Below are 56313 nucleotides of genomic sequence, written 5' to 3'. Positions count from 1 at the left end.
CCCAGAACAGCCGTGCCGCCTACCCGCTGGAGCACGTTGCCAAGCGTTCCGAGAAGAACCTGGGTGGCGAGCCGAACGCGGTGATCTTCCTGACCTGCGACCTGACCGGCGTACTGCCGCCCGTGTCGATCCTCAGCGAAGAACAAGCGGCCTACCACTTCCTGTCCGGCTACACCGCACTGGTGGGCTCGACCGAAATGGGTTCCGGCAGCGGTATCAAGTCGACCTTCTCTACCTGCTTCGGCGCGCCGTTCTTCCCTCGCCCGGCTGGCGAATACGCAGAGCTGCTGATCAAGCGCATCCGTGGTTTCGGTTCCAAGGTCTACCTGGTCAATACCGGCTGGACTGGCGGCGGCTACGGCGTCGGCAAACGCTTCAACATTCCGACCACTCGCGGCGTGATCGCAGCGATCCAGAGCGGCGCGTTGATCGGTGCTGAAACCGAGCACCTCGACACCATCAACCTCGACGTGCCATTGGCCGTACCGGGCGTTGAAACCGGCCTGTTGAACCCACGTAATACCTGGGCTGACAAGGCCGCTTACGATGAAGCAGCGAAGGCGCTGGCTGGCCTGTTCATCGAGAACTTCAAGAAGTTCGAAGTGAGTGATGCGATCAAGGCTGCGGGTCCTAAGTTGTAAGGCTGAGCAGTTGTGAAAAAGCCGCCTCCAGTAGGCGGCTTTTTTGTGCGCGCAGGGTTAGCCGGCGATGTGCAGCACCACGGCACCGATTAGCACCAATACAACCCCGAGCACCTGCACCGACGTCAACCGCTCCTTGAAAAACACAAACCCCAGGATCGCCGCGATACCGCCTGACAGCGTACTGATCACGGTCACCACCGAAACCGAGCCGGCCATCGCCCCCCACGAAAACGCCGAGAACCCTCCGAGGTTCATCAGACTCGCACCGGTCAACGTCGCGCAGTTCTTCAGCGGCGGGATCTTCAGGCCGTCCTTGATCTTCAGCACCATCACCACCAGCACGCACAGGCCCACCAGGTAACCCAGCCACAACATGGTGATCGGTCCCAGCGCCGGTAATGTGTAGCGGCCTTGCAGCCAGAAACTGGTGCCGTACAACAACGCGGCGAGCATGGCGTAGGCGATGGAGAGGCGCGGATTGTTGTGGGGCGTGCCGTTGTCCTTGTGGATGCTGGACAGGACCACGCCGATCACGCACAGCGCGATGCAGCCGAGTTGGACCAGGCTGATCTGCTCACCGCTGGCCCAGGACAGCAGGGTGGTCACGACACCGTAGGACGTTACCAGCGGCGCGACGATGGCAGCTTTGCCCAGGGCGAAAGCCTTGGACAGCGCGAGCGCGCCGGAAACGGTCAGCAGGGCGGCTGCGATGCCCAGGAGCCAGACGCTCAACGGCGCACCGAGGGATTTGAAGAGGAAGGCCGGGAAGATGACCAGCAGCAGGGTCATGATCAAAAAGCCGAGGGCTTGGCCGAAATACACTGCGCGTTTAACGCCAACGGCGCGGGCATTGAGGCCCACGAGAAAGTCTGTGCCACCCCAGAGCAGGGCGGCCAGCAGGCCCATTGTTACGTCCATGTAAGGTCCTTGTTCTAGGTAGCGCTCGCCAGGCTAGCGCAGATCCAATGTGGGATTGCTCCCACATTTGAATCTCAGCGTTCTTGGGATCTGCTCAGGTTTTCCAACGTTTGCGTGTCCCAACGGTGCGTCTTGACCGCCAGGTAGAGCATGTCAATGGTCAGCGGGACTTTGTCGCCACGGCCCTTGGCGCGACGCTTCAAGAACACGTCGAACACTGGTGGTTGGAAGTAACGATAAGCGTCGTAGTCGCCCAGGTCGACCGCAAAATCCTGTTCCAGTGCGTCCATGAACTGCTTGGCCTCGGCGCCATCGCAACCAAGGTCGAAGTTGAGCGAGGTTTGCAGGCGAATGGTCTTGTGTTGCGGCAGACCGATTTCTTCATGCAGCAGTTGCAGGAGCTGCTGCATGACGGGGTCTTCGGGGAATTGGGGGGCCAGGTTCATGGTGGGAGCACGTAGGAGTGGGTGAGGGGGGCTGTTGCGCTTCAGGCGGTATTTGTTTCGGGTGATAAAGAGAGCCAAGCCTATCAAGAACAGGGCCAGGGGAAGGAGTTGAATGTTCAGGATGATGGCGACGTAGGGCAGCCAGAACAACAGAACCAGTCCCGTTACGATGAAGGTAACGGCGAAAAGCCTTCTTAACGTGCAGTCAGTGATTGTGTAATACAGCAGCAGATGGGGAGCGAATAACAGTGTTGTATGTAGGTAAAGCTACTGACTAAGGTTCATCTGAATACACATGCATTGAGCCCCTTGAGCGCTGCGGGCCGATCTCGTCGTGCTACCCGGTGTTCGATAAAACCACGTCACAATCCGTATAAAAATCCCGCCAAAAATCTGAAATCAGCGTATGTTTCACCGCAAAATCTTGTAGGGCGATTCCGCCCACTACTTAAAGGGAGTTAAGCATGGGTTTGCTTCGTGTCGCTTCGGCGATGTCAGTGTGCGCGATGGCGTTTTCTGTCCAGGCCGAGCAGTTGCCGATTGAGGTGCTCAGTGCGGTGGTCAAGGACCAGAAAATCGCCGACGCCGAGGTGCTGCTGCAACGCAACGGCGCGCAGAACGTGGTGGGCCGTACCAACGCTCAAGGCCAGGTGACGCTGACCAGCGAGGCAGCTGACGATGCCAGCAACCTGTTGATCATCAAGAAACCCGGCTATTCCAACCTGGTGGTGAAGTGCCCGTGCAAAGGCATGACCTACGCTATCAGCCCGGTGATGGAAAACCTCGACGGCCTGCGTGTGGTGTTGACCTGGGGCAAAGCGCCGCGCGACCTCGACTCCCACATGATTTTCCCCGGCAATAACATCTTCTTCCGTAACAAAAAGGGCACCGACGCCGAGTTGGATGTGGATGACACCGACAGCTATGGCCCGGAAACCATCACCCTGCAGAAAAAGCATTACGGTGAAAGCTACGTCTACGCCGTGCATGACTACTCCAACAGCGGCTATCCAAACTCCAGCGAGTTGTCCAACAGCGAGGCCAAGGTGTTTGTGTACATGGGGCAATCCCTCGTACGCACCTACTATGTGCCGCAGAACCGTACCGGTAACCTGTGGACCGTGTTCCGCATGACCGGCAGTGGCGATTTCCAGGACATCAACACCTTCACTGGCGTGAGAGTCGGCGCTGAAGATGTGCTTAACGAGGTCAAGCCTTTGCTGGATGACAGTGTGGCTGTCACCGCAGTCACGGTCAGTTCGGCGGTACAGGCGGATGCGAAGAAGCTGAACCTGCAAGGCGAAGCTGCCTACCAGGCGGGTAACCTGGACCAGGCTATCGACTACTTCCGCCAAGCCATTGAGCTGGATAACAGCTTCGGTAAGGCTTACGGCAATCTTGGTCTGGCGTATCAGAAAGCGGGTAACACCGCGGAATCGATCTGGGCCAACCGCAAGGCTATTGCTCTGGCTACGGGTTCCAATGCCGCAACGGTACGCGCCGGTGCCTACTACAACATTGCGCGGATCTACGAAGCGGCCGGGCAGTTCCCGGATGCATTGCGTCACTATCAGCTGGCCAAGCAGCAGAAGGCCAACCCGGTGTATGACACGGCGATTGAGCGCGTGCAGAATCGCTGATTCTACGGTAGCGCAGATCTGAAAATGGGGGAGGGGGCAAGCCCCTCCCACATTTGGATCTGTGCCGTTCCTGCTGTTTGCTCGGATTATTCCCACTTCGGCCCTAGGCCATCCCACCGCCTGTGTATCATCCTGTCTCTTTTTTCCTCGCGACCTTTCTCGATTTGCTGAGATTCCCAGGCTATGTTTTTGAGCCAACTCAGCGGTCAATGGAGTGACAGCTTTTATGCACGACACCCTCCAACAGGTCTTCGGTTATCCACAGTTTCGCTTGGGCCAGGAAGAGACGGTCAGCGCCATTCTGGCCGGGCGTTCCGCCGCCGCTATTTTTCCCACTGGGTCGGGCAAGTCCCTGTGTTACCAACTGTCGGCGGTGCTGCTGCCGCACCTGACGCTGGTGGTCTCGCCTTTGCTGGCGTTGATGCAGGACCAGTTGGGTTTCCTGCAACGCCACGGCATTTCGGCAGGCAGTATCGATTCGGCCCAGAGCCGCGATGATGCCAATGATGTAATGGCGCGTGCGCGTTCGGGTGAGCTGAAAATCCTGATGATTTCCGTGGAGCGCTTGAAGAACGAGCGCTTCCGTAACTTCCTGCACAGCGTGCAGATCTCGCTGCTGGTGGTGGATGAGGCGCACTGTATTTCCGAATGGGGCCACAACTTCCGCCCGGACTATTTGAAGCTGCCCGACTACCAGCGCCAGTTCAATATCCCGCAGGCGTTGCTGCTGACGGCCACGGCCACGCCCAAGGTGATCGCCGACATGCAGGCCAAGTTCGCGATTGCCGCCGGGGATGTGGTGACCACCGGCTTCTACCGGCCCAACCTCAACCTGTTGGTGGAGCCGGTCAGCGGCCAGGACAAGCGCCGCAGGCTGGTGGAATGGATGAAGGAGCGGGCCAACCAGCCGAGCATCGTCTATGTCACTTTGCAGAAGACTGCCGAGCAGATTGCCGAGCATCTGAACCGCCATGGCATTCAGGCCGAGGCCTATCACGCGGGCTTGCCCCACGATAAGCGCGAGGGCATCCAGCAACGCTTTATGGGTGGGCGCTCCAATTGCATTGTCGCGACCATCGCGTTTGGCATGGGCATCGATAAGAGTGACATCCGCAATGTGGTGCACTTCGACTTGCCCAAATCCATCGAGAACTACAGCCAGGAAATCGGCCGTGCAGGGCGTGACGGCCAGCCATCGGATTGTCTGGTGTTGGCCAACCGTGACAGCCTCAATGTGCTGGAAAATTTTGTGTACGGCGACACGCCGGAGCAGGAGGGCATTGGCCGTGTCCTGGAGCAATTGCAGGCCGCGCGCAGCGAAGGGCAGTGGGAGTTTCTGCTGCGGTCGCTGTCGGACCACAGCAATATCCGCGAACTGCCGCTCAAGACGTTGTTGGTGCAGTTGGAACTCAAGGGCGTGATCGCGCCGCGCTACGCGTTCTATGCCGAGTACCGTTTCAAGTACCTGATCGAACCCGACGCCTTGCTCGCACGGTTTTCCGGTGAGCGGCAGCAGTTTGTCACGGCGATCATCCAGGTGTGCAAACGTGCCAAAACCTGGGCAACGGTGGATTTCGACGTGCTTTATCAACAGCACAATGCCGAGCGCAGTCGGGTGGTGAAGGCGCTGGATTACTTCCAGGAGCAGGGCCTGATCGAACTGGAAAGCAAGCAGATGACTGAGGTGTACAGTTTGCTCGACACCGATTTCGATCCACAGGTGTTGAGCGCCGAGTTATACACAGGCTTCAAGCAGCACGAGGTGACGGAGGTGGCGCGGATTCACGCCATGCTCGACCTGTTCGCCACCGAATACTGCCTGGGACAGCGCCTGGCTCAATACTTTGGTGATGAAAACGCTCCCCAGCGTTGCGGGCATTGTTCGGTGTGCCACGGTCATATAGCTCATCTACCGGCTCCGCCGAGCTTGCCGCCACTTGTGGGTAAAAATTTCATGGGGCTCTGCGGTGATTTTATCCACAGGCATCATGAGTACACCGGCTGCTTGCCGGATGCGGAGCGGCTGACGCGCTTCCTCGGGGGTATCAGCGTGCCGTTGTTTACCAAGTTGAAGGCGCGGGGTATTCCCGGGTTTGCTGCGCTGGAGGACTATCCCTACGCCGAGGTACGCGACTGGACCCACGCTCAATTAGACCTACTTTAACGAGAGTTGCCGATGCCCGATTCAACGCCTTTGCGCGCCGATTACCGTCACTTCCAGCCGATCATCACGCGCTGGCACGACAACGATATCTACGGTCATGTAAACAACGTCACCTACTACAGCTTCTTCGACACGGCGGTGAATACCTACCTGATCGAACAGGGTGGGCTGGATATTCATGATGGTGAGGTGGTGGGGTTTGTGGTGAGTTCGGCGTGCGATTACTTCGCGTCGATTTCCTTTCCCGAGCGCATTGAAATCGGCCTGCGGGTGGGCAAGCTGGGTAACAGCTCGGTGCAGTATGAGTTGGCGGTGTTCAAGGCAGGCGAAGAAGAAGCCTGTGCGGCGGGGCGCTTTGTGCATGTGTTTGTGGATCGGGCGTCGAACCAGCCAGTGCCGATTCCGGGGATGTTGCGCGAGGCATTGCAGCGTCTGGTGGCCTGACTTGGCGGCACCAAATGTGGGAGGGGCGTACTCCCACATCTGACTCTGTGGTGTTCTTCAGACTTTACCGATGGTTGCGGTAGTGATGCTTGTTCTTGCGATGCCCATAGGCATGGCCACGGCCGCGATGATCGTCACGGTCATAGCGACGGTTATCCCGGCCACGGTCACGACGGTCGTCGTCATCGCTCTTGTTACCCATGTAGTTGCCCAGTGCGCCACCTGCGCCACCGCCGGCCGCAGACCCGACCAGTGCGCCGGTGCTGCCGCCAACACTGCGGCCTACTACGTTGCCGCCAGCTGCGCCCAGTGCGCCGCCAATGGCTGCTTCGCCACGGCTGCGCTTGTCGGCGCCGACCGCGCTACCGCCCGCGCCGCCCAAGGCTGCGCCGATGGTCGAGCCGGTGTTACCGCCCAACTGCTGGCCGACAACGGAACCTAGAACCCCGCCCAATGCGCCGCCTACACCGGCTTCGGTGGTGCCACCGGCCATGGCTGCGCCACTGACCAGGCCAAGGGACAACAAGAGAATCGAGGAGAACTTCATTCAGGGAAACCTCAAGGGGATGACGGCGCGATCCTGAGGTTGTAGCGGGCGGCTGACAATCGAAATCCGACCGGTGGCACAAGTTGTATACAATTTGCTAAGTTGCTGTTTTACATGGGGAACTTAAGTCGTTTTTGCGGGTCTCTTGCTACTTGAGGATGGCCGCTTTTATGCAAAAGCGGCCTTTTTTGTGCCTGCGGATCGAGTCAGGCCGAACGCGCCATGATCAGCCCGCTGTCACTGGCCGCTTCCAAACGAATCGCGACGAACTTCGACGTTGGCGTATGGCTACCCTCCCCAGTGCTTTCCAAGGGCACCAGTGGGTTCACTTCCGGGTAGTAAGCCGCGGCCTGCCCTGCGGGAATATCAAACGCCAGCAAGGTAAAGCCCTTCACGCGGCGCTCACGGCCGTCTTCCCACAACGACACGATGTCAGCCTTCTGCCCCGGCTTGAAGCCCAGGCGGATGATGTCGGCTTCGTTGACGAACAGCACATCACGCTGGCCCTTGACCCCGCGATAACGGTCGTCCAGGCCATAGATGGTGGTGTTGTACTGATCGTGGGAGCGCATCGACTGCATGATCAGGTCCGGCACTCGGCCCGTGGCGTGGGTGCGTTCGTGGATCAGGTCTTTGGGCAGGATGTTCGGGCGGAAGTTGGCGCGGCCCGACGGCGTGTTCCAGCGGCGCGCGCCGGCTGAGTTGCCAAGATAGAAACCACCTGGGTGCTTGATGCGCTCGTTGAAATCCTTGAAGCCTGGGATGGTGTCGGCGATCAGGTCGCGGATGCGTCCGTAGTCGGCCACCAGCCATTTCCAATCCACCGGTTTGCTGCCCAGGGTGGCAGCGGCGATCCCGGCCAGGATCGCAGGCTCGGATTTCATCAGTGTCGACAGCGGTTGCAGCTGGCCGTTGGAGCCGTGGACCATGCTGAACGAGTCTTCCACCGTCACCGCCTGCGGGCCGTCGGCCTGGATGTCGATATCGGTACGGCCCAGGCATGGCAGGATCAGCGCGTCTTTACCGTGCATCAGGTGGCTGCGGTTGAGCTTGGTGCTGATCTGCACGGTCAGGTCGCAATTGCGCAGCGCTTCGAAGGTGCGCGGGCTGTCTGGCGTGGCTTGGGCGAAGTTGCCGCCCAAACCGATAAACACTTTGGAGCGGCCTTCGAGCATGGCGTGAATCGCTTCCACCACGTTGTGGCCGTTTTCGCGTGGCACCTGGAACTGGAATCGACGCTCCAGGGCGTCTAGGAACGCCACCGGTGGGCGTTCGTTGATACCCATGGTGCGGTCACCCTGCACGTTGCTATGGCCACGCACCGGGCACAGCCCTGCGCCGGGGCGGCCGATATTGCCGCGCAACAGCATCAGGTTGGCGATTTCCTGGATGGTCGGTACCGAGTGGCGGTGCTGGGTAATCCCCATTGCCCAGCACATGATCACGTTCTTGCCTTTGGCGTACATGCGCGCCGCTTGCTCGATCTCAACCAACGTCAGGCCGGACTGCTCGACGATTTCCTCCCACGAGGTGTCGTCGATCTGGCCCAGGTATTCCAGGACGTTGGTGGTGTGTTCATTCAGGAAGACGTGATCGAACACCGCTTCCTTGCCTTCGGCCAGGGCTTGGCGCTCCCACAGCAGCAGGAACTTGGCCATGCCGCGCAGGATGGCCATGTCGCCGCCCAACGCCGGGCGCAGGTACGCGGTATTGGTCGGTTTGTCGCCGTTGGTGAGCATTTCCAGCGGGTGTTGTGGGTGCTGGAAGCGTTCCAGGCCACGCTCTTTCAACGGATTGATACATACCACCTGGGCGCCGCGTTTCACCGCTTCGCGCAGCGGTTCAAGCATGCGCGGGTGGTTGGTGCCGGGGTTCTGGCCCCAGACGAAAATAGCGTCGGCATGTTCGAAGTCATCAAAGGTCACGGTGCCTTTGCCCACGCCCACACTCTGCGCCAGGGCTACGCCGCTGGCTTCGTGGCACATGTTCGAGCAGTCGGGAAAATTGTTGGTGCCATAGGCGCGCACAAACAGTTGGTACAGGTAGGCGGCTTCGTTGCTGGCGCGGCCTGAGGTGTAGAACTCGGCCATGTCGGGGCTGGGCAATGCGTTGAGGTGTTTGCCGACCAGGTCGAACGCCGCGTCCCAGCTGATGGGCGTGTAGCGGTCGGTTTCGGCGTCATAGCGCATCGGCTCGGTCAAGCGGCCCTGGTATTCCAGCCAATAGTCGCTTTGCTCCAGCAAGGCCGTGACACTGTGCTTGGCGAAGAATGCGGCATCGACGCGGCGCTTGGTGGCTTCCCAGTTGACCGCCTTTGCGCCGTTTTCGCAGAACTTGACCATGCCGCTTTCCGGCGAGTCGCCCCAGGCGCAGCCTGGGCAGTCGAAACCGCCGTTCTGATTGGTCTTGAGCATCATGCGCAGGTTCTTCAGCGCGTTGTCGCTGGTCAGCCAGGCGTGCGCCACGCTGATCAGTGCGCCCCAGCCGCCAGCTGGGCCTTTATAAGGCTTGTAGCGCGGGGTTGGGGTCTGGTCGGCTTGGTGGTGAAGGCTCATGGCTGGTGCTCCATCGCTGGGCTGTAGACCCGTGGCGCGCTTTTCTGCGGCAAGTGGATGAGATTGAGGTTGTGCCGACGCGCCCATTGCAAGGCCAGGCCGGTGGGCGACGACAGGCTCACCAGGGTCTGGATGCCCGCGCGCAGGACTTTCTGGATCAATTCGAGGCTGCAGCGGCTGGTAACAATGGCCAGGCCGCCGTCGGTCGGAATCTTTTCGCGGATCAACGCGCCGATCAATTTATCCAGGGCGTTATGCCGGCCGATGTCCTCGCGCCCCAGCAGCAATTCGCCCTGGTGGTTCATAAATACCGCCGCATGCACTGCGCCGCTGTACTGGCCCAGGGGTTGGAACGCACTGATGCGCTGGCGCAGGCCATCGAGCCATTGCGCGGGCGGCAAGGGCGCGCCGGGCAGCACTTGCAGGTCGGGTAGTGCCTGTTCAACTGCTTCTACACCGCACAGGCCGCAACCGCTGGTGCCCGCCAATTGCCGACGCTGCTGCTTGAGGTTCCAGAACGCACGGCTGGAAATCTGCACCTGAGCGTATTGCGCTGAACCGGAACCGCTGATTTTCAGGTCATAAATGTCGCTAACGTCGGCAATAATGCCGCTGCCGAGGCTGAAACCGACAATGAAGTCTTCCAGATCCGTCGGTGTCACCAGCATCACTGCCTGGCTGATATCGTTATAGGCAATCGCCAGCGCCACTTCTTCGGCCAGCGCGGTGCTGGCGACTTCAGTGTGCTCAAGATTGCAATATTGATAGCTCTGGCTGGCGGCGGGCGCGGTCGTTTCGAGGGCGGGCGCCGCGCAGGTAGGGCGCTTGGCGTTCATGGGGCAGTACCACCGGCGGATTGATCAGTGTTCAGACTAGGCGCGACAAAGGGTCGCGTCTAATTGCCAGTATTGATCTATTGATAGATGGCGTCGATCAAGGCTGATCCGCCGCTGCACTGAGGGCTTATTCCAAGGGCGAGTAATTTCGATACTTTTGAGTCTTTAGTCAGTCTGGAACCCAAGTCTGTAGGACTGGTCTAGTCTTGGGCATCTGGAAATTAAATCCCAAGGAGAGCGCACCATGAGTATTTTTAGCTTTATCAAAGAAGCTGGCGAAAAGATTGTCGACCTGTTGACGCCGGGTAATGCGAACGCCAGTGAGCAGTTGAAGGAGCATGTGAGCAAGGTGGGCCTGGGCAATCCAAACGTGAAGACCACGGTGGATGGCGACAAGGTCACTGTGACCGGTGAAGTGGCCACGCAGGAAGAGAAAGAGAAGATCCTTCTGGCGTTGGGCAACATTGCCGGTGTGGCAAGCGTGGATGACCAGATCACTGTATCCGGCCCTGCGGTTACCGCTGCTCGCTTCGTCGTGGTGAAAAAGGGCGACACCCTCAGCGCGATTTCCCTGGCGGTGTACGGTAACGCCAACCAGTACAACAAGATTTTCGAGGCCAACAAGCCGCTGTTGTCGCACCCTGACAAGATCTACCCAGGCCAGACACTGCGTATCCCTGAGTAATACGCGGGACAAAAATGTGGGAGGGGGCAATAAACCCCCTCCCACATGCGTTTAAAGCCCCGCAATGAGTTCTCGATAATCCCCTACTGCTGAAAACTCTGCAGTGTCCTTTGGCCCCTTTTTGCTATCAGGCTCTTTCACCGCCAGCAAATGCCCCACGCCAAAATCCCGGGCACTTCGCAGGATTGGCAAGGTGTCATCGATGAACAGACTACGGGCCGGGTCGAAGTGGATGTCGGCTTGCAAGGCTTCCCAGAACTGTGGGCTTTCCTTGGGGAAACCATAGTCATGAGAGCTGATCAATCGCTCGAAATACGGCGCCAGTTCAATGCGTTCCAGCTTCAATGACAGCGAATCACGATGAGCATTGGTGATCAGGATCACACGCTTGCCGGCCTGTTTGATCGCCGCCAGGAAAGTATCGGCGTCCGGCCGCAGGGCGATCAGGTGGGCGGTTTCCAGCTTGAGCTCACGCACCGGGATCGCAAGTTCAGTGCTCCAGAAATCCAGGCAATACCATTGCAACTGTCCGGCGTTACGCTCGAACAGCGGTTGCAACTCCAACTCGGCCATGGCCCGACTCACGCCGTGAAGTTCGGCGTAGCGGTGGGGCAGGTGCTCCATCCAGAAATGATTGTCGTAATGCAGGTCGAGCAAGGTGCCGTCCATGTCCAGCAGGACGGTGTCGATAGCGTGCCAGGGCAAAGAGGGCATGGTGCGTTCTCACGTAAGTAAAGATATCCGACACAGACAATCGGGAAAGCCACGGTATAGTAACCCGATCACGCCAAGGAGCCGTTTATGCGCCAGAAACCCACCGTCCTCGCCCGCGAAATAGTCGCCAGTAGCCGTTTGTTCCGCGTGGAGGAAGTGCAATTGCGCTTTTCCAATGGCGTTGAACGGACCTACGAACGTCTTGTGGGGCGCGGTGCCGGCTACGGCGCGGTGATGATCGTGGCGATGATAGACGAGGATCATGCATTGCTGGTGGAAGAGTACTGCGGTGGCACCGACGAGTATGAGTTTTCGCTGCCCAAAGGGTTGATCGAGCCAGGCGAGGACGTATTGGCAGCGGCGGACCGCGAGCTCAAGGAGGAGGCCGGTTATGGTGCACGGCAGTTGGAGCACATCACCGAACTGTCGTTGTCGCCCGGTTATATGAGCCAGAAGATCCAGGTGGTGCTGGCCACCGACCTGTATGAAGAACGCCTGGAAGGCGATGAGCCTGAACCGATGCGCGTGGACCGGGTCAACCTGCGTGAGCTGTCGATGCTTGCACAAAACGAGCAATTCAGCGAAGGCCGCGCCTTGGCTGCGCTGTACCTGGTAAGAGACCTGTTGACCCAGCGTGGAGCGTTCAACGCATGAGCGAACTGTTTTTAGGCCACCCGTTTATCGCCCCTGTCATTGAACTGGCTCGCCAGGCCGGTGAAGCCATCCTGCCGTACTGGCGCGCCGATGTAGCCCTGACCTCCAAGGCGGATGATTCGCCGGTGACTGCTGCTGATCTGGCCGCGCACCATCTGATTCTCGCCGGCCTTACCGCACTGGACCCAAGCATTCCGGTGCTGTCCGAAGAGGATGCGGATATTGATCAGAGCGTGCGAGCCGGCTGGCAGCGTTGGTGGCTGGTGGACCCTTTGGATGGCACCAAGGAATTCATTTCCGGCAGCGAAGAGTTCACCGTCAATATTGCCTTGATCGAACAGGGCCGTGTGGTGTTCGGCGTGGTATCGATGCCTACCACTGGCCGATGCTACTTCGGTGGCGCGGGCCTGGGGGCTTGGCGTTCGGATGTCAATGCCGCGCCCAAACAGATTCAAGTGCGCCAGAAGCCGGCCGCGGGCGAGGCTTTCACCGTGGTGGCCAGCCGTCGCCATACCAGCCCTGAGCAGGAGCGCCTGCTGGCGGGTCTGAGCGAAGGGTTGGGGGAGCTGAAACTGGCGAATATAGGCAGCTCGTTGAAGTTTTGCCTGCTGGCCGAAGGCAGTGCCGATTGCTATCCGCGCCTGGCGCCGACGTCGCAGTGGGATACCGCAGCGGCCCAGGGCGTGTTGGAGGGGGCGGGAGGCGCAGTGTTGGAGTTGAATGGCCAGCCGTTCAGCTACCCGGCGCGGGCATCGTTGTTGAACCCGTTCTTTTTGGCATTGCCGGCCAAGGCGGCGTGGCGCGAACGCCTGTTGACCCTGGCCAGGACTTGAGACCACAGCAGATCAAAGTGTGGGAGCGGGCTTGCTCGCGAATGCGGTATATCAGTCGACATCTTCGGTGACTGACACTGCGCATTCGCGAGCAAGCCCGCTCCCACATTTGTTTTGTGTCACGGCAGCTAGCGGTGCAGGACGTACTGGCCGGTGAAGGCTACTGCGCGCTCTTCACTGCCCTCATTCACAACCCACGTCTGCAGCGTCAACCGCGCCCGCCCATAGCGCTTGTAGGTCGCCACAAAGCGTTTCCACACCTTCTCCTCCGGCGCTGCGCAAATGGCCGTCGCATCCTGCGTCACCGGCAGCGGATAACTGATCTGCCCTTCCTGAATCACGATGTGCCCGTCTTCAATGCCTGCTTCACGCAGTGTCAGGTGCAGCCAGCCCCAGCCCGCCAGCACCGCGCCGCAGTAGAGGCTGCCGCCGAACATGGTGCTCTTGTGGTTGATATTGGCTTGCAAGGGCAGGTGCAGGTGCAGTTGGCCCTGTTGCCAGTCGAGCACCTTTAGGCCCATTTCCCGGGTCAGGGGGATGTCATGGTGAAGGATGGATTCCAGGTAACGGCTATCGCGGCTCATGGCGGTCTCTTGGCAGGTGAGCGGGTTCATTCGTCGTCGGCGCTGTGGCTGGCGCTGTCGGCGAAATTCAGGCCGTGTTTGCGCAACTTGTCATGCAAGGTTTTGCGCGGCATGCCCAGGGCTTCGGCGAGGCTGCGCATGGAGCTGTGTGGGCGGGTCAGCTCGGCGGCGATCAGGCTTTTTTCGAACTGTTCGACTTGCTCGCTCAGGCCGCCGGGCGTGGAGGTCAACACGCTGGCAACGGGACTGTCTTGCGTATTATCCAGCGCCAGCTCGAGGCCCAGGGCGAAACGTTCCGCAGCGTTTTGCAGCTCTCGCACATTGCCCGGCCAGCTGTGGCGCAGCAACAGCGCGCGTTGGCCCGGTTGCAGTTCGTGCAGGGGCAGGCCGTGGCGGCTGCTGGCCTCGTCGGCGAAGTGCTGGAACAGCATCAACGCATCTTCGCCACGTTCGCGCAGGGGCGGAATGCGCAAGGGCGCGACATTGAGGCGGTAATACAAGTCAGCACGGAAACGGCCCTGGTCGGCGGCCTGGCGCAGGTCTTCCTTGGTGGCGGCGATAATGCGGATATCCAACGGGATCAGTTGATTGCCACCCAAGCGCTCCACCACACGTTCCTGCAACAGCCGCAGCAACTTAACCTGTACATCCAGGCTCATGCTTTCGATTTCATCGAGGAACAGTGTGCCGCCATTGGCGAACTCGAACTTGCCGATGCGGCGTTTCTGCGCGCCGGTAAACGCGCCGGGCTCATGGCCGAACAGCTCGCTTTCCACCACTGACTCGGCGAGCGCCCCGGCATTGATCGCTACAAATGGACCACTGCGTCGGCTCGAGAGGTCATGCAGCGCACGGGCGACAACCTCCTTGCCAGCACCGGTTTCGCCCAGGATAAGCACATCGGCTTTGGTCGCGGCCAATGCGCCAATTTGCTCGCGCAGGCGCAACATCTGGGGTGAGTGGCCCACCAGGCGCGTGCTCAGTTGCTGGCGATCACTGAGCGCCAGGCGCAGGCTGCGGTTGTCCAGCACCAGGCGGCGCAGGGCCAGGGCGCGGCGTACGCTGTCGAGCAGTGCGTCGCTGGCGAAGGGCTTTTCGAGGAAGTCATAGGCGCCGGCACGCATGGCCTGCACCGCCAGCGGTACATCGCCATGACCGGTGATCAGCAACACTGGCAGGTCTGGGTCCTGGCCGTGCAGTTCGGCCAGCAGTTCCAGGCCGTCCATGCCGGGCATGCGGATATCGCTGACCACCACCCCCGGCCAGTCGCGGGACAGGCGTGCGGTGAGGCCGGTGGCTTCGCCCAGGGGCAGGACTTTCAGCCCGGCCAGGTCCAGGGTCTGGCACAGGGCCTGACGCAAGTGTGGATCATCGTCGATCAACACCACCTGAATCTGGTTCTCGATACTCATACACTGCGGTCCTCGGACGGTTGCAGACTCACGCCCGGCAAACCGGCACGCAATTTCAAGGTTAACAGCGCGCCGCCTTCCTTGTGGTTGGCGAACAGCAGTTCGCCGCCAAAGGCACGCATCAGGGTGTCGCAGATCGCCAGGCCCAAGCCCAGGCCCTGGGTGCGCGTCTTGGTGGTATAGAACGGCTCGCTGGCGCGGCCCAGGGCTTCCAGGCAAAAGCCCGGGCCGTTGTCGCGAATGTACAGGTTGACGCCCTGCGCAGTGGTTTCGGCACTCAGCCAGAGTTTGCGCGGCGGGCCTTTTTCGGTGAGGGCGTCGAGGGCGTTGGCCAGCAGGTTACCCAGCACTTGGCGCAGGCGGGTTTCACCGGCTTGCACCCACAAGGTTGCCTCGGGCAGGTCGCGGATCAACTCCACTTCCATCGAGCGCCGCCGTTTGGCCAGCAACGCCAGGGCGTCGTCGAGCGCTGGCTGCAGGGCGACGCTCTCCGGCGCGTGGCGGTCGCGGCGGGCGAAGGCGCGCAGGTGGGCGATGATCGAGGCCATGCGCCCGGTCAGTTCGCTGATCAGCTTGAGGTTGCCGCGCGCATCAGTCGTGCGTTCATGGTCGAGCAGGATTTCGGCGTTCTCCGCATAGCTGCGAATTGCTGCCAGCGGCTGATTGAGTTCATGGCTGATACTCGCCGACATGGTGCCCAGCGCCGAGAGTTTGCCCGCCTGCACCAGGTCGTCCTGGGCGCGCACCAACTCCTGCTGGGCGTGCTCGCGCTCGAGCACTTCCTGTTTCAGGCGCCGGTTAAGGCCCTCCAGATCACTGGTACGCTCCACCACGCGCATTTCCAACTCGCGGCGGGCCTTGGCTTCGAAGGCGATGCGTTCCAGGTAATGTCGGCGGCGCTGCATCATCAATCCCAGCAACAGCATCAGCACTAACAGCGCCGCACCACCGACGGCCACCACTGTGCGTACCGGACGGTTGATCAGCGAGCGTGGTGCGAGGATTTCCACGTTCCAGCCGGTTTCGGCGATGGCCGTGGATTGGCGCAGCCAGGCGGTGCTGCTCAGGCTCAGCGGCTGCGGGTCGCGGGTTGGATAGGGCTGGATGGCAATGATGGCCTGGCGTTCTTCGGCGGTCAGAGGCCGGGTCGCGCGGAATCGCCATTGCGGGCGCGAGGTGAGGATTACCACGCCGTTGTGATCAGTGACCAGCAGTTGTTCCGGGGTGTTGCCCCACAGGCTTTCGGTGTGGTCGAGGTCGACCTTCACCACCAGCACGCCGATGATGGTGTCGCCATCACGCACGGCGGCAGCGAAGAAGTAACCGCGCTTGGCCGAGGTGGTGCCTAAACCGAAAAACCGGCCCAGGCGGCCGGCCATGGCTTCGCTGAAATAGGGGCGGAAAGAAAAGTTGCGCCCGACAAAGCTGTCTTGTTTGTCCCAGTTGGACGCGGCGAGGGTCTTGCCGGTGGTGTCCATCAGGTACATGACTTCCACCCCGGCCTGGGTGGCGACATCCTTGAGCAACAGGTTGGCGTTGGCCAGGTTGGTGCTGACGTGGGGCGCATCCAGCGCAGTGCGCAGGGCCGGCAGATCACCGAGGATCTGCGGCAGCACTTCGTAGCGGTGCAGGGTGCCCAGCAGGTTGGCGACGTACAGGTCGAGGGTCTGGCGATTTTGCCCGGCCAACTCGCTGCGGTAGTAGCGCTCGGCCAAGTGCTCCAGCGGCCACAGCAGCGGCGCCAGGCACAATGCCAGCAGGGCAAGGCTGCGCCAGCGGGGTCTTCGCGGAAGGGGTGGAGTCATGGGGGTCGCGCCTGTGGGTACAGGCGCATTATGCCTAGTGCTGTTGCGCAAGACACTCGTGCAATGCGTCTTGCCACTGCGGCTGGCTGACGTGCCATTGCTGTTGCAGGCGAGTGCAATCCAGGCGCGAGTTCAGCGGGCGCTTGGCGGGAGTTGGGTAAGCAGTGGAAGGGATCGGCTCCAGTTCGGCGCAGGCTTTTCCCTCGGCCCGCAGCTGCGCGCCAATGGCCTTGGCAAAGCCGAACCATGAGGTTTCACCCTGGGCGGTGAGGTGGTAGACACCCCAAGCCCCGGCCTTGCCGGCTTGCCATTGCTCGATCAGCACACGGGTGCTGTTGGCGATGGTCCCGGCCCAGGTCGGCGCACCGATCTGGTCGGCGACGATACGCATCTGCGGTTTTTCCTGCAGCAGGCGTTGCATGGTCAGCAGGAAATTCTTGCCATGGCTCGAATACACCCAGCTGGTGCGCAAAATCAGGTGCTCGCCGCCTACAGCTGCAATCGCCTGCTCACCCGCCAGCTTGCTCTGGCCGTAGACACCCAAGGGGTTTGGCGTGTCGTTTTCGGTGTACGGGGCGGGTTTAGTGCCATCGAACACATAGTCGGTCGAGTAGTGAATCAGCGGGATGCTCAACGCCTTGGCTTCCTCGGCGAGGATGCCGGGGGCGATGGCGTTGATGGCGAAAGCTGCGTCTGGTTCGCTCTCGGCCAGATCGACGGCGGTGTGGGCTGCCGCATTGATGATCAAACCGGGGCGATGGGCGCGCACTTGCTTGCGGATCAGGTCAGCGTCAGCCAGGTCAAGCTGGTCGCGGCCCAGGACGATGAGTTCGCCCAGGCCTTGGAGCCGCTGTTGCAGCTCCTGGGAGACTTGGCCGTGTTGGCCGGTAATGAGGATTTTCAGGGGCGCTGTCACGGGAACAGGTCTGCGTCTTTCAGGCTTTTGCCGTTTTGATCCTTGGCGGACAAGGTCGGTGGACCCTTGAGTTGCCAATCTATATTCAGATCAGGGTCGTCCCAACGAATGCAACGTTCCGCAGAGGGTGTGTAGTAATCCGTGGTCTTGTAGAGGAACTCAGCGTAGTCGCTGAGCACCAGAAAACCGTGGGCAAAGCCCGGTGGAATCCACAGTTGGCGGTTATTTTCGGCAGACAGGCGCACGCTCGCCCATTTGCCGAACTGAGGCGAACTGCGGCGGATATCCACCGCCACGTCCAATACTTCGCCGGCAGTTACGCGCACCAGTTTCCCCTGGGCGTGTTCTACCTGGTAGTGCAGGCCTCGCAGCACGCCTTTTTGCGAGCGTGAATGGTTGTCCTGCACGAACTGCAGTTGCAGGCCGCTGGCCTGGGCAAAATCCCGTGCGTTAAAGCTCTCGTAGAAAAAACCGCGTTCATCGCCAAATACCTTCGGCTCGATGACCAATACGCCGGGCAGCTCAGTAGCGCTCACATTCATTTACGGTTCCCAGCAAGAGTGTACAAATACTGACCATAGCCGGTTTTGCCGAAGTATTTGGCCCGTTCGAGCAAATAGTCACGAGTGATCCAGCCGTTCTCGTAGGCGATCTCTTCAAGGCAAGCTACTTTCAGGCCTTGGCGATGCTCGATGGTCTGTACGTAAGTCGAGGCTTCCAAGAGGCTGTCATGGGTGCCCGTGTCGAGCCAGGCGAAACCACGGCCGAACCGCTCCACGTGCAGGTCGCCGCGCTGGAGGTAGGCATTGTTGACGTCGGTGATTTCCAACTCCCCGCGTGGCGATGGCTTGACCGCCTTGGCAATCTTGATCACGTCGTTGTCGTAGAAATACAAACCGGTCACGGCATAGCTGGATTTAGGCTTTGCCGGCTTTTCTTCGATCGACAGGGCGCGGCCTTCATTGTCGAAATCGATCACGCCGAAACGCTCCGGGTCTTTGACCCAGTAACCGAACACCGTGGCGCCCGACGGACGGTGAGCTGCGTTGCGCAGTTGTTCGCCGAAATGCTGGCCATGGAAGATGTTGTCTCCCAGGATCAGGCATACAGGGTCGTCGCCGATGAACTCTTCACCAATGATGAACGCCTGGGCAAGGCCATCCGGCGAAGGCTGCTCTGCATAGCTGAAGCGCACGCCGAACTGGCTACCATCGCCCAACAGGTTGCGGTATTGCGGCAAGTCAGCGGGAGTGGAGATCACCAGGATGTCCTTGATCCCCGCCAGCATCAGCACCGAGATCGGGTAGTAGATCATCGGTTTGTCATACACCGGCAACAGCTGTTTGGACACGCCCAGGGTAATAGGGTGCAAACGGGTGCCGGAACCGCCGGCCAATACAATGCCCTTCATCATGCGATCAGATCCTTCGCGTCAGTATTGCCCAGTCGCTCACCTTGATAACTGCCGTCTTGGACCCTGCGGCACCATTCCAGGTTGTCGAGGTACCACTGCACGGTTTTACGCAGGCCGGTCTCAAAGGTTTCTTCCGGGACCCAACCCAGTTCGCGTTCGATTTTGCTGGCGTCGATGGCGTAGCGTTGGTCGTGGCCTGGACGATCCTTGACGAAGGTGATCAGGTCAGCGAATTTTTCCACGCCGGCTGGGCGTTGCGGTGCCAGCTCTTCCAACAGGCCGCAGATGCTCCGCACCACGTCGATGTTCTTCTGTTCGTTGTGGCCGCCGATGTTGTAGGTCTCGCCTACAACCCCAGTGGTCACTACTTTGAGCAGCGCACGAGCGTGATCTTCGACGAACAGCCAGTCGCGTACCTGCAAACCATCGCCATACACCGGCAGTGGCTTGCCCGCGAGGGCGTTGAGAATAACCAGTGGGATCAACTTTTCGGGGAAGTGGAACGGCCCGTAGTTGTTCGAGCAGTTGGTCAGCAGCACCGGCAAGCCATAGGTGCGCTGCCAGGCGCGGACCAGATGGTCGGATGCCGCTTTGCTCGCGGAATACGGCGAGCTGGGGGCGTAAGGCGTGGTTTCAGTGAAGAGGTCGTCCACGCCGTGCAGGTCGCCATACACCTCGTCAGTGGAGATGTGGTGGAAACGGAATGCGCTTTTCGCCGGTTCGGCCAGCTTCTGCCAATAGGCTCGCGTGGCTTCCAGCAGGCTATAGGTGCCGACAATGTTGGTCTGGATAAAATCCGACGGACCGTCAATGGAACGGTCGACATGGGACTCAGCCGCCAAGTGCATGATCGCATCGGGCTTGAAGCGTGCGAGCAAGGCGCTGACGGCGGCCTGGTCGATGATATCGGCCTGGACGAACTCATAGCGGCTGTTGGACGCGATGCTGGTCAGCGACTCAAGGTTGCCGGCGTAAGTCAGCTTGTCCAGGTTGAGCACTTCGTGCTCAGTGTGTTGAATCAGGTGGCGGATCAGGGCGGAGCCAATAAATCCGGCACCGCCGGTGATGAGAATGCGCATGTCGAGGGCCTTTTCCTTAGACGGACATTAAGCGAAAGAAGCATAGCTTGAGTTGTGAATCGGGCCGGCGCAAGCACCGCGAGCAGAAGGGGATGATTAACGCCCCTTAACAATGCCGATGTAGACGCCTGAAAAAACAAAGATCGTCACAATGTCGTTAGCCACGTTGACCCACCGTGCCAGTTTACCTGGCCCACGAGTGAGCCCCGATCAGGCGGTATACCTGCTCGAGCGGCACTGTGGACAGCGCCTGTGGCCGGTTTGTTCTGAAAATCTGCCGCGATGACCGGGCTGTGGTTCGGCTCTAGGGCTCGCATGCTGCCCTTAATAGTTGGAACACGCAAAGCTGCTGGTTGAACCTCGGCAAGTTATCGATTGTTATCGGCTATTTTGCGGTGTTTTTAGCTGCAGGCCTGCATAGATGCTTTTAAAGTCGATTTTTATCCGTTATAAAGTCGCCCTTCACCCCATTCGGAGTCTTGATCGCCATGACCACTTTGCACAGCACACCTCGCGCCGATGGCTTTCATATGCCTGCCGAATGGGCGCCCCAGACCCAAGCCTGGATGATCTGGCCCGAGCGCCCGGACAACTGGCGCCTGGGCGGTAAGCCGGCGCAGGCAGCCCATGTGGCCGTGGCCAAGGCCATCGCACGCTTTGAGCCGGTGACCGTGGCGGTTTCCGCCGGCCAGTACGAGAACGCCCGTGCCCGCCTCGATGTGCCCAATATCCGCCTGGTGGAAATGTCCAGCGACGATGCCTGGGTCCGCGATACCGGCCCGACTTTCCTGATCAACGGCAGTGGCGAAGTGCGCGGTGTGAATTGGGATTTCAATGCCTGGGGTGGTTTTGACGGCGGTCTGTATTCGCCGTGGAACCGTGATTCCCAGGTGGGCGGCAAGATCCTGGAGATCGAGCGCGCGCCGCGTTACCGCACCAAAGGCTTCGTGCTCGAAGGCGGTTCGATTCATGTCGATGGCGAAGGGACCTTGATCACCACCGAAGAATGCCTGTTGAACCGCAATCGCAACCCGCATCTTGATCGTTCAGCCATCGAGGCAGTGCTCAGTGACTGCCTGGCGGTGGATAAGATCATCTGGTTGCCGGATGGCCTGTTCAATGACGAAACCGACGGCCATGTGGATAACTTCTGCTGCTACGTACGCCCGGGTGAAGTGTTGCTGGCCTGGACCGATGACCCGCAAGACCCGAACTACGCACGCTGCCAGGCTGCCATGGACGTGCTGCAACGCAGCACCGACGCCAAGGGTCGCTCTTTCATCGTGCATAAAATGCCGATCCCGGGGCCGCTGTATGCCACTGAGGAAGAGTGCGCCGGTGTCGACCCGGTGGACGGTAGCCAGGAACGTAATCCGAGCGTGCGGTTGGCCGGTTCCTACGTCAACTTCCTGATCGTCAATGGCGGCATCATCGCGCCGAGTTTCGACGACCCGCTGGACAACCAGGCCAAGCAAATCCTGCAGAGCCTGTTCCCGCAGCACGAAGTGGTGATGGTGCCGGGCCGCGAACTGTTACTGGGTGGTGGCAATATCCATTGCCTGACCCAACAGCAGCCAGCCCCGTACAGAAATTGAGTGCTGTTGTAACAGCGCCTTGATGGCGAGCGACCACTGTGCGATTGCAGTGTTCCCGGCAAGCCCGCGGCCCAACCAGGTCGCGGGCTTTTTTATACCTGAATGCCAATGAACAGTAGGAATTGGCATAGCTCTTGTATCGCTGTCGTAACAGTGGCCCAAGGTGATGACTGCGCAGTTCTGTCACAAACCTTGAGTAAGTTAGCCGCTCATGCAGCAGGAGAGAGCGCTGAAATGAATGCCGATATCAACCTGATGAACACGCGCACGTTCCACCCTGTGCGGGTCAACGGTGACGCGCTCCATGCGCTGGCGCGCTGGTTGAAGGTGAACGGCTCACGACAGATCAGGCAAACGCCTGACTGGCGCAGCGTGATGAGTGAACGCTACCCGGTGGGGTTGTTCACGGAGGATGAGGTGCGCGCACTGTGTGAACTAATGAGAAACTAGAAATTATGCAGATCTAAAAAATGTGGGAGCGGGCTTGCTCCCACATTTGAGCTGTGCTGAATATTAGAAACTGTAAGTACCTGTGACGACCACGCTACGCGGCTCTCCCGGCTGGATCTGCGCCGCGCTGGTCGCCGAGGCATAGTAGTTTTTGTCGGCGATGTTGTTCAGCGCCGCGCTGACGTCCCATTCCTTCTGACGGAACCCGGCCAGTGCGTCCCAGCGGCCATAGCCCGCAAGCACCACGGTGTTGAGGTTGTCGGCGTAACGATCGCCGACCAGGGTCAAACCGGTTTCCGCATACCAACCCATCTCAGGCTTCCAGGTGATGAACAGGCTGGCATTGCGCTTGGCCACATCGCTGATCCGTTTGCCTTCAAAGCCATTGTTGTCCTTCTCGACCTTGGCGTCCTGCACGCCCACGCCGCCGCGTACGTACCAGTTGTCGACGATCTTGCCCGTGACGGTCAGCTCCACACCGCGTGACCGTTGCTCGCCGGTGAGCAGGGTAATGGTGCGGTCCAGCGGGTCGCTGGTACGGCGGTTGTAGAGTTCCAACTCGTAGATGGCCAGGGTGGTGCTCAGGCGGTCGTCGAGCCAGTCGCTCTTCACGCCGATTTCCTTTTGCTTGGTCAGCTCTGGGCTCAGGTCGTTGACGCTGCCGGCCGCATTCGGCGTGATGCCAATCAGGCCACCGCCTGCTGGTGTGAAGGTCTTGCTCCATGAGGCATAGAACGAATGGTGCTCCAGGGGCGTCCACACCAGGCCCACCCGCGGGCTGGTGCTGTGGCTCTTCACGTCCTGTTGGGTGTTGAGCAGCTTGCTGGTGGTGTCCACCTCGAAGCGGTCGTAACGCAGCCCGCCGAGGAGTTGCCACTGGTCATTCAGGCGCAGTTGATCCTGCACGTACAGGGCGCGACTTTCGACTTCGGTGTGGTTGTTGCTCGACAGTCGCATGCTCCCGGTATGGCTCAGGCGGCGATTGGGTTGGTTGAGGTCCAGGCTCGGCACAGTCTTGCCATCCCGAGCCGAGTACAGCTTCGGATCGCGGCGCTGGCTACCCAGTTCAATACCGGTGAGCAGGCGGTGCTCCAGGCCGAACGTATCAAAACCACCTTCCAACTCAAGGTTGTTGAACACATTGCGGGTGGTCAGGTCCTGTTGCCAGTGTTGGCGGCTGACGGTGTTGGTTTTCGGGTCGTAGCCGGTCTGGTAGGTATTGTCGAAATCGCTGTCGAGCTTGAACACGCCGAGGGTGTGGCGCAGTTGCCAGTTGGCATTGAGCTCGTAGGCGAGTTTGGAGCGCAGGGACTGCGATTTATCGTCGATGTAATCGCCGCTATCAAAATAGGTCGTGCTGCGACTCACATCTGCCGGACGGCCGTTGACCCCGGGAATACCACGGTCCGGCGTGCGGTTGTAGCGGCTGTACTCGTATTGCACCAGCCAGTTCAGCTCAGGGGTGATCTGCCAGCTCATCGAAGGTGCAAACAACTGGCGGTTGCCACTCACGCCGTCGCGGAAGCTGTTGTTGTCCTGGTTGCCCATGTTCAGGCGCAGGCTGAGGGTGTCGGTCGGGTCGGTGCTCAGGTCGGCATACAGGCTGCGCAGATCATTGCTGCCGCCTTGGGCTTCGATGCTCGACTTCTGGCCCGGCGTGGGCAATTTGCTCACGCGGTTGACGATCCCGCCCTGGCCGCCTCGCCCATAGAGCACCGCAGCCGGCCCCTTGAGCACTTCGATGCGTTCGATGTTATGCAGGTCGCGCACGTACTGGCTGTCGTCGCGAATGCCATCCAGGTAGAAGTCATTGCTCGCATCGAAACCGCGTATGCGCAGGCTGTCGAAACGCGTGTCGGCGCCGCTGCTGACGTTGGGGATGCCGCTTAGCGCCTGGCCCAGGTCGTTGGTGCCGTAGGAGCGCAGGCTTTCGGTTTTCACCGAATCGATCGCCTGGGGCACATAGCGTACGGAGGTCGCGGTGCGCGTAGCGGTATTGGTCTCCCTGACCCGTGGGTCGTCTTCGTCAGCTTCGGCGCGGATCGAGGTTTCGGGCAACACCGTCACCGCGCAGGCAAAACTGGTAGACAGCAAAACAGAGAACCCAAGAGAGATGGGCGTCAGGCGAGGGGCAAGCATGGGGAGTGTATCCAACTGGTTTGGCAGGAAATTTCGCAAATGGTAATGCTTTGCATTTGCGCGTGTTATGTATTCCCTAAGATGTCGCTTGTTAGATTTGTTACTTAATGTGTTTTCAAGGGTGGGAGGGGAGATTAAAGGCTTCTCATCGCAGCGCTTTAGAGCGCTGCTTAGACGAATATCGCCTAAATACAGACGATTCACGAAATTGACACTTAGTTCAATGCACGCATAGGATTGCGCCCAACGCCTGTGGCTCACCGCCATGACTCATCCAATAAAAAAAGGCCCGCGGCAGTTCAGTCGTCCGCGGGCCTTCTTTTAGCTGGAAAAGTCGACACCAGAAAAGCAGCACGGAGCCTGGTGTCACAGCGCGTACTCAACCAGTAATAAGGAATATAAGAAAATGTTGAAGCAACGGATGAGTCTGATCGCTCTGGGGATTTTGAGCGCATCGGCAGCAATGGCAAACGACCAGGAGCAATCCAAGGGTTTCGTTGAAGACAGCCACCTGAACATCGCCGCACGTAACGCCTACATCAGCCGTGACTACAAAAACGGCAAGCAGGACAAAGCCGAATGGGGCCAAGGCTTCATCGGCAAGTTCGAGTCCGGCTTCACCCAAGGCACCGTTGGTGTGGGTGTGGATGTGATCGGGCAATACGCTATCCGCCTTGACGGCGGTAAAGGTCGCAGCGGCGCTGGCGGTATCGATTTCTTCAAGCAAGGTGACAGTGGCGAAGCCGCCAACGACTTGGCCAAAGGCGGCGCAGCCGTCAAGGCGCGTATCTCCAACACCGTGATCAAATACGGTCAGCAGATGCCAGCCGTGCCGGTCCTGCAATACGACAACTCGCGCCTGCTGTCGGAAACCTACGAGGGTACCTCGATCGTTTCCAAAGAGATCGCCGGCCTGCAACTGGACGCCGGTCACTTCACCAAGGAAGCTCGCAAGAGCGCCGAGGGCAGCGACAGCGGCCGCTTGAAAAGCATCAACTACATCGGTGGTAGCTACAAATTCACCGAAAGCCTGTCGGCTGCCCTGTACGCCTCCGACATGCAGGACGTGCTGAAGAAGCAATACGTCAACGTCAACTACGTGCTGGCCCTGCCAGAACAACAGTCGCTGACATTTGACTTCAACGGCTATAAAACCAAGCTCGACCGCAGCTTCGCCCTGGAAAACCAAGGTGATGCCGACGCTCGCGACAACAAGATCTGGAGCCTGGGCGCCACGTGGGCTGTTGGCCCGCACAGCTTCACCATCGCTCACCAGCGCAGCACCGGTGACACCGGCTACCTGTACGGCGGCTACCGCAACGCTGGCGGCATCGGCGACGGCGGCAATACCATCTTGCTGGCCAACTCCTACTGGTCCGACTTCAACGGTAAGGACGAGCGCTCCTGGCAAGCAGGTTACGGCATCGACTTCGCCACCTTCGGCGTACCGGGCCTGACCTACAACATTGCCTACGTGCGTGGTACCAACATCGACGACGGCACCGGCCGTGGCGATGGCACCGAGCGTGAAATCTGGAACCAGTTCAAGTATGTGGTACAGAGCGGCCCAGCCAAAGACCTGAGCCTGCGTGCTCGCGCTTCGTGGTTGCGCGTTTCCAACAACGCCAGCAACTACAACGTAGGCGGTAACGAAATCCGTCTGTTCGCCGACTACCCGATCAACGTTTTCTAATTGATCGAGCGTCGCGCCTGATCCCAGGCAATAAAAAACCCCGACTGGTTCGGGGTTTTTTTATGCCTGGCGGCGGCATTGAATGTCAGGCCTTGACCGGTGCGAGCTTCTTGCAGTTTTCCTTGCGAGTCGGATATTGCTCGCACTTGCGCAGCACGGTTTGCACCTGCTGTGCATTCTGCAGTTGCTGGTTGGCCAACAGCTTTTCGGTGATGAACAGTTCTTCCGAGCCCAGATTGCGTTCGGCCTTGTCGATCATCGCCAGTGCCGATTGCCCGTCACCCCGCTTGAGGTGGTAGCTGATCATCAAGTCATAGGTGGACGGGCCGGCCAGGGACCAGTCCTTGATCGCCTGCAACTCTTTCAGCGCTTCGCTGTTTTTGCCCTGGGCCAGGCGCACGGTATAGGCCGTGCGTCGAATGCTCGGCTGGTCCTTGACCGGCGACGCCAGGGCCTTGCGGATAAACCTTTCGGCGTCCGGCACTTTGTTTTTCTCCAGGGCATCGATTGCGAAGTACGCGTCTTTATAGCCCTGCAAGGCCTTCGCCACTTGGGGTGTGTTCTTCATTTTCGACCAGCTTTGCGGGTTGACCCGGGCGCGGCGTTCCTGGCGATATTCGCGTTGCAAGTACTGGCGCAGCTCGGTATCGCGGTCCATGGCCGACATATGCGAGCGGTTGAAGTACTGCGTGGTCGCGGTGATGCCGGTGGTCAGACCGTCCTTGACCAGCACGTCCAGCTCTTTGGTGAACTGGTTGAGATTGAACTGCTGCAGAGAATCCTGCATGGCATTCTTGCGCGCCGTGAGGAACCCCGTGAGCAATGGTTTCTGCTTGCCCTGGAAGTCGTTGAGTCGCTCCAGGCTATGGGTAGCGGCACGTGGGGCGTAACCGGCGCGGATCATCAAGTCGGTGCCGAGCAGGTCGGCCTGGTCTTCCTGGCTGCGGCCCCAGGCGGTGCTCCACACCTGGTCGGAAAATGTATTGGCCAGCGCGGTGTACAGCACTGTATTACCGATGGTCTTTTGGGTACCTGCCGGGTCTTTGCTGAACAGCTTCATCGTCCCGGAACTGCGGTCGACACCAGTATCGGCAGCCATGGTGGCCAAGGCGACCGTGGAGGCGACAGTGGTAAACATGTCTTTCTGCTGCTGGAAGGCGGCCATGCGGTCATGGTGATGCAGCAGCACATGGCTCATTTCGTGGCCAAGCATCGCGGCGATTTCGTCTTCGCTGGCAACGTTATCCAGCATGCCCAGCGGCACGAACAGGTTGCCGTAAGGGTCCGCCGAAGGTCCGAAGCCATAACTGTCGGTGATCTTCACCTGCAGCGGCGGCAACTCCCCCGGCCAGCCCTTGGACAAGCGCGTGACAATGCCTTGCAAGTAGCCTTGCAGCATCGGGATATCCACCAGGTTCTGCTGGCGCGCCTCGGCAGCCGGCACCGCTCGCCCGTCATAGCTCAGGCGCTGCTGGCTCTGGCGCTGTGGGTCGAGCTTGTAGTACTGGCGCACGTCGGTGTTGTCCACGTAGTGGCCCTGGACCCGGGATTGGGTCGAGGGTCCCACCAAGTTCAGGAATGCCTGGTCCGCGCCCTTCAAGGTGGCGCAACCACTGAGCACCGAACTGGCCAATAAGCTGGCTGCCACTAGATATCCCTTCACCGTAACGCTCCTTTTATTGATTGCAACCGGCACCAAAACCAATGGTGGAATTGTTGCGGCTGTCCTTGGCCTGGCTTTTGGTCAGGCCCTGGCAGGGCAGGTCGACGACGTTCAGCGGCGGTTCGATGCGCAAGTCCATGGTGTCCAGCCAGACCTTCTGGCCTGCCAGCTCTACCTGCACCAAGTCCAGTGCCTGGTTGTATTGCAACACCGGCACGGGCTGGGTGGGCGCATCCTTTTTCGCCAACTCACGCTGTTGCTTGCCCTGCTCGTCGAGCACCGTCACCGGGTCGGCGAGAAACGCCTGGATATTGTGGGTTTGCGCCCAGGCGCCCTGGGTGAAGAGGGCGGCGAGCAAGACGATGAGGCTTCTGTTCATCCTTGGGTTCCTTGAGTCAAATGGTAAAGCGGCACACTCAGCGATCGCGGTCGAAGAAGGCTTCGATCCGCTCGCTGAACAACACCAACGACAGCAATACAATGCCCAGCACGTTGACCGGGGTGATGTCATTTAGGCTCAGCAGCACGCTGACCGCGGCCAGCATCGACATCACCAACAGCCACGACGGGCACGGCGAGGTAAAAAACCAGATTTCCTGGCGCCGCCAGCGGCTCCAGGTGCGATGGCCCGCCAGGCGTCGTGCGTGCAAAGCCTTGAGCACGGCGATCAACGCCAGCAGCGCGAGCTCCAGCAGGTCCAGCCAGTTGAACGGCAGGTGGGGGAAGTTGGCCGGTTCATGGTCGTAGTCCATGCCTGCATTGATCAGGTTATCCAGGGCCATGGCGTGCAGGTAAACGCCGGGGAGCTGGCCGTGTACTGGCGACTCCACCAGGTCTCCCGTGGACGCGATATTGGCGCCCACCAGCACCAGCCGGTCGCGCAGCAACTCGGCGATCAAGGCTTGGTCGTTGGGGTCGCTGACCTCCAGGTCACTGGCCGATAACGTCAGCGTATAAGGGCATCGCGCCTGGGCCGAGTCGTCGAGCTTCCAGAACACCGCCTGGAACAACTGCGCCACCCCGTCCAGCAAAAAATGCCGCGGCGCTGCGCAGTGGCGAATATCGGCAATACGCGCCTGTTCCGCTGCCAGCTTCAGCCCCCATTGCACCGCGATGGGCTGGCGCTGCGCAGCGCTTTGCGCATTCACCGGCGGCGGCTGGCAATCTTGCGTGGCACAGAACACCCGGTACAGCGCCAAGGCGGGGGTTTCCATCAGCCCGGCCTGTGTTTGCTTGGCCAGTGGGTACTTGTCGTCCACCCCTTCCCACACCACCAGAGCTGGCCGGCTGACCTGCATAAAAGGCGCCAGCGTATTAGCCTGGCCCGCCTCCGCACGCGTCAACCCGGTATTGGCCAACCACAGCGGGATGCCCTGGCGCTGATAACGCTCAAACACATTCGCCAGCAACTGACTGCCCCGCGCTGGGTCGCCCAACGAGTGGTCATGGCTGTACAGCAAATCCACAAACACAGCCCGCGGCTTGTACGCCAGCAGACGCTTGAACAACTTGCTCTGCTCGCCGTAGGGCATTGGCCAGGCGGTGTCGTTGCGCATCAGGTAGGCATCATCAATCAACACCACCGCCACCCGCTGCTGCCCAAGGCTCGGGTAGTGGCTGGCGAACATACGATTGAGCCACTGCGCCGACGCCTTGTCGCTGGAACTGGCCAGGCCGAAAGGATCAAGAATCGCCAGCAACACGATGATGACCGCCAGCCAATAGCGGCGGTATTTGAACAGCGGGGGGTTGGACAACATCCATGTCTCGATAAAAGCGCAAGCAAGGCGGGGGTTTTAACGGAGTGGGGAGGGGGTGTCAATTGGAAAAGTGGCTAAGTGCCATAGGCTTTCATACGCGTGGGTCGCCAATCGCAAAAAAGCCCCGACCTATTCAGGCCAGGGCTTTCCTCTGTGGGAGCCGGGCTTGCCCGCGATGACGTCAGCCCGCGCACCACACGACTTCTTTATTGCTCAACATGCCCAGGCGACTCCAACACCTTCACCACATCATCAATCACGCCTTGCTCATCTCCTGCAAATAATGCGACGCCCAGGCATAGCGGTCCGTGTCCTTCGTCATTGCTGCGTCTTCTGTGAGCAACTGGGCTGAGAGAAAGCATCCGTTGTCTTGGCCACGCAGATCGTCGGTGGGTTGGACGGCCCCGCGAGGCTCCCGGATTGCAGTGTGTGGACAAAAAGAGGACGTGCGGAAACAACAAAGCCCCCACATTTCTGTGGAGGCTTCGTTTTGTATGGTGCCGGCACCAGGAGTCGAACCCGGGACCTACTGATTACAAGTCGGGCGTTATGCGTCGTGCCATCATTTGAATCAGTGTGCTGAAAAGCGCTTACGCGGCTGATTTATCTCGACTTAATGGAGATAAATCAGAGGGGCTAATGTGGGTGGATTTGGCACTGTGTAGCTACATAGTGTGTTCACACCGTGGCCCCGAACCACGGAGGCAGCACCATGAAATCCAAGATCACCCAGTCCCTCACCGAGCGGGCCCCCACCCCCGAAAAAGGTAAAAGCACGCTGTACGCCGACCCGGAGCTGAGGGGCTTCTACCTGATCGTGTCCCCCACGAAGCGCTCCTACTATGTGCAGTCTCAAGTCAACGGTAAGCAGGTCCGTGTGAAGCTGGGCGGCCACCCATCAATGGATGCCAAGAAGGCTAGGGACTTAGCTCGTTCCACGTTGGTGAATATGCGCAGTGGGACCAACCCTAATGAAGAAAAACGGAAAGCCCGTGCTCAAGGCATCACGCTGGCTGAAGCACTCAGTCTGCATCTTTCGGCGAAAGCGCTTTCGGTACGAACTCAAGAAGGCTATCGGTATAACTGTCATGAGTACCTTGCCGATTGGCTCGACAAACCATTGGCAGAAATTGGCGTAAATCGAACGGCAGTTCGAGAGCGCCATGTATCAATCACTGCCAAAAACGGATTAGCTACCGCCGACAGTGTTATGCGGGTATTTCGCGCTATCTATAACCGTGGCCTGCGTGAACACCCGGAGTTACCGTCAAATCCCACAGCAAACGTCGATTACCATGGAGCGCGTCGCCGCAAGGTGGACTCTAGTGCCGACCGATTGAAGGCGTGGGGTAAAAACGTTCTTACGTTGGAAAGTCCCATTCGGCGGGACGTACACCTTTTCATGATTTTGACTGGGATGCGGCGGACTTCAGTTTGTGAGGCGAAAGCTGAACAACTGTTGGCCAGCGGCTCTCTTCATGTACCTCGGCCAAAGGGAGGGGCTGCAAGGGCATTTGATTTGCCTTTGTCCAAGCCTCTGAGTGACTTGCTCGTCCACCGCACAACCATGAACGGAGTAACGCATCGACGTAGCCCATGGTTGTTTCCAGCTGATAGTCGCAGCGGCCATATTGCCGAGATTAAGCAAAAAGAGCTCGGCGACCTTACCGGTCATGCTTTACGACATACCTATGCAACGCTTGCATTAGAAGCCGGCGTGCCCATTGCAGAACTGCGCTTTTTGTTGAATCACAGCGCATCGAGTGGCGGAGTCACTATGGGCTATTTGCATCCGAGCCAGGATCACCTGCGGACGCTTCAAGAAAAGGCTACAGCCTACATTCTTGATGCTCTCGGTATGGTTTGGACGGCTGGCGAATGGCCGCCGATGCCCAAAAACTAGTCTCTGTGCTGTTTTAGGCAGTGTTCTCTGCGCGAGGTCATTTTGCCCAAGCGCTGAGTCTCTGCACGGTGTTCGAAGCGATATAGACGATTAGATTTCCGAATGAAACGTTGATGTTTTTCTGTGATTTCCTTTGGCATCATGTGACGTAATTGAGTTGCCTAAAGAGCAGCTTGAGGGCCATAGGCGATGACTAATGTGGCCCTAAGTGCCCCCGGTGGCCAGAATAGCCGGGCTCCTCCCCTGCTGACTGAGGGGGAATCAGTTCTAGTGTGCAGTGCACGGCAGTCAGGTCTCGTCCTCAGTAGCGCTTCGCGTTGAGGGCAATTGCACACCTGTGACTGGAGCCACCATGACTAGTATCGATACTGATCTCACGCCCGTAGAACTCACTGCATTTCTCTTACTACCTGATGATGCGCTGGCCACCTCGGAAGAGGCGGCCGCTTACCTGCGCCTCAAATGCAACACTCTCGCATGGTATCGCTGCAATGGCGGTGGCCCACCTTATGTCCGCGTCGGCTCGAAAGCTATTCGATACCGTATTGGCGACCTTCGCGAGTATGCAAAAGGACAGCCGATGAGTGACGGGGTACGTCGCTCTGCGCAAATGGCTATGGCTGCACGTACAGCTAAGTCGGGGGTGTGAACATGGGCGAAAATAAAAAGCTTTTACCAAGAGCTGATGACCTTGGCCCCTACATCCGGGCTGGACTTCAGTTGATTCCTCTCCGTAAGTGGGACTCTGTCGATACTAAGGGCCGCCCTCGTGGCAAGACTCCTCGAGATGGCGCCTGGCAAGCAAAGCAGTACGACTCCCTTGAAGTTCAAGCCATTGTGAAAAAGGTAGGTATCAATGCTGGTGTTCGCCTTCCGGCTGGAATCATGGTGCTGGACGTCGACCCCCGCAACTTCGGTGGCACTGACGATCCAGAGAACCTGGCTCAAGTCGATCGGCTGGCCGAACTCGTCAAAGACACTGGCTTGGACCTGTCTTCATCTCCCCACACAATTACCGGCTCAGGCGGCCACCATTATTGGTTCAAGAAGCCTGAAGACGTGACCTTGATGGACTCCCTCCAGGATTACCCTGGGATTGAGTTCAAGTCTCTCGGCCGTCAGGTAGTTGCTGCAGGCTCGGTTCACCCCGGGGGGCAGAAAGTAGTTGATCCTGCAAAGGCTAATCACTATCGGTGGAACGACTTGTCTCCGCCCCTGGAAGACATGCCGGACTTGCCAGATGCCTTGCTCTTCTTGATCCGCCGTCCTACTCGAGTACACGGGGATACTTTCGGGGGCGGTGAACTTACCCCAGAGATGCTTGCCGAGACCCTGGAACAGATTGACCCTGCGGACTACTCAGACGAGTCTGTCTGGCGGGACATCATGATGGCTTCGCACCATGCTACCCATGGGGAAGGCCGCCAAGAGTTCATTGATTGGTCCACCGGCGATTCGGAGTATGCGGATCATGGCTGGCTTATCGGCCGTCGCTGGGATTCTCTGCATATGGAGACCAGTCGAGGCGGACGACCTGTCACGGTGAAGTTCCTCCATAAGCTCATCCAGGAGGCAGGCTACGAGGTTGCTCGCACTCCGCCTGAAGACGATTTTGATGAGTGGGAAGAGCGCGAAAACCCAGGAGCAGGCGTTGACGATGAACTCCTGTGTCAGCCGCCTACGCTTGAAGGTAAAGACGCGGTTATTGAAGAGATGAATGCTAACCACTGTGTTGTATTCGATGGAGGAAAATTTCGCATCTTTACGGAAGAGTTCGATCCGGTATTGAAGCGCCGATTTTATCAGCGTTCAACGAAAGATGATTTTCAGAATTTTTATTGTAATAGCTTTGTTGAACAGGGTAACGATAGGCCGACAACTCGGGCCCAGTTTTGGCTTCGGAGTGCGAAGCGGCGTCAGTACAAGGGAGTGATCTTCGATCCAAGTAGGGACCATGACCGTTGGCTCAATCTTTGGAAAGGTTGGTCCGTGCAGGCAAAGAGTGCAAGCTGGTCATTATTACGTGAGCTTATCCGTGATGTACTGACAGACGGCGATGCTGAAGCATTTGAATACGTCCTTAACTGGATTGCTCATTTGGTACAACGTCCTGCGGAAGTCGCTGAGGTAGCAATCGCGTTCCGTGGAGCAAAAGGTACCGGTAAGGGGACTTTGGGGCGGGCTTTAGCAGACCTTGCCGGGCCCCATGGGCTTCCTATTTCCTCTCCCGAACACCTCGTTGGCCGCTTTAACTCTCACTTGCAGAACTGTGTTTTATTGTTCGCCGACGAGGCTTTTTGGGCTGGGGACAAGGCAGGCGAATCGAAGCTCAAGCAACTTGTGACCGAGCCGACGATCACTTATGAGGGAAAGGGTAGGGATGCGGTTGTGGGTAAGAACCTAATCCATATCATTATTGCATCAAATTCGGAATGGGTTGTTCCGGCGGGTATGGACGGAGAACGTAGGTTTGCTGCATTTGATGTTAACGAGCACCGCCGAGGGGATAAAGATTTCTTCTCCAATCTACGTCGTCAACTCTACGACGACGGTGGCCTGGCTGGTTTGCTGTATGACATGCAACGGAGGGATATTGCAGGGTGGCACCCACGAGACAACATTCCGCAAAACAGGGCATTAGCACAGCAAAAGCTCCAAGGGATGCAGAAGGATGCTTTGTGGTTTTGGTGGCATCGGGCTTTGGAGTCGGGAGAACTGCCCTATCAGATTGAGGGTTGTTGGCGCGAGGGGCCTGTTGAGGTAACCCCTAATGGAAAAGAGGCAATGATCTCCGCAATCAATGATCGTGGTCGTGAAATTAGGGGCATGAGCAACTATACCAAAACGCGGGTAGCTCAGTTCCTCCGCGAGGCGGGTGTAAATGTAGGACACCGTGATCGACAGGGGAGGGGCTGCTGGTTACTCCCTGAACTTGGCCAGGCGCGCGCTGCTTTTGCGCAGATGCTTGGTGATGATTTGAGTTGGGAAGACTGAGTAAGAGGTGCAGAAGGCTTTTTAAGTTTTTTAGCCTTTCTGCAACTTTTTCAGAATGCGTAGATTGTTGTTTTATAAAGTGTATATTGATATTTGTTGTTTTTCGGCTTTTTAGGACTGCTTCCTCCATAAATTAATAGGTTCTTATATTTTCTTCGCTGTCGATCTTGATGCTTGGTTGTGAAAAAGAATTTCTGATATTGTTTATTTGTTTTAAAAAAATTGAAAAGGTTGAAATATATAAATAAATTAGTGAGTTACGTTATCAGCTTTTGTTGTAGATTTTTTGAGTTTCTGAGTTTCTGAGTTTCTGAGAATCTGATGAATATCTTCACCCGTGGCCGATATTATTTTGGTGTCGACCCGTGCCATGTAGGAAGGAAGAATGCTCTCCGTCTACCCTGCCTCTCTTTACCTTCGCGCGCGAACTGAATATGCCCGCTGATCAACTGTCAGGGGGTAAGCAGTCCTTATGCCCATGGAATCAAAGCCAATACACTGGCTTGCCGTGCTTTGCTGACACGGCACGATCACGTCGTACACCAATTTTTGGAATCGACGTCATGCCACCCAACGTATTTACTCCTGAGCTTCGAGAGCGTTTTTTCGAGGTGCTCGAAGACACATGTTCACCCAAGACTGCGGCGGCGGCCTGTGGGATCAGCCGACAGACTGCGTTTTATCACAAAGCTAATGACCCCGAGTTTCGTGCTCGTTGGGAAAAGGCTATTGAGGTGGCACTCGATGCTCTGCTGGATGAGGCTTATCGCCGCGCAGCTCTTGGGGTAGACGAACCCGTGATTTATTCCGGCAGGCTTACCACTTACACCGACAAGGTAACGGGTGAAGAACGTCCGCTGACCGTTAAGAAGCACAGCGATCGTCTTCTAGAGGTGCTGCTCAAGTTTCGTTATGGAGAGCAGATGGCTGAGCGTCTGCGTGTCAAGGTCGAGGCTGAAACTGGGCTTAACCTGGAAGCATTGCAGCGAATGTCGCCTGAGGACCAAAACCAGCTGGCCATTCTTCTTGATAGGTATGCCAATTCAGAACGCGAAGCATTGGCCGAACAGGATAAACAACCATGACACCGAACAGTCTTACCGCATCCGAGGCACTGCTCTATCTCTCCATGGTGCGCAAGGTCACCCTGGCGGTTATCGAGTCAGCACCGGTCACCGCAGAGCGTCTGGGTGGACAGAAGTTCGTAGCGGCCCGTCTGCAAGGGGCATCTTCAGCGCTTGCCCCGCTGCCCAAACTTTCTCAAGAAGAATGGTGCGCTATGGCGGGCGAACATGCAGGTAAAACGCTGGCGTTCGTGGATGCCGATTAAGGCACACGATACTTTCACTCCGGGGCCATAGGCGGTCCCGACGGCGTGAGGTTCATGCCCTTGCTTCGCAAGTTTGCGATAGCTGCCCCCCTCTTCGGTGTGCATTCTGTACGCCCGGAGGTCCCGGAGCCCTAATCAGGTGATGGAGCCTCTTCATGAAAGTAATCAATCAAACACCCTTTATGACTACTGCTCGAATCGGTGAAGCCACTAGCGCTTTAGATTCGACGCACTCCCGAGTGCTGAAAACTATTCAGCGCCTTCAGTCAGACTTCGATACTCGACGAGCTGAGATCAAAGGACGCTGGTCAAAGACACGGCAAGCCAATCTGAACGGCACCAGTGCGGTGACCTTGCAGGGCATTGAGGTCCAGGAGCTTGCACAAGCCTTCGCTGAGATCAAAAAGAATGGTGCTCTGGAGCTTGATCAGTTGCTGAAGCAGGCAGGTGCCTCGCATGCACTGGTGATTAGCCAGCGCGTTTACTACGAGTCCGCTGTTCAGGTTCTTTCGCGTGAGGGCTTGGGTAGTCCAGAGCGAACCTCCTATGCTCTTCAATTACAGGGATCGATTAGTGCAGAGCTTGGGCATCTTGGTCAGTTCGCAGTCGGTACTCAAAACAAGGTGTTGGCGGCAGCCATTCTGTCTCGTATTGATCGCCTCCCCCGTGATCAGCGCCCATTCAGTGCCGTGGATCTGGCGGCTTCTATGCAGCTCGATGCATTCGTTAAGGTTCGGGAATACATCAAGATTGCCGAAGCTCGGCTGCAAGGTACGCTTGTTGCTATTCGTGCGTGGAACGCGGGTCGCTCCAATCCACTGAATACCGTTAGTTTGGCGCTGAGGGTGGCTGAACTCGACCCCAAACTGTTGAACGAGTTGGAGGCCGCTGACGCGCCGTGAATGGGGGGGGGGGGGCTCCGGCATGAGCTGATGCGTTGCTATGCTGTGTTTCAGGGGCTACCAGATTCTGGTGGCCCCTTTCATTACAAAGGGTTGAAAGGGTTTACCTTCTGATCCAATGTCAGGTGCTCTAATTGCTTATTCAGTGATTGATTCTAATAACCATTGACTAAAATAGGCAATGTAGCAAGCACTCAATTGACTCGTATGCTAAGCCAGTCGTCGGTGCCGAACTGATGGAAGCCATAACGATGAAAATGTACCCTGTCGGCTTCGTAAGTTGCGCATAGAACATGGTAGTTCTCGCGTGCTAATCTTTCTTTCATCTGTCTAGCACGCCTCATCGGGTCTTTTTGTTGGGCGACTTGCTCAATGGCAGTTCTAGGAATTATTTGGCCTGTAACTGTCTGAAATAAAGCCTGAACTCGTTGCATCCCACTTGGCTGCCTCATGATGTAATCTCGGACATCGTGGGAGAGGTGTAGTAGAAAATTTCTAGGCATAGGCGAGTCGTCGGCAAGCCAGACAATGTGCCTTCGACCCACAGCCGAAACGGTTCTCTTGCCGTCTTGATTTGCTCCCTGGGTAAGTACGTCATCGGTCATGCGTAATACCCTATAGGTAGCCATTTTTTATAGGCGATTCGGACGTGGATTTGGCGTATGGGACATTGTCTTTACTTAAGAGTAGGGCGCATTACCTCTCTATTTAGTAGTTTTAATGGTCGTGGCGCTGACCCCCCCCCCTACTAGCCGATGAGTTAGCACTTCGGGGGGGCTCTTACCTCACATATTATTGCTAAGTCTAATTTGTTGTGGCGCTTGGTGTCGCTTGTGGTGCGGCAGCCTGGAGTGCTTGCTCGATAGTCGTTTTTAAATCACTACATATTTCGTGATTTGCAGTCGGTATTATAATTTGAGGAAGCAGCGATAATTTTCTTGCGTCGAGTGTGTTTGAGTAGCTTGCTCTTATTGCGTCTTTTATTTTTACTAGAAGCTCTTTGCCCTTAACGGTGAATTGACAGAAATCCCCGAGTTCTCTCCATCGCCTGCTTGGTGTACTCTTACCGGCACCTAGTCCCTTGACTGCGTCATTTATGGCATTGTTGAAGTCATCTTCTACGGTGGCTTGGTTAAGTAGAGCCAAAGCTCCCGGTATGAAGGCTTCAGCTTCTTGAATCGATACTTGCATTACGTTTGATATGTGCTGGGGGTGACAGAAAGCTGACTCGATATCAGAGCCCGCAGGTACCCAAAGAGGAATGTCGTTGGTGTCATACGTTTTAAACGTTTTCCAAAGATCGACATCTGCGTCGGACATGAAGTCGCGGTCTCGATGAACCATGATTGCAACTTTCATTTTTTCTCTTAGTTTTTTTAGTGAGTCTCCGTGAGGAAGTGAGTTTTTACCAAATGTGGGCCATATTAATATTTTTCGTTCTAATGCCGGCCATTGGCTTATAATATTTTTTAGGTATGAGGTCTTTTCGTCCTCAGTGAAAAGTATGAGGTCTTTATCTAGTGCTCCCCAGCCCATTCTTAATTTTACTATGTCGTCCCCTTCTCTTAAAGCCGAACCTCGATCCATCCAATGGACTCTAGTAGTTGGCCCGCAAGCTCTAACCAAGCTAGGTGAGTGAGTGCTTATAATTAGTTTTGTCGAAGGAAAGGCGATAGCGGCTTTTTCTAATGCGTTAATTAATCGCTCTTGCGTGCCTGGGTGTAAGTGAGCGTCTGGTTCGTCAATTAGAATTAAATTGGATTTGAACTTCAATAAATATGTGAAAATTTGCACGATTTGCAGAAAGCCTGTTCCCGCCATTTCCAAAGGCTTCCACTGGCTTTTTATACTTCTACCAGTTGTCCGCATGTCTGGGGTCCAGAATTTTGCATATATAATTGTGTCTCTTAAAGGGTCGAATTTCACCCAAAATCGCGCTTCAGGTATAACTTTAGATACCCAGGAATTTAGCTCGACTAACTCAAAGTATCCATCTATTTCTGGGTCACCCTCTCTCTTTAGTTCTAAAAGCATATGTCGTAGTACAGAGCCCCCTTCACCTGATGCGGCTTTTCGATGAAGAACAGGAGTGGCTAGTAAGGTTTCTGTTTCAGCGAGCCCTGCTAGTCCGGGGATGTAAGATGTAATATGGTTTTCTTGATTTTTGAGTACGTCGCTCATTGGACCAGTTATAGTGGTTATAACGCCAGCATCGTTTCTCGCAGAGCTTAGCTCGATTGTAGTGCTATTATTGTTTTCGTCGGTAAATCCTATTACGATTTTTGGGCTTCCGCTTCCGTTTGTAATTCGAGTTTTATGTGCGAGTTGAACGTATTCTTTGCTGGGTACATAATCCATTTGTTCTAGGGTGAGCTTTCCTGTCGCATCTCTTAAGGCTGCGCATCTGACGGCCCAATGTATGCCTTTCAATACGGATGACTTTCCTGAGCCATTTGCACCTACTAATACTGTAACTGGGCCTAGTTCAATTTCAGTTCTTGCATGTATCCGCATGAAGTTTTCTAAAAATACTGAGCTAATCATTTATGACTTTCCTAGATCTCTAAAGTAAGTCATAAAGTAGCATTTTTCTGAGAGGTGGCATATCGCTACCCTCTCGAGGATTTCTAGAATCTAGGGTTGTTTTGAGGCCCGGCCTCTTAGAATTGCTGAGCCTCGGTTCTCTTTTCACTCACCGTGAGCAGATCGAAATACCTAGCTCAATGAATTTTCCTGTGTGGACTAGTTTCACAATGTCTATCACCTTGACTAGCTCAGGGGTCACTCCATGGTCAGCTGCGACTGAGCAGATGTATTCAGCAAATCCATCCCTTCTCGTTTTATCGTCTATTACACCTACATAAAGATTCCTGTCTGTCGCCCAGGTCGCATCTTTTACCTTTGGCTCGTTCCCGCTTTTTACAAGGTAGGTTACGAACGCTTTCTGCGTCGGGTTAGGGGCAGCTGAGGCGGTGATTGGTATGGAAAATGAAGCAGCGAGGAGGATGGTTATGGCGCGCATTTCGGTACCTTTTCGTTAATTTGAATAGCAAAAATAGTCTATTTTGGACTATGCCGAAATGAACTTTAACGTGCGGTGAACTCTAGGTCACTGCGCCATGGCAAATTCCACTCATAATTTAGACTACCAAACGTTACTCGCTGTCTTGCGGATGGTCAGAAAGCGACACAACGTCTCTCAGGTCGAGCTAGCCGAGCGTCTAGGTAATACACAGACCTTCGTGTCCAAATGTGAACGTGGCGAGCGCCGAATTGATGTGGTGGAGCTGGTCGAGTTTGCCGAAGCTCTCGGCGTGCCGCCGCTTGAACTGGTTGGAGAGTTCTTAGCCAAGCGTAGTGCGGGAGGGGACTCGAAAACGAGGAGGGGGGCTAAGGAAGGCTCGTAGCGTGTCAGTTTCGTGTTTTTACCTAACCCAGAAACGACAAAGGCCAACCCGAAGGTTGGCCTTTGTCTTGTAGCGTATGGTGCCGGCACCAGGAGTCGAACCCGGGACCTACTGATTACAAGTCAGTTGCTCTACCAACTGAGCTATACCGGCGTGTTAGGGCGACGATTATAGCGATTGGAAAGCTTCTGTAAACCCCTGAATTCTGACTATTTTTGCAGAAGGTAAGGTTTTTTTTCGATGGCCGCTTTTTTGCTGCATCGATGGCGCTCTGCAATCGGGCTGGATAACGTGAGAATGCGGCTGGCCAGTAACGGTATCGACGCGGTCTGCCTGTTGCTGAAGGCGCCTAAAAAGACCGCATAAAGTGCGCTTTAGATGCTTAACGCCAGATGCTTATGCACAATCGGTTGGTTGGAGCTGTCACCAAACAGCCATTTTGTGCGGCCGTTCTCAACACGTCGCAACTGCCTGTTTTGCGTGCGTTTTATTTTGTGAACAAAAAATGACCAGGCTTGCTTTTGGCCTGGAGTGCCGATAACTAAGGGCTTTGTAACGAATTCATCAACAGACTTATCCACAGGACGCGTGTAGGAAATTTTGCCCCCTAATCGCGCGCGGCCAGCACCATCAAATTGCGTGGTGTCAGCGTTGATTCACAGAAGCTGCCTATCTCAACGTTATAGCCCTGTTCCGTCAGAAAGAGTGCTCGGTCCAGCACCAGCCACATTTCCAATGGGCGACGAAACAGGCTCCGCACTAATTCCAGGTTTCGCACTTCGGCCAGGCGACGCCAGCCGTGGGCTTCCAGCGCCGCCCAGTCCTGTTCATCTGTGGATAAACCCTTGAGGCTCGCCAGTTCGCGGCAGTAGTCGGCGAAGGGTTTGCCCAGCCAACCGGCGGGCAGGGATGGCGTGGGCAGGTATTCGTCGCAGCCACGTAGTTGCCGCTGCAATCGGTCAAAGCCCAGGCGCCGGGCCATGGAGGTGTCTCGTTGCAGGCGTACGCGGTTGCCGGCGGTGACGGTTTCGCTCAGGGGTAGCCCCAGATCATCAATCGACAGTTGCAGCAGGGACGCGCGCCCGGCAGCCGACAATGCCTGATAGCGGTCGGCGCTGATGCGGTTGTAGCAGCAGGGCGCCAGCGCCAGTTGTTTGCAGCCGGCAGCGCTGGCCAATTGCAGTAGGCGCACATGCAGGTCGCCGCAGGCATGCAGGGCGACGGGTGTGTGTTCGGGGTTGATCGCCATATCCGTCATCACGTCTTGCAGGCGATGGTTGGCGGGCAGGCCGTGGTGGTCACTCAGGGCTTGGCCGGACGCGATCAGGGCTGGGTCGTGTTCCAGGCAGGTTAACTGTTGGCCGGGTTGCAGCAGGCGACGGCCGAGATGGCCTTTGCCGGCGCACCAGTCCAGCCAATGGGCAGGCGTTTGGGCAAAATTCAGCGCGGCACCGAAGGCCTCGATCTGTTGCCACTTGCGCCCGGGCACATCGACATTCAAGCGGTGACGAGCGGGTTCGAGCCTGTGCGTAGGTAAATTATCCACAGCACTGAGGCGCAGCGCTTGAGCGGCCAACTGTGGAAAAGGTGCGGGTGCAGGCAGCTCGTGGGGTTGGTTGTGACTGGCTTCGGCCTCGGCCAGCGAGCGTTGGCGCAGCCATTGCGATAACGCCGGATGTTCGGTTTCCCAGGGCAGCTGTAGTTGGGTAAAGGGCCGTGGTCGCCACAGCCCTTGATGCTCGATCAGGAACTCATCCAGCGCCTTGAAGCGTGCCTCAGCGTCCCTGGCACGCATCGACGCGCAGCCATTTTTCCAGCAGTTTGAAGCCGCGTACCAATACGTAGGCCATCAGCAGGTAGAACAGCCCGGCCGCAAAGAAAATCTCCACCGGCAGGTAGGTGCGGGCAATGATGGTCCGCGCCATGCCGGTCAGTTCCAGCAGGGTCACGGTACTGGCCAGGGCACTGGCCTTGAGCATCAGGATCACTTCGTTGCTGTAGGCCGGCAAGCCGATGCGCGAGGCGCGTGGCAGGATAATGTAGAACAGGGTCTTGGGCTTGGACATGCCCAGGGCTCGCGCCGCTTCGATTTCGCCTGGCGGGATGGCCTGGATTGCACCGCGCAGGATCTCGGCGATATAGGCCGCGGTGTGCAGGGTCATGGTAGCGGTGGCACACCAGAATGGGTCGCGCAGGTACGGCCACATGAAGCTTTCACGCACGGCATCGAACTGTGCCAGGCCGTAATAGACCAGGAACAACTGCACCAGCAACGGCGTGCCACGGAAGAAAAAAATGTAGCAATAGGGCAGTGCGCTCACGTACCAGCGGCGCGAAGAACGCGCGATGCCGAGTGGGATCGCCAGCAGCAGGCCAGCGATTACGGCGATTGCCACCAGCTCCAGGGTCAGGGTTGCGCCTTGGGCCAGTTTCGGCAGCCACTTGATGATCACGGCCCAGTTCAGGCCGAGGTCGAAGTGCGATAGCCAACTGTAGTCGCCGCTCATTGGGTACTCCTTGCAAAGCCGCGGGCGGCGCGTTTTTCCAGGAAGTGCATGCCGGTCATGGCCAGTACGGTCAGGCCCAGGTACATGAACGCCGCGACCATGAAGAAGGTGAACGGTTGCTTGGTGACGGTCACGCCGATCTGCGCGTGGCGCATGATTTCTTCGAGGCCGATCACCGACACCAGCGCGGTGTCTTTCATCAGGATCATGAACAGGTTGCCCAGGCCGGGCAGGGCGATGCGCCACATCTGCGGCATGATCAGCCGTGTGAAAATTCGAAACTTCGACAAGCCCAGCGCCACACCAGCTTCGCGGTGGCCTTTGGGGATGGCGAGGATCGCGCCACGGAACACTTCCGTGGCATAGGCACCAAAGCACAGGCCCAGGGCGATGACCCCGGCGGCAAAGGCACTCAGGGAAAGGTCGGGGTTGCCAAAAAACTCCCCGAGGGCACGCATCAGGTTGACCGTGCCGAAGTAAATCAGCAGCACCCACAACAGCTCGGGAATGCCGCGAACGAGGGTCGAATAAGCACCGCCCAGCCATTGCAGTGGCTTGTACGGTGAAGTCTTGGCCAAGGCGCCGGCAAGGCCGAGCACCAGCCCCAGGCACAGGGCCGTGAGCGCCAGCTTGACGGTCATCAGCGCGCCAGCGGCGAGCGCCGGGCCGAATCCGTAGAGATCGAAATTCATGGTGTTTTCATATCGCGGCAGGCATTGCTGAAAGCCGACGCGCGCCAGGGAGCGCGCCGGGCAGGCCGTTCAGGTCATTCGATGCTGAACGGGAAGTACTTGTCGTTGATTTTTTTGTAGGTGCCGTCTGCCTTGATCTCTGCCAGGGCTTTGTTCAGGCGCTCGCGCAGTGGGTCGCCCTTGCGTACGGCGATGCCGATCTTGTCGCTCTCTACCACCGGGTCGCCTTTGAACTCATAGGCCGAACCGTCTTTGCTCTTGAGCCACTCGTACTGCACGTACTTGTCGGCGAGGATGCCGTCCAGGCGACCGGAGGTCAGGTCGAGGTAGGCGTTTTCCTGAGTGTCGTAGAGCTTGGCTTCGGTGTCCGGCAGCTTGTCTTCCAGGTAGGTACCGGCCAGCGTTGCACGCTGTGCACCGATCACCTTGCCTTTCAGGTAAGTGGCGTCGGTCTTGAAGTCCGCTGTGGCTTTCGGCGCGATGAATTGCAGCTTGTTGGAGTAGTACGGGTCGGTGAAGTCGACGGCCTGCTTGCGCTCATCGGTGATCGACAGCGAGGAGACCAGGAAGTCGAACTTCTTGGCGTTCAGGGCCGGGATGATGCCGTCCCAGTCGGACACATACACTTCGCACTTCTCGACTTTCATCTTGGCGCACAGGGCATCGCCGATGTCTTTGTCGAAGCCGACAACGTTGCCGCTGGCGTCTTTATTGTTGAACGGCGGGTAGGCCGCTTCGATCCCCATTTTCAGGGTTTCTGCCATGGCCGTGGCGCTGAATGCCATCGAGACGGCCGCGGCCAGAAGGAATTTTTTATAGTTCTGCATGCATGTTGCTCCGTTAGCGGTTGCTGGACATGAATTGTTTGCAGCGCGCCGAAAGCGGGTTTTCAAACACCTGCTGTGGCGATCCTTGTTCTTCGACCAGGCCCTGGTGCAAGAACACCACTTCGCTGGACACCTGACGGGCGAAGCCCATTTCGTGGGTGACCAGCAGCATGGTGCGGCCTTCTTCGGCCAGGGCACGGATCACATTAAGTACTTCCTGAACCATTTCCGGGTCAAGGGCCGACGTGGGTTCGTCGAACAGGATGACCTTGGGCTGCATCGCCAGGGTGCGCGCAATCGCGGCCCGCTGTTGTTGGCCGCCGGAGAGTTGAGCAGGGTAGGCGTGGCGCTTGTCGGCGATACCGACCTTGGCCAGCAGGGCCTCGGCTACTTCTATCGCCTCGGCCTTGCTTTGGCCGAGCACGCGGCGAGGGGCCTCGATGATGTTGTCGAGGATGCTCATGTGCGGCCACAGGTTAAAGTTTTGAAACACAAAACCGATTTCGCTGCGCAGGCGGTTGATCTGCTTGCCGTCGGCGGCCATCAGCTCGCCGTTTTTCGCGGCCTTGAGCTTGAGTTCTTCGCCGGCTACCAGGATCTGGCCCTGATGCGGGTTCTCCAGCAGGTTGATACAACGCAGGAAGGTGGACTTGCCGGAACCGGAGGAACCCAGGATCGAGATCACGTCGCCGTCGCGAGCGGTCAGCGAGATACCTTTGAGTACCTCCAGCTCACCATAGCGTTTATGCAAGTTGCGGATTTCAAGCGCGGGCGTGGCCTCGGCCATGTGCGGTCCTCATTGTGTTCGTTGCGTTCTTCGCTGTTGGGCCGCCTTCCTGGCGAGGCGCCAAGCTAGCATAGCGTTTGGATGACAGCCAACAGCGCTGCGGACGGTTAAGCGGTGGTCTGCGGCAGTGTGTCGCATCGGCGCAGCAGCGTGTCGCGCCATCAACAACCTACAGACGTTTGAACCCGAGTAATCCACAGGCTTCGCGTAAAAAAGGGCGCGATGGTGCCAGCTTTGGCCGGGTGTTGGAAGGGTTAACCGGGTAAACGGTCCTTATCAGCCCGTTTATGGAGCGTCACGTACTTTCTGTGTGTGTTTTTGGTGCGGTGATCGGTGTTGGATGTGGGTCGCACGGTAACGCTATAGCGGAATGCCATTGTTCTCAACGACTTGCGATGACTGTTGAATTGTCCGACAGCCCGCGTCAATTGTGGTTCTGTAATATTTTGGCGCAAATCTTGCGTAAAAAATAAAGAACGCCCTGTTGGTTTCTTTTCACGAGAAAGGCAGGCCGGGCGGAGCGTTTTCGCAATTCCTCGCAAAGGTGTGTCAATGAGTAGTACGCAAAGCTCCAATGACCTCGAACAGGGGCTCAAACCGCGTCACGTCACCATGCTGTCGATTGCCGGCGTTATCGGTGCCGGTCTGTTTGTCGGCTCCAGCCACGCAATTGCCGCCGCCGGCCCGGCCGTGCTGTTGGCCTACGCGGCCGCCGGTACGCTGGTGGTCTTGGTGATGCGGATGCTGGCCGAGATGGCCGTTGCGTCACCGGACACGGGGTCGTTCTCTACGTATGCCGACCGGGCCATCGGCCACTGGGCCGGTTTCACCATCGGTTGGTTGTACTGGTGGTTCTGGGTACTGGTGATTCCGTTGGAAGCCAACGCTGCAGCGACCATCCTGCATGCCTGGTTCCCTGATGTGGCGATCTGGGCCTTTACCCTGATCATTACGCTGCTGCTGACTGTGACTAACTTGTTCAGCGTCAAGAACTACGGTGAGTTCGAGTTCTGGTTCGCGCTGATCAAAGTCGTGGCAATCGTTGGCTTCGTGATCCTCGGCCTGGCGGCGATTTTCGGCTTCTTGCCCAACAGTCAGGTCAGCGGTGTTTCGCACCTGTTCGACACCCAAGGCTTCATGCCGAACGGCATGGGCGCGGTATTGGCGGCGATCCTGACCACCATGTTCTCCTTCATGGGCACCGAGATCGTCACCATCGCCGCGGCGGAATCGAAGAACCCCGGCCAGCAAATCACCAAGGCCACCAACTCGGTGATCTGGCGGATTGGTTTGTTCTATCTGCTGTCGATCTTCATCGTAGTGTCGCTGGTACCTTGGAACGATCCGACTCTGGCCGCCGTAGGTTCCTACCAGACCGTGCTGGAACGCATGGGTATCCCGAACGCCAAGCTGATTGTCGACCTAGTGGTGCTGGTTGCCGTGACCAGCTGCCTCAACTCGGCGCTGTACACCGCGTCGCGCATGCTGTTCTCCCTCGGTCGTCGCGGTGACGCGCCCGCTGTCGCCAAGCGTACCAACAAGAGCGGCACGCCTCATTGGGCGGTGTTGCTCTCTACGGGTGCTGCATTCCTGGCGGTATTCGCCAACTACGTGGCCCCGGCGGCTGTGTTCGAGTTCCTGCTGGCCAGCTCCGGCGCCATCGCCTTGCTGGTGTACCTGGTAATTGCCGTATCACAACTGCGCATGCGCCAGAAGCGTACGGCGGCGGGCGAGAAGATCGTCTTCAAGATGTGGCTGTTCCCTGGCCTGACGTACGCGGTGATGGTGTTTATCGTCGGTACGTTGACCTTTATGCTGTTCCAGGAAGCGCATCGGGTCGAGATCATCGCGACCGGGATCTTGAGCTTGCTGGTGGTGGTGGCGGGGTTGTGTGTGGCGAGCCGTCGCAAGGCCCAACGACTGGGCGCTGCGGCGCTGAGCTGATGAAATGCGGTGTTTGATACGCCGCAATCCAAATGTGGGAGGGGGCTGCTCCCGATAGCTGTGTGTCAGTCAGTACATCGGGTACTGATACACCGCAATCGGGAGCAAGCCCCCTCCCACATTTTGTTATGTGTCAGTCTGCTGAATTTGTCAGCGCCTGGGACGCCGCTACGTAATCGGCCTGGAACTGCGGCGACTCGATCCACGCCAACGCAGCGGCCTCGTCATCGCTGTCTGTGGCCCACTGCCGGTATTCAATCAGCGCCGCCAGGATAAAGTCAGTCGCTTCCTCTTCGCCTTCCTGCTCCAGCACCAGCGCCAGCAGCGGGTGTGCGAGGAATACGGCACACAACGCCTGCTGGCTGATCTCGCCCGCGGTGCGCATCTCGACGAACAGCTCGGTCAAATCCACCGACTCAAGGTCGATGCGGCTGTCATCACCGGCAAAAGCGTCCGGCTTGGTCGCGACGGCGCGCTGGGTACGATTCTGCTTGGCCTTGGCCTTTGCGCGGTGGGCACGTTTTTGCTGCTTGTTCGGCGAGGCCATGGGCTCAACGTCCTTGGGTTCTGGATCTGGGTGACGTATTGAAGCGCAGGTTGGGGCAAATCCCAAGGGATTCTAGATGCGCCGCCCGGGCGTGCCTTGCTTCAGCTCGGCGTGTTGCAGCCATGCCAGTGCAATCGGCCACAGCCGATTTTGATATTCGCTGCGGAAAAATGCGAAATGCCCGACTGTTTCCTCAGCAATATCTTCGGGGGCGATTCTCAGGTGGGTACGCTCGCTGCTTTCGAAATACTCCAGCAACCGCTCAATGGCCGCCACTGTGCCAAACGGATCGTCGGTAATGCTGATGGCGAGTATCTGCGCCTTTACTCGGGAGAATGGCAGCTCGCCCAACGTAAGCCCGCTGGGGCGAGTCTCGTACCTGGGTGTCGGCGTGCCCCAGTCCCGCACCACGCCGGCGGGCGTATCCTCCAGCCAGCCCAGGCGCTTGCCGGGGAAATATCCGCATACCGTAGTGACCAACGGCATCACCACATGCCATTTGCCGAACATCCGCCAGCGCAGGCTCGCCGCGTAATCACGCCAGTAGGCGAACTGTGCACCTACCGTGACGATTCGCCGAATCGCCGCGCCAGACGCTGCCAGCCCTGCTGCGCACCCACCAAAGCTGTGGCCGACCACGTCAATCGGCTGCCCCGGAAACTCGCGTTGCGCCCGTTGCAATATCGCCTCGAAATCCAGGGCGCCCCAATCCGACCAGGAGGCCTTGAAGCCGCGTAACGAACCGCTGCGGGATTCGCCGATGCCGCGGTAGTCGTAGGTGATGACATCGAAGCCATGTGCGAACAGGTAGTCGGCGAAGCGGGAATAGTGGCGGCAACGTACGGAGGTGGCGGCGTTGATGATGACGACCGGGCGAGTGGGGTCGGTTCGGATATGGCGCCAGGTGAAGCCACCGAGTAGGTAATCGTCGCTGGCGGTCTCGCGGAACGCTACTGGGGCAGGTCGAGTGGGCAGGTTCATCGGTCGCCTCAATCCTTGCGCTTTTTATGTGTGGGTGGCCGGAGCCGCACGCTGTTATAGGAACCGAAATTAACAAATTTAGCGCTACGTGGTGCACAGCAATGACTGCAATGCTCGACCTTACCTGCACGGGTGCTTAGGCTGGCAGTCTATTGATCCGCCAGAGCCTGACCATGACCCGCGACACCCTTGAGCACAATCAGATCCCTATCTACTTCGTTGCGGTCTTCCTGGCTGTCACGTTCGGCGTGCTCGCTCCCTTATCAGCCCACGGTCTCAATCTTCTGGTCACCCCCGCCATCGCCGTGCTGATGTACGCGATGTTCCTGCAAATCCCCTTTCTCGACCTGCGCCAGGGCCTGGGTAACAAGCGCTTTATAGCGGCCTTGCTGTTGGCCAATTTCGTCCTGGTGCCCTTGCTGGTGTGGGCGCTGACCCGTGGCTTGGTAGAGCGCCCGGCGTTGCTGGTTGGCACGCTGTTGGTATTACTGACGCCCTGTATCGACTACGTGGTGGTGTTTACCCACATCGGCAAGGGCGATTCGCGCTCGATGTTGGCGGCAACTCCGCTGCTGTTGTTGCTGCAACTGGTGCTGTTGCCGGTGTACCTGGGGTTCATGCTGGGGGCGCAATCTGCGGTGGAGGTGGCCGCGGGGCCGTTTGTCGAGGCGTTCGTGTGGTTGATTGTGGTGCCGATGATCCTGGCGGTGTTGACCACCTCTCTTGCGCGACGGTCAAGCGCCATCAGCCGCTGGTGCGGCGCCTGGGGCTGGTTACCGGTGCCGGCGATGGCGCTGGTGCTGTTTGTGGTGATCGCCTCGCAGATCACCTCGGTGGTGCGGGATATCAGCCTGCTGTTGCCGGTCATTCCGATCTACGTGGCCTTTGTGGTGCTGGCGCCGTTGATGGGGATTTTGGCTGCGCGGCTGTTCGCGCTGCCAGCTACGACGGCGCGGGCGGTCACGTTCAGCGCCTCTACGCGCAACTCGCTGGTGGTATTGCCGTTGGCGCTGGCTTTGCCGGAGGATGTGCGTGGGTTGGCCGCCACGGCGGTGATCCTGCAAACCCTGGTCGAATTGGTGGCCGAGTTGGTCTACGTTCGCCTGATCCCGGCGGTGGTGTGGCCCGCGAGTCGTTAAAAGCGTGAATGTTCAGGTTTGTTCAGGCGCTATTCAGGGATGTGTTCGGCACCATACGCCAGCGCTTCCCACCTGACAGGTTACTTGATGGATCATCGCAACCGTTTTCGCTTGGAGTCACTGGGCGTTTTTCTGATCGCTCTATTGCTGTTCACGTTGGGAATCTGGGATCAGCAGCCCCAGGGATTTGACGGGCGTTGGGCGCTGTTCCTGCAGGAAATGTATCGCCATGGCGCGAGTCTTTTCCCCACCACCTACGGCCAGCCGTACGCGGATTACCCTGGCACGGCGACCTTCTTCAGTTTTGTATTCGCCCGCTTGTTTGGTGCGCCGAACCACCTGGCGAATGTGCTACCCACCGCACTCGCGTCGGCCGGTGTGATCGCGCTGATGTACCGCCTGCTGGTGCCATTGAGTCGCCCATGGGCGTTGCTGACGGTGCTGCTGACGCTGCTCACTGCCCAGTTGCTCGAAAAGTCGCGTTCGGTCTGCCTGGACCAGATGGTCGCGCTGCTGTGCGTTGCCAGTTTCTACCTGCTGCACAGTGGTGAGCGCCTGGGGTCGCGACTGCGGCTATGGGCAGTGTTCCCGTTGTTCGTCCTGGCCTTTGCGATTCGTGGGCCGCTGGGGTTGATTGAGGTCTGCGGGGTGGTGTGTGTGTATTGGGCGCTGGGCAGGCCGGGCGAGCGGGTCCGGCAGGTGTTGATCCACGGCTTTATCGGCCTGGTCCTGCTCGCGGCGTGTTGGTGGTTGCTGATGAAGCTCGCGCGATTCAGCGGCGGCGATGCCTTTGCCGATGAGGTGTTCAAGATGCAAGTCGGCGGGCGCCTGGATGAGTCTGGCGAGCCGTTCTACTTTTATTTCCAGCTGAGTTTGTACCGTTACTTCCCGGTGGTGCCGCTGGCGTTGGCCACTCTGGTTGCGCTGCGCCATCGCTGGCCTGAGCGCTGGGCCAATGAGCAACTGCAACTGCTGGTGCGCCTCGGGGCCTGTGGCTTGATGATTCTGCTCGGCCTGTCGGTGCCGCACTTCAAGCGCGCTTATTACATCTTGCCGATGGTGCCGATGTTTGCGGCTGTCGCGGCTTTTGGGCTGCTTCAGGCGCAAGGCTGGCTGGTGGGCGTGCGTCGTGGTTACGAAGGGCTTGTCGCAGCGCTACCGGCGTTGTGCGTGGTCGTGTTGTTTGTGTGTCGGCACGCCTGGCAAAAGCAGGGTTACTGGCCGGACATTTCCTTGCCGTTGATGATCGGCGTGCTGGTGGTGCTGCAAGTGGCGGCGTTGATTGCCTGGCGCCGAGCGTTGCGGTTGGTGTGGCTCAGTGTGATTGCACTGGCGGCGCAGTGGCTGTTGCTGGTGACGGTGATAGAGCCGGCCAAGGACCTGCAATTCGACACCCGGCGGTTTGTCAGCCAGGTGGAGGCGTTGCGTGAATCGCAGCCGGGGCCGCTGGTGTTTGTCGACCTGGCTCGGGACACCTGGGCGGTGCGTTACATGATGAACTTGGATCACGACGAGCTGCCGCTGTTTGTCGGGCGTCATGAGCTTGAGAAGCTGAGAGTGCTGCCTCGGCCATCCTGGGTGATTGTGTCGCGTAAGGAGACTGCGCTGTTGAAAGGGTCGCCGTTGGAGCAACTGAGCCCGAGCTTTGAGGGCCGGTTGAATGACAATCCGCTGATGGTGTTTTTGCTCAGGTGAAGCGGCCCTCGTACGGAGGGCCTGTCGAGCTGCTGATTACTTGCAGCGGTAACCCTCAGGCATTGTAACGGTGTAGTTGCGCTGCACGCGGTCCTGGAAGTTCAGGTTCTGCAGGCCCTGCTGCACCAGGAAGGCTTCGACTTTGGCGGCTTGGCAATCTTCGTTATAGGACGACGCCCGCAGCAGGTACACCGCGCGCCGGCTCACTTCGTCCCGAGCCGTGGCAGTAAAGGTGGTGAGGGTGGTGTAGCCGGTTCGCTCCGAGGTGCCTACCGGGCCATAGCTGGTGTTTGGGGTGCTGGTGCAGGTCAGTTGGTCGGTTTTTTTCTTGTTCTTCTTGCACTGTGTGGTGGTGCTGGTTGCCACTTGTCCGTATTCGGTGGCGGTGTAGCGATAGGTCACCTGTTTGCTGCCGATATCAAGGCTGATGGTCATTTTGATCGGCGCATGGTTCTTGGGCAGGGTGGTGTCGGTAAAGACATTGCGAAAACCCTGGTCCTTCATGGCGCTGACCATGTCGCGCAGGTAGTAGCGGGCATTCAGCGCGTTTTCGTCGCTGCCACCGGTGGCTGTCACCAGCACTGTTGCCTGGCGGTCAAAGTGGTAGTCGGGATCAGGCGTTGCGTTGATTGCTACGTCCATTTGCGTGGCGCATCCACTGAGCAGTGAAGTCAGCAGTAATAGCGTGCAGAGCAAGAGGCGGGTCATGGAAGAAACCTTACAACTGAGAATTTGGTAAAGGCTGAACGATTGAGCCCAGTGAAAAACAACCCTCAATCGTCCTGCTGCGACATTGTGACCGGTAGTGCTCCGGTCGCCATTAAATCGCAGGCAATAAAAAACCCCAAGGAATCATCTTCGCTTGGGGTTTTTCGGTATTAGTGGTGCCCAGAGACGGAATCGAACCGCCGACACGGGGATTTTCAATCCCCTGCTCTACCGACTGAGCTATCTGGGCAACGGGGCGCATTAAACGGGTTTTTCAGGGGGTCGTCAAGCAAGTTTTCAAAAAATATTTAATTATTACCGTCGCTTACGTGCCAACCCCGGTTTTTGATCAATTATTGAGCAGGCGGCACGTAGCCGTCGGCCTTGGCGTAATCCTCGCCGGAAAAGAACTTGTCCATTTCGCCTGCCAGGTATTTACGGTCTTCGGCGTTCATCATGTTCAGGCGTTTTTCGTTGATCAGCAGGGTCTGGTGTTTCAGCCAGTCGCCCCAGGCTTTGGCGGAGACGTGGTCGAAAACGTCCTGGCCCTTGGCGCCCGGGTACGGAGGGCGTTCCAGGCCGGGCAGTTCTTCTTTGTACTTGCGGCACATGATGATGCGGGTCATGACGAAACTCCTGCGTTCAATACGTCGGCCGCGCGCTTCAGCAGTTTTTTCACCGGGGCGGCAAGGCCCAGGCGCGGCGGGGTGGCGAGGTTATACCAGAGCCAGTCGGCCTCGGCCACGTGATGGGCGGATTCCTCGACCTGGACCAGCCAGGGTTCGATGGCCAGTTGGAAGTGGCTGAAGGTGTGGACCAGCCCAGGTAGTTCCTGATGCTTGCCCAGCGCCAGCGCGTGCTGGTTGGCCAGGTGCTCGAGGTCTTCCAGGTCGTCCAGCTCCGGCAAGCTCCACAAACCGCCCCACAAGCCCGTAGAAGGGCGACGGTAAAGGAGGATTGCGCCTTCGGCGTTGGCCAGCATTGGCATCAGCGTACGCTTTTGGGGAATGGTCTTGCGCGGCTTGGGGATCGGGTAGCGCGTCTCCAGGCCAAGCATGTGGGCTTCGCAGCCTTTTTCCAGCGGGCACAGCAGGCAACTGGGTTTGCTGCGGGTGCAAAGGGTGGCGCCCATGTCCATCATTGCCTGGGTGTAGGCGTTGACGCGGGTCTGGGGGGTGAAGCGTTCTGCCGTGGCCCACAGCTGCTTGGCCACCTTGGGTTCGCCTGGGTAGCCCTCTTGCGCGGTAAAGCGCGCCAGTACGCGTTTGACGTTGCCGTCGAGGATCGGCGCACGCAGGCCCATGCTCAGGCTGGCAATCGCGCCAGCGGTGGACAGGCCGATGCCAGGCAGCTCGGTGAGCTTTTCGACGTCGCGAGGAAACTCACCGCCGTATTCGGCCACTACGATCTTGGCGGTCTTTTGCAGGTTGCGCGCGCGGGTGTAGTAGCCCAGGCCGGTCCACAGGTGCAGTACTTCGTCTTCCGGCGCGGCGGCCAGGGCTTCGACCGTCGGCAGGGACGCCATGAACCGGTCGAAGTAATTGAGCACCGTGCTGACCTGGGTCTGTTGCAGCATGATCTCTGAAACCCACACCCGGTAAGGCGTGATGCCCTGTTGCCAGGGCAGGTCATGGCGGCCGTGACGGTCGTACCAGTCGAGTACCGCCGTTGAAAACTGCTCGTCTCTCATCGGTTGAACAGGCCTTTCAATGCGTCCTTGAGCTTTGGGTTGACCTTATCGAGCTTCTCTTCCAGCTTCTCGTTAAGGCGATTGCCGGCAGCCTTGAGGGCGACCTGACCAAGGCCGTCCTTGTCCAGGCGGCAGGCCTTGGCACCCAGCTCCAGCGGGCCACGGCAGCGCAGCGGCACTTCAATGCCCTGGAAGTTGGTACCGACCTGGCAGGCCGGGTCCGGTACTTCGCGTTTGTCGCCTTCGACGATGATGCCGAGACGGTAGTCCATACCCAACACGCGCAAGTCGAGATCCCCATTGCCATTGACCGTCAGCCCTGGGATACGCACTTTCAGGTCGGGGTTGCTGGCCACGCCGTTACGGAAGGTCAGGTTGCCGCGCAGTTCCTGGAATGGCGTGTCCTTGCCCGGTGGCGTATTGCTCAGGGTCTTGCGGTTGAGCAGGGCGATACCGGTGCAGACCTGTTGCTCGATGTTGGCGTTGAGCAACACGCCGTTATTGATCACGAAGCTTGCGGTGCCGTTAAGGCTGTCGATCAGCGCTTTCTGGCTGTTACCCCGGCCGGTGAGGTTGCTGTCCAGAGTGACCTGGCCTTTCACCGGCGGGTTTTTTCCCTGGGCCTGCAGGATCCGTTCGACCGGTACTTGCTTGATGTGGGTTTGCAGCGCCAGCAACGGGAGGTCCTGGCGCACATCGAGCGTGCCGTTGGCCTGGAAGGTGCCGTTGTAGAGGCCGCCGCTCAGGGTGTCGAGCTTGAGCTGGCCGTCGATGCCCGAGGCTTTCAGTACCGCGTTCTGAATCGGCAACTTGCTCAGAGTCAGTTGGCCGAAGGTCAGGTCGGCGTTGACATCCAGGCTGCGCAGACGGGTCAGCGGCAGCAACTTGTCGGTGCTCCATGCGGCTTTGGTCGGTGCGTCCGGCAATGGCGTGCTGCCCCCGGCCGCCATGGCGCCGGCTTCGCTGCTTTGCACTTCGGCCTGGCGTGCAGCGGTTGCGCCTTTGGCGGCTTCGGATTTGGCCGGCAGGTAGTTGTCGGCGTTGAAGGTATCGCCTTTGAGCTGTACGCGCAGGGACTGCTTGGCTAAATCATCCACCGCAATACGGCCGGTGAAGGTGCTTTCGTCGAGTTTCAGGTTCAAGTCTTCGAGAGCGACGCTGGTGGGCGTGCCCGTGAGACGGCTCACCAGTTCGACCTTACTCAGGCTGCCCGGGGCCATGGCCGGCAGTGGGTGGCCGACGCTGTCGAGAAACTTGGCCAGGTCAAACTGGGCGATGGACAGCGCGCCGTTGAGTTGCGGGGTCTTGTCCAGGTCGTTGACCTTCAGTTCGCCCAAGGCGCGCAGCTGGTTGGCCGAGAGTTTCAGGTTGGTCCATTCGGCGACGTTGGCTGCCAGGTCCACCAGCAACTGGCCCTGGGTGGAGAAGCTCAGAGTCTTGCCTTGCAACGGCTCGCCGGTGGCTTCGCCGCTCCAGCGCATGTCTTCGAACTGGTAGCGCTTGAGGGCGCGCTGAATGCGCAAGTTACCGTTCAGTTCGGTCTTGACGCGCATCAGCGGCTGGTTGCTGCCCAGGAACGCGGTGAGTTTCAGCGGAATGCTGGCGCCTTCGTGGATGGCACCGGCACTCAGCTGGATGCTTTCGGCGCTGAATTGCTTGCCGGTCTGTTCGTCGCTGTATTCGACGCGGGCGTTGTTGATGGTCAGGCTGTCGATGTCCAGGCGGATCGGCTGCGGTGGCTTTTCCGGTTTGGTTTCAGCCACCGGCTCCACTGGCGCGGGTGCGGGTGCCTCGGCAGTCGCATCGGGTAGGTTCTTGCCGATGTCTTCCCAGTTGCCGTGGCCTTGTTTGTCGCGGTTCAGGCGCAGGTTCAGGCCTTCGACACGCACATCGCTCATCTGCACTTCGCGGCGCAGCAGCGGCAGCACACGCACCGACAGGCCGAGCATCTGCAAATCGGCGAAAGGTTGAGTCGGTGCGGTCAAGGTTGCGACGCTGGCCTCGTGCAATTCCAGGCCCAGCCAGGGGAACAGGCTCCAGCCGATATCGCCATTGAGCGTCAGCTCGATGTGGGCCTTGTCGCGGGCTATCTGGCGAATTTCTTCTTTGTAGTCGTTGGGATCGAAGAGGTGGGTCAGGGCAAAGCCGAGCGCCACAATGATCAGCAACAGCCCGAGAAGTACCAGACCCAGGATTTTGCCGAACGCTTTCATGGGCGAGTCCTTGTATGTCGATTTCAAAATTTAGCCGCAGAGTATAACGCTCGACGGCCTGCGTCAGTTCACGGATCGTTACATTGTATCCAGGGGCGCTTAAATAGGATTTTGACGTCAGAAAAATCAGAGAATCCAAAAAAGGTAGTGGCAGTTTGATTTTTCTGTCATCCACTGGTGCTAATCTCTGCACGTTCGTCCGCCATCTGCGACTTAACGTCGCGCCTAAATGGAGCTTTACTCAACAAAACGGCCACGCTTTGCGTGCAAGGCCGAGGGAGAGAGCGCCTGACGGATGCATACTAATAACTGGGGGAAACACCAATGAGCACTAGGGATGGTCTGAAGTAGCCATGTATTTCCCCGGCATACCACCTAGCGCAACTTTTAAACTCGCCAAATGATCAAAAAACAATCAATTCGACGAGTATTTCTTACGTTTTCGCCACCCGGACCC

Annotated in this window: 51 protein-coding genes, 2 tRNA genes and 1 pseudogene (1 of these 54 only partly in view); 20 read left to right on the top strand and 34 right to left on the bottom strand. The window is 58.2% G+C overall.

The window, feature by feature from the left end; all coding sequences use genetic code 11:
- A protein-coding gene (locus JFT66_RS18240) for a phosphoenolpyruvate carboxykinase (RefSeq protein WP_198859813.1) crosses the window boundary here: on the top strand, window positions 1-641 show its end. The gene continues 901 nt to the left of window position 1, outside the view; only the last 641 of its 1542 coding nucleotides appear in the window; its start codon lies beyond the left edge, outside the window; it ends in the stop codon at window positions 639-641.
- Between the two features lie 57 nt (window positions 642-698).
- Here JFT66_RS18240 and JFT66_RS18235 read toward each other — a convergent pair whose 3' ends face one another.
- Together JFT66_RS18235 and JFT66_RS18230 are read right to left on the bottom strand one after the other, a co-directional pair.
- Window positions 699-1562 carry a DMT family transporter gene (locus JFT66_RS18235; protein WP_233097132.1) on the bottom strand — a complete coding sequence of 288 codons (864 nt, stop codon included), beginning with the start codon at window positions 1560-1562 and terminating at the stop codon, window positions 699-701.
- A gap of 74 nt (window positions 1563-1636) precedes the next feature.
- On the bottom strand, window positions 1637-2008 hold the full coding sequence (locus JFT66_RS18230; protein ID WP_198859812.1) for a DUF1493 family protein: 372 nt from the start codon (window positions 2006-2008) through the stop codon (window positions 1637-1639).
- A 464-nt stretch (window positions 2009-2472) separates the two neighbouring features.
- On the opposite strand from JFT66_RS18230, the gene JFT66_RS18225 reads away from it, so the two are divergent.
- From JFT66_RS18225 to JFT66_RS18215, 3 genes are all read left to right on the top strand, one after another.
- Window positions 2473-3648, top strand: a complete 1176-nt coding sequence (locus tag JFT66_RS18225; protein WP_198859811.1) for a tetratricopeptide repeat protein — start codon at window positions 2473-2475, stop codon at window positions 3646-3648.
- A gap of 226 nt (window positions 3649-3874) precedes the next feature.
- Complete coding sequence (locus JFT66_RS18220; RefSeq protein ID WP_198859810.1) at window positions 3875-5812, top strand: RecQ family ATP-dependent DNA helicase; 1938 nt, start codon at window positions 3875-3877, stop codon at window positions 5810-5812.
- A 12-nt stretch (window positions 5813-5824) separates the two neighbouring features.
- On the top strand, window positions 5825-6256 hold the full coding sequence (locus JFT66_RS18215; RefSeq protein ID WP_034117243.1) for an acyl-CoA thioesterase: 432 nt from the start codon (window positions 5825-5827) through the stop codon (window positions 6254-6256).
- 64 nt (window positions 6257-6320) lie between these two features.
- On the opposite strand, the gene JFT66_RS18210 is transcribed toward JFT66_RS18215, so the two are convergent.
- The 3 genes from JFT66_RS18210 to fdhD all read right to left on the bottom strand — a co-directional run bounded on the left by JFT66_RS18210 (window position 6321) and on the right by fdhD (window position 10194).
- The gene (locus JFT66_RS18210) at window positions 6321-6803 is read right to left on the bottom strand and encodes a glycine zipper domain-containing protein (RefSeq protein ID WP_034117244.1); all 483 of its coding nucleotides are present in this window, start codon (window positions 6801-6803) and stop codon (window positions 6321-6323) included.
- Window positions 6804-7009: 206 nt separating this feature from the next.
- The gene (locus tag JFT66_RS18205) at window positions 7010-9358 is read right to left on the bottom strand and encodes an FdhF/YdeP family oxidoreductase (protein ID WP_198859809.1); all 2349 of its coding nucleotides are present in this window, start codon (window positions 9356-9358) and stop codon (window positions 7010-7012) included.
- Window positions 9355-10194, bottom strand: coding sequence for a formate dehydrogenase accessory sulfurtransferase FdhD (fdhD, locus tag JFT66_RS18200; protein WP_034117246.1), 840 nt, complete (start codon window positions 10192-10194; stop codon window positions 9355-9357). The genes JFT66_RS18205 and fdhD overlap by 4 nt, the downstream gene beginning before the upstream one ends.
- A gap of 244 nt (window positions 10195-10438) precedes the next feature.
- Between fdhD and lysM the strand changes: the two genes are divergently transcribed.
- Complete coding sequence (gene lysM / locus JFT66_RS18195) at window positions 10439-10879, top strand: peptidoglycan-binding protein LysM (RefSeq protein ID WP_198859808.1); 441 nt, start codon at window positions 10439-10441, stop codon at window positions 10877-10879.
- Window positions 10880-10930: 51 nt separating this feature from the next.
- Here the strand turns inward: lysM and yrfG are convergent, their stop codons facing one another.
- The gene (gene yrfG, locus JFT66_RS18190) at window positions 10931-11593 is read right to left on the bottom strand and encodes a GMP/IMP nucleotidase (protein WP_034117248.1); all 663 of its coding nucleotides are present in this window, start codon (window positions 11591-11593) and stop codon (window positions 10931-10933) included.
- A gap of 87 nt (window positions 11594-11680) precedes the next feature.
- Here yrfG and nudE point away from each other — a divergent pair, with 87 nt between their 5' ends.
- On the top strand, window positions 11681-12247 hold the full coding sequence (nudE, locus tag JFT66_RS18185) for an ADP compounds hydrolase NudE (RefSeq protein ID WP_153838619.1): 567 nt from the start codon (window positions 11681-11683) through the stop codon (window positions 12245-12247).
- On the top strand, window positions 12244-13080 hold the full coding sequence (gene cysQ, locus JFT66_RS18180; protein ID WP_198859807.1) for a 3'(2'),5'-bisphosphate nucleotidase CysQ: 837 nt from the start codon (window positions 12244-12246) through the stop codon (window positions 13078-13080). Before nudE ends, cysQ begins: the two co-directional genes overlap by 4 nt.
- A gap of 128 nt (window positions 13081-13208) precedes the next feature.
- On the opposite strand, the gene JFT66_RS18175 is transcribed toward cysQ, so the two are convergent.
- From JFT66_RS18175 to rfbB, 7 genes are read right to left on the bottom strand one after another with little or no spacing between them, the layout of a single operon-like run.
- Window positions 13209-13664: a thioesterase domain-containing protein gene (locus tag JFT66_RS18175; protein WP_198859806.1), complete on the bottom strand. Its 456-nt coding sequence runs from the start codon at window positions 13662-13664 to the stop codon at window positions 13209-13211.
- A 26-nt stretch (window positions 13665-13690) separates the two neighbouring features.
- Entirely contained in the window at window positions 13691-15076 is a 1386-nt protein-coding gene (locus tag JFT66_RS18170) for a sigma-54-dependent transcriptional regulator (protein ID WP_034117252.1), read from the bottom strand.
- On the bottom strand, window positions 15073-16881 hold the full coding sequence (locus JFT66_RS18165; RefSeq protein WP_034117253.1) for a sensor histidine kinase: 1809 nt from the start codon (window positions 16879-16881) through the stop codon (window positions 15073-15075). Before JFT66_RS18165 ends, JFT66_RS18170 begins: the two co-directional genes overlap by 4 nt.
- Before the next feature lie 34 nt (window positions 16882-16915).
- Entirely contained in the window at window positions 16916-17797 is an 882-nt protein-coding gene (rfbD, locus tag JFT66_RS18160) for a dTDP-4-dehydrorhamnose reductase (RefSeq protein ID WP_034117254.1), read from the bottom strand.
- Window positions 17794-18339, bottom strand: coding sequence for a dTDP-4-dehydrorhamnose 3,5-epimerase (gene rfbC / locus JFT66_RS18155; protein WP_034117255.1), 546 nt, complete (start codon window positions 18337-18339; stop codon window positions 17794-17796). Before rfbC ends, rfbD begins: the two co-directional genes overlap by 4 nt.
- Window positions 18336-19211, bottom strand: coding sequence for a glucose-1-phosphate thymidylyltransferase RfbA (rfbA, locus tag JFT66_RS18150; protein WP_034117256.1), 876 nt, complete (start codon window positions 19209-19211; stop codon window positions 18336-18338). Before rfbA ends, rfbC begins: the two co-directional genes overlap by 4 nt.
- Window positions 19208-20290: a dTDP-glucose 4,6-dehydratase gene (gene rfbB / locus JFT66_RS18145; RefSeq protein ID WP_034117257.1), complete on the bottom strand. Its 1083-nt coding sequence runs from the start codon at window positions 20288-20290 to the stop codon at window positions 19208-19210. Before rfbB ends, rfbA begins: the two co-directional genes overlap by 4 nt.
- 488 nt (window positions 20291-20778) lie before the next feature.
- Between rfbB and aguA the strand changes: the two genes are divergently transcribed.
- Window positions 20779-21885, top strand: coding sequence for an agmatine deiminase (gene aguA / locus JFT66_RS18140; RefSeq protein ID WP_034117258.1), 1107 nt, complete (start codon window positions 20779-20781; stop codon window positions 21883-21885).
- Window positions 21886-22119: 234 nt separating this feature from the next.
- Window positions 22120-22335, top strand: coding sequence for a hypothetical protein (locus tag JFT66_RS18135; protein ID WP_034117259.1), 216 nt, complete (start codon window positions 22120-22122; stop codon window positions 22333-22335).
- A 63-nt stretch (window positions 22336-22398) separates the two neighbouring features.
- Here the strand turns inward: JFT66_RS18135 and JFT66_RS18130 are convergent, their stop codons facing one another.
- Window positions 22399-24474 (bottom strand): TonB-dependent receptor, encoded by a 2076-nt coding sequence (locus JFT66_RS18130; protein WP_198859805.1) that lies wholly within the window; start codon window positions 24472-24474, stop codon window positions 22399-22401.
- Window positions 24475-24880: 406 nt separating this feature from the next.
- Between JFT66_RS18130 and JFT66_RS18125 the strand changes: the two genes are divergently transcribed.
- Window positions 24881-26167 carry an OprD family porin gene (locus JFT66_RS18125; RefSeq protein WP_034117261.1) on the top strand — a complete coding sequence of 429 codons (1287 nt, stop codon included), beginning with the start codon at window positions 24881-24883 and terminating at the stop codon, window positions 26165-26167.
- An 85-nt stretch (window positions 26168-26252) separates the two neighbouring features.
- Here JFT66_RS18125 and JFT66_RS18120 read toward each other — a convergent pair whose 3' ends face one another.
- The 4 genes and pseudogenes from JFT66_RS18120 to JFT66_RS29835 form a co-directional block, all read right to left on the bottom strand.
- Window positions 26253-27830 carry a M48 family metallopeptidase gene (locus JFT66_RS18120; protein WP_034117262.1) on the bottom strand — a complete coding sequence of 526 codons (1578 nt, stop codon included), beginning with the start codon at window positions 27828-27830 and terminating at the stop codon, window positions 26253-26255.
- Window positions 27831-27843: 13 nt separating this feature from the next.
- The gene (locus JFT66_RS18115) at window positions 27844-28209 is read right to left on the bottom strand and encodes a hypothetical protein (protein ID WP_034117263.1); all 366 of its coding nucleotides are present in this window, start codon (window positions 28207-28209) and stop codon (window positions 27844-27846) included.
- A 37-nt stretch (window positions 28210-28246) separates the two neighbouring features.
- Window positions 28247-29590, bottom strand: a complete 1344-nt coding sequence (locus JFT66_RS18110; protein WP_198859804.1) for a CHASE2 domain-containing protein — start codon at window positions 29588-29590, stop codon at window positions 28247-28249.
- 206 nt (window positions 29591-29796) lie between these two features.
- Window positions 29797-29939, bottom strand: a pseudogene (locus JFT66_RS29835) (DUF3077 domain-containing protein); the annotation flags it as partial.
- Between the two features lie 363 nt (window positions 29940-30302).
- On the opposite strand from JFT66_RS29835, the gene JFT66_RS18100 reads away from it, so the two are divergent.
- From JFT66_RS18100 to JFT66_RS18075, 6 genes are all read left to right on the top strand, one after another.
- Entirely contained in the window at window positions 30303-31493 is a 1191-nt protein-coding gene (locus JFT66_RS18100) for an integrase arm-type DNA-binding domain-containing protein (protein WP_198859803.1), read from the top strand.
- Between the two features lie 352 nt (window positions 31494-31845).
- Window positions 31846-32142 carry a helix-turn-helix transcriptional regulator gene (locus JFT66_RS18095; RefSeq protein WP_198859802.1) on the top strand — a complete coding sequence of 99 codons (297 nt, stop codon included), beginning with the start codon at window positions 31846-31848 and terminating at the stop codon, window positions 32140-32142.
- Window positions 32143-32144: 2 nt separating this feature from the next.
- A complete protein-coding gene (locus JFT66_RS18090; RefSeq protein ID WP_198859801.1) occupies window positions 32145-34487 on the top strand; it encodes a DUF5906 domain-containing protein in 2343 nt (780 codons plus the stop codon).
- Between the two features lie 563 nt (window positions 34488-35050).
- Window positions 35051-35572 carry a hypothetical protein gene (locus tag JFT66_RS18085; RefSeq protein ID WP_198859800.1) on the top strand — a complete coding sequence of 174 codons (522 nt, stop codon included), beginning with the start codon at window positions 35051-35053 and terminating at the stop codon, window positions 35570-35572.
- On the top strand, window positions 35569-35817 hold the full coding sequence (locus tag JFT66_RS18080; RefSeq protein ID WP_198859799.1) for a hypothetical protein: 249 nt from the start codon (window positions 35569-35571) through the stop codon (window positions 35815-35817). The genes JFT66_RS18085 and JFT66_RS18080 overlap by 4 nt, the downstream gene beginning before the upstream one ends.
- A gap of 155 nt (window positions 35818-35972) precedes the next feature.
- Window positions 35973-36719 (top strand): hypothetical protein, encoded by a 747-nt coding sequence (locus JFT66_RS18075; protein ID WP_198859798.1) that lies wholly within the window; start codon window positions 35973-35975, stop codon window positions 36717-36719.
- A gap of 194 nt (window positions 36720-36913) precedes the next feature.
- On the opposite strand, the gene JFT66_RS30275 is transcribed toward JFT66_RS18075, so the two are convergent.
- From JFT66_RS30275 to JFT66_RS18060, 3 genes are all read right to left on the bottom strand, one after another.
- Window positions 36914-37324 carry a NaeI family type II restriction endonuclease gene (locus tag JFT66_RS30275; RefSeq protein WP_198859797.1) on the bottom strand — a complete coding sequence of 137 codons (411 nt, stop codon included), beginning with the start codon at window positions 37322-37324 and terminating at the stop codon, window positions 36914-36916.
- Window positions 37325-37523: 199 nt separating this feature from the next.
- Window positions 37524-39263 (bottom strand): AAA family ATPase, encoded by a 1740-nt coding sequence (locus tag JFT66_RS18065; protein ID WP_198859796.1) that lies wholly within the window; start codon window positions 39261-39263, stop codon window positions 37524-37526.
- A gap of 148 nt (window positions 39264-39411) precedes the next feature.
- Entirely contained in the window at window positions 39412-39741 is a 330-nt protein-coding gene (locus tag JFT66_RS18060; RefSeq protein ID WP_120247884.1) for a hypothetical protein, read from the bottom strand.
- Between the two features lie 97 nt (window positions 39742-39838).
- Here JFT66_RS18060 and JFT66_RS18055 point away from each other — a divergent pair, with 97 nt between their 5' ends.
- Window positions 39839-40126, top strand: coding sequence for a helix-turn-helix domain-containing protein (locus JFT66_RS18055; RefSeq protein ID WP_198859795.1), 288 nt, complete (start codon window positions 39839-39841; stop codon window positions 40124-40126).
- 77 nt (window positions 40127-40203) lie between these two features.
- Here JFT66_RS18055 and JFT66_RS18050 read toward each other — a convergent pair.
- The 6 genes from JFT66_RS18050 to JFT66_RS18025 form a co-directional block, all read right to left on the bottom strand.
- Window positions 40204-40279: transfer RNA gene (locus JFT66_RS18050), tRNA-Thr, on the bottom strand.
- A gap of 454 nt (window positions 40280-40733) precedes the next feature.
- Window positions 40734-41921, bottom strand: coding sequence for a methyltransferase (locus JFT66_RS18045; protein WP_198859794.1), 1188 nt, complete (start codon window positions 41919-41921; stop codon window positions 40734-40736).
- Complete coding sequence (locus tag JFT66_RS18040; protein WP_034117903.1) at window positions 41902-42591, bottom strand: ABC transporter permease; 690 nt, start codon at window positions 42589-42591, stop codon at window positions 41902-41904. The genes JFT66_RS18045 and JFT66_RS18040 overlap by 20 nt, the downstream gene beginning before the upstream one ends.
- Window positions 42592-42629: 38 nt before the next feature.
- A complete protein-coding gene (locus JFT66_RS18035) occupies window positions 42630-43325 on the bottom strand; it encodes an ABC transporter permease (RefSeq protein WP_034117272.1) in 696 nt (231 codons plus the stop codon).
- 74 nt (window positions 43326-43399) lie between these two features.
- Window positions 43400-44152, bottom strand: coding sequence for an ABC transporter substrate-binding protein (locus tag JFT66_RS18030; protein ID WP_034117273.1), 753 nt, complete (start codon window positions 44150-44152; stop codon window positions 43400-43402).
- A 13-nt stretch (window positions 44153-44165) separates the two neighbouring features.
- The gene (locus JFT66_RS18025; protein WP_010213906.1) at window positions 44166-44939 is read right to left on the bottom strand and encodes an ABC transporter ATP-binding protein; all 774 of its coding nucleotides are present in this window, start codon (window positions 44937-44939) and stop codon (window positions 44166-44168) included.
- 552 nt (window positions 44940-45491) lie between these two features.
- Here JFT66_RS18025 and gabP point away from each other — a divergent pair.
- Entirely contained in the window at window positions 45492-46883 is a 1392-nt protein-coding gene (gabP, locus tag JFT66_RS18020; RefSeq protein ID WP_198859793.1) for a GABA permease, read from the top strand.
- A gap of 133 nt (window positions 46884-47016) precedes the next feature.
- Here gabP and JFT66_RS18015 read toward each other — a convergent pair whose 3' ends face one another.
- On the bottom strand, window positions 47017-47430 hold the full coding sequence (locus tag JFT66_RS18015) for a hypothetical protein (RefSeq protein WP_034117275.1): 414 nt from the start codon (window positions 47428-47430) through the stop codon (window positions 47017-47019).
- A 72-nt stretch (window positions 47431-47502) separates the two neighbouring features.
- Window positions 47503-48411, bottom strand: coding sequence for an alpha/beta hydrolase family protein (locus tag JFT66_RS18010; protein WP_198859792.1), 909 nt, complete (start codon window positions 48409-48411; stop codon window positions 47503-47505).
- Between the two features lie 173 nt (window positions 48412-48584).
- On the opposite strand from JFT66_RS18010, the gene JFT66_RS18005 reads away from it, so the two are divergent.
- Entirely contained in the window at window positions 48585-49550 is a 966-nt protein-coding gene (locus tag JFT66_RS18005) for an arsenic resistance protein (RefSeq protein WP_198859791.1), read from the top strand.
- 87 nt (window positions 49551-49637) lie between these two features.
- The gene (locus tag JFT66_RS18000) at window positions 49638-51245 is read left to right on the top strand and encodes an ArnT family glycosyltransferase (RefSeq protein ID WP_034117905.1); all 1608 of its coding nucleotides are present in this window, start codon (window positions 49638-49640) and stop codon (window positions 51243-51245) included.
- A gap of 36 nt (window positions 51246-51281) precedes the next feature.
- Here the strand turns inward: JFT66_RS18000 and JFT66_RS17995 are convergent, their stop codons facing one another.
- From JFT66_RS17995 to JFT66_RS17975, 5 genes are all read right to left on the bottom strand, one after another.
- Window positions 51282-51953, bottom strand: coding sequence for a hypothetical protein (locus tag JFT66_RS17995; RefSeq protein ID WP_034117277.1), 672 nt, complete (start codon window positions 51951-51953; stop codon window positions 51282-51284).
- 174 nt (window positions 51954-52127) lie between these two features.
- A tRNA-Phe gene (locus JFT66_RS17990) sits at window positions 52128-52203 on the bottom strand.
- A 103-nt stretch (window positions 52204-52306) separates the two neighbouring features.
- Complete coding sequence (locus JFT66_RS17985; protein WP_034117278.1) at window positions 52307-52579, bottom strand: oxidative damage protection protein; 273 nt, start codon at window positions 52577-52579, stop codon at window positions 52307-52309.
- Entirely contained in the window at window positions 52576-53643 is a 1068-nt protein-coding gene (gene mutY / locus JFT66_RS17980; protein WP_153838651.1) for an A/G-specific adenine glycosylase, read from the bottom strand. The genes JFT66_RS17985 and mutY overlap by 4 nt, the downstream gene beginning before the upstream one ends.
- Entirely contained in the window at window positions 53640-55856 is a 2217-nt protein-coding gene (locus JFT66_RS17975; RefSeq protein ID WP_198859790.1) for an AsmA family protein, read from the bottom strand. Before JFT66_RS17975 ends, mutY begins: the two co-directional genes overlap by 4 nt.
- Between the last annotated feature and the right edge of the window lie 457 nt (window positions 55857-56313).

This window comes from Pseudomonas sp. MF6755, from assembly GCF_016405635.1.
GTDB classification, from domain to species: Bacteria; Pseudomonadota; Gammaproteobacteria; order Pseudomonadales; family Pseudomonadaceae; genus Aquipseudomonas; species Aquipseudomonas haemolytica.
This window is presented reverse-complemented; position numbering and strand designations above follow the sequence as displayed.

What these genes read in the sequence shown, in the direction of transcription:
- JFT66_RS18100 (WP_198859803.1), top strand. Translation starts at nt 30,303, where the DNA reads ATGAAATCCAAGATCACCCAGTCCCTCACCGAGCGGGCCCCCACCCCC.
- JFT66_RS18075 (WP_198859798.1), top strand. Translation starts at nt 35,973, where the DNA reads ATGAAAGTAATCAATCAAACACCCTTTATGACTACTGCTCGAATCGGT.
- JFT66_RS18005 (WP_198859791.1), top strand. Translation starts at nt 48,585, where the DNA reads ATGACCCGCGACACCCTTGAGCACAATCAGATCCCTATCTACTTCGTT.
- JFT66_RS18235 (WP_233097132.1), bottom strand. Translation starts at nt 1,562, where the DNA reads ATGGACGTAACAATGGGCCTGCTGGCCGCCCTGCTCTGGGGTGGCACA.
- JFT66_RS17985 (WP_034117278.1), bottom strand. Translation starts at nt 52,579, where the DNA reads ATGACCCGCATCATCATGTGCCGCAAGTACAAAGAAGAACTGCCCGGC.
- JFT66_RS18000 (WP_034117905.1), top strand. Translation starts at nt 49,638, where the DNA reads ATGGATCATCGCAACCGTTTTCGCTTGGAGTCACTGGGCGTTTTTCTG.
- JFT66_RS18220 (WP_198859810.1), top strand. Translation starts at nt 3,875, where the DNA reads ATGCACGACACCCTCCAACAGGTCTTCGGTTATCCACAGTTTCGCTTG.
- JFT66_RS18035 (WP_034117272.1), bottom strand. Translation starts at nt 43,325, where the DNA reads ATGAATTTCGATCTCTACGGATTCGGCCCGGCGCTCGCCGCTGGCGCG.
- JFT66_RS18045 (WP_198859794.1), bottom strand. Translation starts at nt 41,921, where the DNA reads ATGCGTGCCAGGGACGCTGAGGCACGCTTCAAGGCGCTGGATGAGTTC.
- JFT66_RS18125 (WP_034117261.1), top strand. Translation starts at nt 24,881, where the DNA reads ATGTTGAAGCAACGGATGAGTCTGATCGCTCTGGGGATTTTGAGCGCA.
- JFT66_RS18065 (WP_198859796.1), bottom strand. Translation starts at nt 39,263, where the DNA reads ATGATTAGCTCAGTATTTTTAGAAAACTTCATGCGGATACATGCAAGA.
- JFT66_RS18215 (WP_034117243.1), top strand. Translation starts at nt 5,825, where the DNA reads ATGCCCGATTCAACGCCTTTGCGCGCCGATTACCGTCACTTCCAGCCG.
- yrfG (WP_034117248.1), bottom strand. Translation starts at nt 11,593, where the DNA reads ATGCCCTCTTTGCCCTGGCACGCTATCGACACCGTCCTGCTGGACATG.
- JFT66_RS18205 (WP_198859809.1), bottom strand. Translation starts at nt 9,358, where the DNA reads ATGAGCCTTCACCACCAAGCCGACCAGACCCCAACCCCGCGCTACAAG.
- JFT66_RS18135 (WP_034117259.1), top strand. Translation starts at nt 22,120, where the DNA reads ATGAATGCCGATATCAACCTGATGAACACGCGCACGTTCCACCCTGTG.
- JFT66_RS18090 (WP_198859801.1), top strand. Translation starts at nt 32,145, where the DNA reads ATGGGCGAAAATAAAAAGCTTTTACCAAGAGCTGATGACCTTGGCCCC.
- JFT66_RS18230 (WP_198859812.1), bottom strand. Translation starts at nt 2,008, where the DNA reads ATGAACCTGGCCCCCCAATTCCCCGAAGACCCCGTCATGCAGCAGCTC.
- JFT66_RS18080 (WP_198859799.1), top strand. Translation starts at nt 35,569, where the DNA reads ATGACACCGAACAGTCTTACCGCATCCGAGGCACTGCTCTATCTCTCC.
- JFT66_RS18110 (WP_198859804.1), bottom strand. Translation starts at nt 29,590, where the DNA reads ATGTTGTCCAACCCCCCGCTGTTCAAATACCGCCGCTATTGGCTGGCG.
- nudE (WP_153838619.1), top strand. Translation starts at nt 11,681, where the DNA reads ATGCGCCAGAAACCCACCGTCCTCGCCCGCGAAATAGTCGCCAGTAGC.
- gabP (WP_198859793.1), top strand. Translation starts at nt 45,492, where the DNA reads ATGAGTAGTACGCAAAGCTCCAATGACCTCGAACAGGGGCTCAAACCG.
- JFT66_RS18030 (WP_034117273.1), bottom strand. Translation starts at nt 44,152, where the DNA reads ATGCAGAACTATAAAAAATTCCTTCTGGCCGCGGCCGTCTCGATGGCA.
- JFT66_RS18115 (WP_034117263.1), bottom strand. Translation starts at nt 28,209, where the DNA reads ATGAACAGAAGCCTCATCGTCTTGCTCGCCGCCCTCTTCACCCAGGGC.
- aguA (WP_034117258.1), top strand. Translation starts at nt 20,779, where the DNA reads ATGACCACTTTGCACAGCACACCTCGCGCCGATGGCTTTCATATGCCT.
- JFT66_RS18095 (WP_198859802.1), top strand. Translation starts at nt 31,846, where the DNA reads ATGACTAGTATCGATACTGATCTCACGCCCGTAGAACTCACTGCATTT.
- JFT66_RS18025 (WP_010213906.1), bottom strand. Translation starts at nt 44,939, where the DNA reads ATGGCCGAGGCCACGCCCGCGCTTGAAATCCGCAACTTGCATAAACGC.
- JFT66_RS18165 (WP_034117253.1), bottom strand. Translation starts at nt 16,881, where the DNA reads ATGACTCCACCCCTTCCGCGAAGACCCCGCTGGCGCAGCCTTGCCCTG.
- rfbA (WP_034117256.1), bottom strand. Translation starts at nt 19,211, where the DNA reads ATGATGAAGGGCATTGTATTGGCCGGCGGTTCCGGCACCCGTTTGCAC.
- JFT66_RS18225 (WP_198859811.1), top strand. Translation starts at nt 2,473, where the DNA reads ATGGGTTTGCTTCGTGTCGCTTCGGCGATGTCAGTGTGCGCGATGGCG.
- mutY (WP_153838651.1), bottom strand. Translation starts at nt 53,643, where the DNA reads ATGAGAGACGAGCAGTTTTCAACGGCGGTACTCGACTGGTACGACCGT.
- JFT66_RS18010 (WP_198859792.1), bottom strand. Translation starts at nt 48,411, where the DNA reads ATGAACCTGCCCACTCGACCTGCCCCAGTAGCGTTCCGCGAGACCGCC.
- JFT66_RS18130 (WP_198859805.1), bottom strand. Translation starts at nt 24,474, where the DNA reads ATGCTTGCCCCTCGCCTGACGCCCATCTCTCTTGGGTTCTCTGTTTTG.
- JFT66_RS18170 (WP_034117252.1), bottom strand. Translation starts at nt 15,076, where the DNA reads ATGAGTATCGAGAACCAGATTCAGGTGGTGTTGATCGACGATGATCCA.
- JFT66_RS30275 (WP_198859797.1), bottom strand. Translation starts at nt 37,324, where the DNA reads ATGACCGATGACGTACTTACCCAGGGAGCAAATCAAGACGGCAAGAGA.
- JFT66_RS18055 (WP_198859795.1), top strand. Translation starts at nt 39,839, where the DNA reads ATGGCAAATTCCACTCATAATTTAGACTACCAAACGTTACTCGCTGTC.
- JFT66_RS18175 (WP_198859806.1), bottom strand. Translation starts at nt 13,664, where the DNA reads ATGAGCCGCGATAGCCGTTACCTGGAATCCATCCTTCACCATGACATC.
- cysQ (WP_198859807.1), top strand. Translation starts at nt 12,244, where the DNA reads ATGAGCGAACTGTTTTTAGGCCACCCGTTTATCGCCCCTGTCATTGAA.
- JFT66_RS17975 (WP_198859790.1), bottom strand. Translation starts at nt 55,856, where the DNA reads ATGAAAGCGTTCGGCAAAATCCTGGGTCTGGTACTTCTCGGGCTGTTG.
- JFT66_RS18060 (WP_120247884.1), bottom strand. Translation starts at nt 39,741, where the DNA reads ATGCGCGCCATAACCATCCTCCTCGCTGCTTCATTTTCCATACCAATC.
- fdhD (WP_034117246.1), bottom strand. Translation starts at nt 10,194, where the DNA reads ATGAACGCCAAGCGCCCTACCTGCGCGGCGCCCGCCCTCGAAACGACC.
- JFT66_RS18085 (WP_198859800.1), top strand. Translation starts at nt 35,051, where the DNA reads ATGCCACCCAACGTATTTACTCCTGAGCTTCGAGAGCGTTTTTTCGAG.
- JFT66_RS18015 (WP_034117275.1), bottom strand. Translation starts at nt 47,430, where the DNA reads ATGGCCTCGCCGAACAAGCAGCAAAAACGTGCCCACCGCGCAAAGGCC.
- rfbC (WP_034117255.1), bottom strand. Translation starts at nt 18,339, where the DNA reads ATGAATGTGAGCGCTACTGAGCTGCCCGGCGTATTGGTCATCGAGCCG.
- JFT66_RS17995 (WP_034117277.1), bottom strand. Translation starts at nt 51,953, where the DNA reads ATGACCCGCCTCTTGCTCTGCACGCTATTACTGCTGACTTCACTGCTC.
- JFT66_RS18210 (WP_034117244.1), bottom strand. Translation starts at nt 6,803, where the DNA reads ATGAAGTTCTCCTCGATTCTCTTGTTGTCCCTTGGCCTGGTCAGTGGC.
- lysM (WP_198859808.1), top strand. Translation starts at nt 10,439, where the DNA reads ATGAGTATTTTTAGCTTTATCAAAGAAGCTGGCGAAAAGATTGTCGAC.
- rfbB (WP_034117257.1), bottom strand. Translation starts at nt 20,290, where the DNA reads ATGCGCATTCTCATCACCGGCGGTGCCGGATTTATTGGCTCCGCCCTG.